This is a genomic window from Kitasatospora sp. NPDC056138 (genome assembly GCF_042264695.1).
In the GTDB taxonomy this organism is placed as follows: Bacteria; Actinomycetota; Actinomycetes; order Streptomycetales; family Streptomycetaceae; genus Kitasatospora.
This window is the reverse complement of sequence record NZ_JBHJVK010000025.1, coordinates 32,281-87,446: the sequence shown is the minus strand read 5'-3', so window position 1 is coordinate 87,446 and position 55,166 is coordinate 32,281. Positions and strand designations below refer to the sequence as shown.

Sequence of the window (55,166 nt, the reverse complement as noted above, 5' to 3'; positions counted from 1 at the left end):
AGATCCGGTCGTCCTGGCCCCCGAGGGACGCGCTGGCGCCCGGGATGGCCTGGACCGGCTTGGTGATCAGCTGCGGCTTGATCTCACCGAACTCCATCTGCCCGCTGGCGAGTTCGTCGCTGGTGCCCTCGACGTAGGAGACCGGCTGGCCGAGCTCCAGGGCCGGCCCCGCGGTCTTGATCGGGATCGCGGGGACGTCCGCCACCAGGTCGCCGAGCCTGGTGGAGCGGTCGGCGATCGGCAGCGGCAGGTCGGCGTTGAGGGCGGGGCCGACCCGGCCGGCGGTGAGGGAGGGGACGACCTCCTCGGGGAGCACGTGGTGGCGCGGCTGCTCGGCCGGGACCGGCGGCATCACCAGCGAGGTCGGGATGCCGCCGCTGATCTTCCCACCCTCGGGCAGCAGCGGGAGACGGTCGGTGGCCGCGCCGAGCGGGATCTCGAAGGGCACTTCCTGGGTGGACAGGTGGTCCTCCAGGGCAGCGACCTGACCGGACGTCATCGGTTCGGCGGCGGCCGCGCCCTGGGCCGCCAGGACACCGGCACCGGCCGCCAGCAGCAGAGCGCCAGCAGCGCGCTTCGAGAGCTTCATGCTATTTCACCGTTCTCTGGGGGGTATCGCTGTAATCTGCCTAAACGAACCACCCCGGTCCTGGTAATGCGTGAGTTAACCAGTATGGCCCAATAATCCGACCGGCCGGCGCGGCCCCTCATGATCCATGAATAGTCCTCGAAGAATCTCCGTAACCTTTGCGCCCGCCATTCTTTGATCTGAATGTCGCAGCCACGACGGCGGCAGGATCCGGGAATCCGCCCTGACGGGCTAACAACCGAAAGCCAGCCGAGGTCGTTGAAGAAGACGACTGGTTGGTCAGACGAACAAGACGGCGAATCTCCAAGAATTTCAGAGAGGTACCTCCCATGCTCAAGAAGACTTTCGCGACCATCGGCCTGGCTGCCGCCGCCATGGCTGCGGCGTCCACCCCTGCCGTCGCGATCGGCAACGCGGACGGCACCGCCGGCTCGATGCAGGGCAACGGCGGCACCAACGCCACCGGCACCGTGGGCAACCACAGCCCGAACTTCCACTTCCTGGACAACCCGAACATCTGCCTCCCCGAGATCGACAACATCGCGGTCGCGGTGCTCGGTGTGGCCGTCCCGGTCAAGGTGGACGCCCTCAACACCACGCCGAAGCAGACCTGCGTCGTCGGCCAGGGCACCCAGGGCAGCGGCGACGGCGGCGTGTCCCACCTGATCGGCTGAGCAGGCACCGCCTCGCACCCCCCCCTGAACCCGCACGACCCGTGGCGGCCGAGCCCCCGGCCCGGCCGCCACGGCGGCACCTGTGCCCCACCCACCACCAGATCCGAAAAGGAACGAAGATGATCAAGAAGGCTTTCGCCACCCTCGGCGTCGCCGCTGCCGGCCTCGCCATGGCCACCGCCCCCGCCATGGCGATCAGCGACTCGGACGGCTCCTCGGCCTCCGTCCAGGGCAACGGCGGCACCAACGCCACGGGCACCACCGGCACCCACAGCCCGAACTTCCACACCCTCGACAACCCGAACATCTGCCTCCCCGAGATCGACAACATCGGTGTCGGCGCGCTCATCGGCATCGCGGTCCCGGTCAAGGTTCCGGTCCTCAACACCAACCCGCAGCAGACCTGCGTCCAGGGCGAGAACACCCAGGGCAGCGGCGACGGCGGCGTCAGCCACCTGATCGGCTGATCACCCCGCAGTGCCTGACCGCCGGGTTCGGGGGGAGCCTCTCCTCCCGGGCCCGGCGGGCCTTTTTGCAAACCCCCTGCGGGAGTCCCCGGCGGGAGCACGACGTGCGGGCACCACCCATCCGTTCGACTGCGGTGCGTTCGGGTGTGACAGACCGTCAGTACGGCGTGCGCGCCACTCAGGTAGAGCCCCGTCACGCAGTCCGTCGGCACCGTCCGCAGGGCGCCGACGGCCCACTGCAGTCAGAGAGGACAGATTCATGAAGAGCAAGCTGGGCAAGGCCCTGCTGACCACGGTCGGCGCGCTGGCCGTCGCCGGTATCGCCGCTCCGGCCTACGCCCACGTCGACGCGGGTGGCGGCGCCGCGGGCTTCATCACCGTCGACCGCCCCTTCGTCGCCGGTGAGCAGGCCGGCTTCGCGGCGACCGACCACGTCTTCACGGCCGGGCACGAGGGCGGCTGGGTGAGCAGCCACGACCTGGGCGGCGGCGCGGAGGGCCTCGCCCACATCGGCTGAGGCCGGAGGGAACGCTGGACAGCAGAGGCCGGGCCACGGAACTCCGTGACCCGGCCTTCCGCCGTCCTCGGTGGGCTGTCGCCCGGCGCCGCAGGCTGCTCCGGCAGCGGCTACCCGAGCATCCTGGCGGCCTCGACGGCCCAGTAGGTGAGGATCGATTCGGCGCCCGCGCGGCGGATCGAGGTGAGCGTCTCCATGATCATGCGCTCGCGGTCCACCCAACCCTTCGCGGCGGCGGCCTCGATCATCGCGTACTCGCCGGAGACCTGGTACGCGGAGACCGGCACCGGGGAGGCGTCGGCGATCTGCCGCAGGATGTCCAGGTAGGCCATGGCGGGCTTGACCATCACCAGGTCGGCCCCCTCGGCGAGGTCCTGCTCCAGCTCGCGCAGCGACTCCCGGGCGTTGGCCGGGTCCTGCTGGTACGCCTTGCGGTCGCCCTTCAGCGAGGAGCCGACCGCCTCGCGGAACGGGCCGTAGAACGCGGAGGCGTACTTGGCGGTGTAGGCGAGGATGCCGACGTCCTGGTGGCCCGCCTCGTCCAGGGCCCGCCGGATCACGCCGATCTGACCGTCCATCATGCCGGAGGGCCCGACCAGGTGGACGCCCGCCTCGGCCTGGACCAGGGCCATCTCCCGGTACCGCTCCAGGGTGGCGTCGTTGTCGACGCTGCCGTCCTCGGCGAGCACCCCGCAGTGGCCGTGGTCGGTGTACTCGTCCAGGCACAGGTCCGACATCACGACCAGCGCGTCGCCGACCTCCGAGACCACGTCCCGGATCGCCTGCTGCAGGATGCCGTCCGGGTTGGTGCCCTCGCTGCCGATCGCGTCCTGCACCTCGGGCACGCCGAACAGCATGATGCCGCCCAGGCCCGCCTCCGCCGCCTCGACGGCGGCCTTCCGCAGGGTGTCCCTGGTGTGCTGGACCACGCCGGGCATCGACGTGATCGGCTTCGGCTCGGCGATGCCCTCACGGACGAAGGCGGGCAGGATCAGCTCGGCCGGGTGCAGGCGGGTCTCGGCGACCAGGCGGCGCATCGCCGGGGTCGAGCGCAGCCGGCGCGGGCGTACGTACGGGAATTCAGCGGACACTGGGCATCTCCGAACGGGTGCGAAAAGCCCGGGGAGGCAACGTGCCTCCCCGGGCGGGGTTTCAGCGGGCGGCCTTGCGGCGGGAACCCGGGCGACGCTCGCTGGGACGGTAGACCGGCTCGCCGGCGGCGAGAGCGGTGTCCCGGCGGCCGGCGCCGAAGTCGGCCAGGGCCTGGGCCAGCGCGGTGGCGGACGGCGCGGGGGCCATCACGTCGACCCGCAGGCCGTGTTCCTCGGCGGTCTTGGCGGTGGCCGGACCGATGCAGGCGATGATCGTGACGTTGTGCGGCTTGCCCGCGATGCCGACCAGGTTGCGCACGGTCGAGGACGAGGTGAAGAGCACCGCGTCGAAGCCGCCGCCCTTGATCGCCTCACGCGTCTCGGCCGGCGGCGGCGAGGCGCGCACGGTGCGGTACGCCGTCACGTCGTCCACCTCCCAGCCGAGCTCGACCAGGCCGGCCACCAGGGTCTCGGTGGCGATGTCGGCCCGCGGCAGCAGGACGCGGTCGATCGGGTCGAAGACCGGGTCGTACGGCGGCCAGTCCTCCAGCAGACCGGCGGCGGACTGCTCGCCGGACGGCACCAGGTCGGGCTTCACACCGAAGTCCACCAGCGCCTGGGCGGTGGTCTCGCCGACCGCGGCGACCTTGATCCCGGCGAACGCACGGGCGTCCAGGCCGTACTCCTCGAACTTCTCGCGCACCGCGCGCACCGCGTTCACCGAGGTGAAGGCGATCCACTCGTAGCGGCCCGTCACCAGGCCCTTGATCGCGCGCTCCATCTGCTGCGGCGTGCGCGGCGGCTCCACCGCGATGGTGGGCACCTCCTGCGGCACCGCGCCGTAGCCGCGCAGCTGCTCGGAGAGGCCGTGCGCCTGCTCCTTGGTCCGCGGGACCAGGACGTTCCAGCCGAACAGCGGCTTGGTCTCGAACCAGGAGTGCGAGGAGCGGTGCGCGACCTGCTCGCCGACCACGGCTATCACCGAGGTCGCCGGGTCGACCGGGGCCGACACCGGCGAGGGCAGCACCCGGGCCGCCTTCAGCTCGGCCGCGATGGTGGCCAGCGTGGAGGTGAAGGTGCGCTGGCGGGTGGTGGTGCCGGAGAGCGTCGCACAGAGCGCGGACTCGGGCTTGCGGCCGTTGGCGACCAGGGCGCTCGCGGTGGCGGGCAGCTGGCCCAGCGTGGTGCGGACCACCAGGGTGGTCTCGGGCGCGCCGAGGTCCACCGGGCCGCCGGCCAGCAGGGTCGCGCCGTCCACGAAGCGGACGTCGGCACCCTGGCGGCCGCGCAGCGGGACACCCGCGTAGGCCGGGACACCGACCGACTGGGCGACGCCCGGGATCACCTCGAACGGGATCCGGGACTGCGCGCAGACCAGCATCTCCTCGGCGGCGCAGCCGTCCAGGCCGGGGTCGCCGTCGACGGTGCGGACCACGTGCTTGCCGGCCCGGACGGCCTCGGCGACCAGCTTGGCCACGTCGAGGTCGTTCTCCTCGGCCGGGTTGTGCACCTGGACGCCCGACGGGCAGTGGGTGCGCACGGCGGCCGCGGTGAGCGGGTCGGCGATCAGGATGTCGGCCGAGGACAGCTCGTCGACCGCGCGCAGGGTGAGCAGCCCGGGGTCGCCGGGGCCCGCACCGAGGAAGGTGCAGCGGCCGGTCGGGGCTGCCGGAACGGCAGCGGCAGCGGCAGCGGACGGACTAGTGGCGGGGCTCATCAGGCTCGCTCCCCCATCAGGTTGGCCGCTCCCGCGTCGAGCAGCCGGGCGGCGAGGGCGCGGCCGAGGGCCACCGCCTGCCGCTCGGCGGTCTCGTCGAGGACGAGCGGACCGTTGGCGGTCATTCTCAGCAGGGTGGCGCCGTCGACGGTGCCGACCACGCCCTCCAGCAGCAGTTCGCTGCCGTCCCACGTCGCGAGTGCCGCGACGGGGGCGGAGCAGCCGGCTTCCAGGGTGGCCAGCAGAGCGCGCTCGGCGGCCACGGCGACCCGGGTGGGGGCGTGGTCGAGCGCGCGCAGCGCGGCGGCGAGGCCGGCGTCCACGCACTCGACGGCGAGCGCGCCCTGGCCGGGGGCCGGGAGCATCAGCTCGGTGTCGAGGTGCTCGGTGATCTCGGCGGCACGGCCGAGGCGGTTGAGCCCGGCGGTGGCGAGGACCACGGCGTCCAGCTCGCCGCTGTCGACGAAGCCGATCCGGGTGTCCACGTTGCCGCGGATGGCGACGGTCTCCAGGGCGACGCCGCGGGCCGCGGCCCAGGCGTTCAGCTGGGCCATCCGGCGCGGGGAGCCGGTCCCGATCCGGGCCGGCCTCCCGGCTCCGGCGAGCTTCTCGACCAGCTCGGACAGCGCGAGTCCGTCGCGGGCGACCAGGGCGTCGCGGACGTCCTCGCGCTCGGGGACGGCCGCGAGCACGAGGCCCTCGGGGGCTGCGGTCGGCAGGTCCTTGAGGGAGTGCACGGCGAAGTCGATCCGGCCCTCCAGGAGCGCGTCGCGCAGGGCGGAGACGAAGACGCCGGTACCGCCGATCTGGGCGAGTGACTCGCGCGAGGTGTCGCCGTACGTGGTGATCTCGACGAGCTCCACGGGGCGCCCGGTGACCCGGGTCACCTCGCGGGCGACCATGCCGGACTGGGCCATGGCGAGGGCGCTGCGGCGGGTGCCGAGGCGCAGAGGCTGCGTCGACTCGCCCTGAGTGGTGCTCAGTTGACCATTCATGAGGTGATCGTCCCGGTCGTGCTGATGGGCTGGCTGGGGGTTCATCTGGCCGCTCCGGTGGACGGAGTGGCGCCGGCCTGGGCGGCGGGGATGCCGCCCGCCGGAACGCTGGCGCCGGCCTGCGTCCCGATCGGGGTGCCGGAGACAGCGTGCACCGCCGCCGGGTCCAGGTCGAACAGCTCACGCAGCGCGTCCGCGTACCCGGCACCGCCGGGCTCGGCGGCGAGCTGCTTGACCCGTACGGTCGGCGCGTGCAGCAGCTTGTCCACCACGCGGCGGACGGACTGCGCGATCTCGGCCCGGGAGCGGTCGTCCAGGTCGGGCAACCTGGCCTGGAGACGGGCGAGTTCACTGCTCACCACGTCGGAGGCCATGGCCCGCAGGGCGACCACGGTGGGGGCGATCCGGGCGGCGCGCTGGGCGGCGCCGAAGGCCGCCACCTCGTCGGAGACGATGGTGGTGACGGCGTCCACGTCCCCGGCGCCGGGGGTGGCGGCGTGGGCGCGGGAGAGGCTCTCCAGGTCGACCAGCAGGGCGCCGGGAAGCTCGTGCACCGCGTGGTCCACGTCGCGCGGCATGGCCAGGTCGAGGAAGGCCAGCGGGGTGTCGCCGCCTCGCGTGGCGACGGCCGCCGCGACCTGCGCGGCCGGAATGACCACCCCGGCGGCGCCGGTACAGGAGATCACCAGGTCGACGTCGGCCAGCGCCTCGGGCACCTTGGCGAAGTCCACCGTACGGGCGCCCAGGTTGGCGGCCAGCCGCTCGGCGCGCTCGGGCGTGCGGTTGGCGATCAGCAGGTCGGTGACACCGGAGCGGACCAGGGTGGCGGCGGCCAGCGAGCTCATCGAGCCCGCGCCGACCACCAGCGCCCGCCTGCCCGCGATCTCCCCGGCGCCGATCCCCAGGCCGGCGGCGACCCGCTCCAGGCCGAAGGTGACCAGCGACTGCCCGGCCTTGTCGATCCCGGTCTCGCTGTGGGCGCGCTTGCCGACCCGCAGGGCCTGCTGGAACAGCTCGTTGAGCCCGCGTCCTGCGGTGTGCTCCTCCTGTGCCCTGGCCAGCGCGTCGCGCAGCTGGCCGAGGATCTGGCCCTCGCCGACCACCATCGAGTCCAGGCCGCAGGCCACCGAGAAGAGGTGGTGGACGGCGCGGTCCTCGTAGTGGACGTACAGGTGGGCGGTCAGCTCCTCCAGGTCCACCCCGCTGTGCTGGGAGAGCAGTTGGGAGAGCTCGGCGACGCCGGCGTGGAACTTGTCCACGTCCGCGTAGAGCTCGATCCGGTTGCAGGTGTTGACCAGGGCGGCCTCGCCGACCGTCGCGGACGCGGCGGCGTCGTGCAGCAGGCGGGTGGGGACCTCACCGGTCAGCGCGGCGCGCTCCAGCACCCCGACGGGTGCCGTCCGGTGGCTCAGCCCGACGACGAGAAGACTCATGCCCGCCCCTTGTGCATCCGGGTGCCACAGCTGCTGGTGCTGCTGACGCAGGTGTCGATACCGCTCACGCCGGCATCACCGCGGAGAGGTCGCCGTCGGTGCCCTTGGGTGCGGTCTTGCCGCCCTTGGCGGCCTCCGCCTTGTCGCCGCGCTCGGTGCGCTCCGCCTTGGCGGAGCCGCCTGCGGCGCGGCGGAGCTTGGCGGCGGCGGCGCGCACCGGGCCGGGTGCGCGGTCCAGCACGGAGTCGCCCGGGGTGGGCTCCTCGCCGGCCTTGCGCTGCTCGTGGAAGGCCAGGATCTGCAGCTCTATGGAGAGGTCCACCTTGCGCACGTCCACGCCGTCCGGGACGGTCAGCACGGTCGGTGCGAAGTTCAGGATGCTGGTGACGCCCGCCTCGACCAGCCGGTCGCAGACCTGCTGCGCGGCGCCCGGCGGGGTGGTGATCACACCGATGGAGACCTGCTGGCTCTCCACGATGGCTTCCAGCTCGTCCATGTGCCGCACCGGCAGGCCGGCGGCGCTGCTTCCCACCACGGTCGGGTCGGCGTCCAGCAGGGCCGCCACCCGGAAGCCACGGGAGGCGAAGCCACCGTAGTTGGCCAGGGCGTGCCCCAGGTTTCCGATGCCGACGATGACGACCGGCCAGTCCTGGGTGAGGCCCAGCTCACGGGAGATCTGGTAGACGAGGTACTCGACGTCGTAGCCGACCCCACGGGTACCGTACGAGCCGAGGTAGGAGAAGTCCTTGCGCAGCTTGGCCGAGTTCACCCCGGCCGCGGCGGCGAGCTCCTCGGAGGAGACCGTCGGCACCGAACGCTCGGAGAGCGCGGTGAGTGCCCGCAGGTACAGCGGGAGTCGGGCGACCGTCGCCTCCGGAATGCCCCGGGCACGCGAGGGTCGGCGCGCGGCGCCCTGGTCGGGCGTCTGCGAACTGCTCTGGGTGGATCGGCCGATTGCCACGGTGCTCCTGTGGGTGAAGCTGGGCTTTGACAGCCAGGCTATGCGTTTGTGAACGTGTGCACAAAGATGGTGTCCGATTTGTCCCCGCACAGTGATGCGCATCACGTCGGGTTCCGTGCCCGGCATCACTCGCCGCCCAGCGCCGTGCGGACCAGCCCCGGGGGCTCCACGCCCTGCGGCCACGGGCCGAACGGGGCCTGTCTGAGCACCAGCGCCGGCCGCTCGGACCGGCGCTGCGACAGCGCCCGCTTCAGCCTCGGCCACGGCACCGTGGCCGCCTCCCGCAGCGGGGCCGCCCACTCGGTCCGCGCGCACGAGGGCGTCCGTATGCAGTGCCGCAGCAGGTCGGCGGTGGCGCGGGCGTCACCCAGCGCCGAGTGCGCCGGGTACCAGCCCAGGCCCGCGGCCGCCACGCAGGCCGCCAGGCCGTAGCCGGGCGCGCCCGGGATGTGGCCGCGGGCCAGGCGCATCGTGCAGAGCAGCGGGACGGGCGGCAGCGGGACGCCGATCCGGGCGAACTCCCGTGCCAGGAAGGCGTGGTCGCAGGTGACGTGGTGGCCCACCAGCACCCGTCCGGCCAGCAGTTCCAGCAGGCGCGGGGCGACCTCGCGGAACCTGGGGGCGCCGACCACGTCGTCCTGGGTGATGCGGTGCACATGGGTCGGGCCGACCGGGCCCACCGGGTCGATCAGCGTGGCGAACTCGCCCTCGACCCGCAGCTGCCGGTCCAGCAGCACCACCGCGACCTCCACCACCCGGTGGCGCCACGGGCTGCGGCCGGTGGCCTCGACGTCGACCACCGCGTAGCCGCACCGGGCGGGGGCGTTCCGGCTGAGAAGCACGCGCGCTCTCCTCCGTCTCCAGCCCCCGACGGACAAAACCACTCGATCGTAAGCCGACCGAACGGGTGGGTCGAGTGAAGATCGCGGACCGCCGACCCCCGGGCGGCGCCCGCAGGGGGGACGGCGCTCAGGCCGAGAGCGCGGTGCGCAGCCTGCGCTCGTCCACCCGCCAGAAGTCGTGCTGGCGGCCGTCGACGAGGGTGACCGGGATCTGTTCCGCGTAGCTGCGGTAGAGCTCCGGGTCCTGGGTGATGTCCTTCTCCTCGAAGGACGCCCCCGTCTCCGCGGTCACCCGCAGGATCGTCTCGCGGGCGTCGTCGCACAGGTGGCAGCCGGGCTTGCCGATCAGGGTGACGGTACGGTCGGCCGGGTTCTTCGGGGCGCGTCGCAGCAGTGGGCTCACCCGGCCCATTGTGCTACCGCGCCGCACCAGCGGGGGCGACGGGGCGGACGTGCGGCGTTTACCCGTCCTGCACACCGTCGTCACGGGGAGACGCGGCCCGGCTGACTATGCTCGGTGCATGGCCGCGCTTCGAAGGCTCCACCAGGCAGGGCGTACCTCCACCGAGCGGACCGCCCTGGCGGGCGAGGCCGCCGCCGACGCGGCGAGCGCCGCCCTCAACCGGCCGGCCGGACCGGACGACGCCGGGGCGGACCGGGCGACCCAGGAGCCGAAGCGGCCCAAGCCCCCGAAGGCCCCCGTCGAGGACCACACCCCGACCCCCGGCGATCCGCAGGCCGCCGCGTTCTTCGACTGCGACAACACCATCCTGCGCGGCGCCGCGATCTTCTACCTGGGCCTCGGCCTGTACCGGCGCAGGTTCTTCACCCGCCGCGACGTGGCCCGGTTCGCCTGGCAGCAGGCCTGGTTCCGGCTGCACGGCGCCGAGGACCCCACCCACATCTCGGACGCCCAGGACACCGCCCTCGCCCTGGTCGCGGGGATGCACACGGCCGACCTGGAGCAGATCTGCGAGGAGATCTTCGAGCCGGTCATCGCGGAGAAGATCTGGCCGGGCACCCGGGCCCTCGTCCAGATGCACCAGGACGCGGGCCAGCAGGTCTGGCTGGTCACCGCGGCCCCGCAGGAGGTGGCCCGGATCATCGCCCGCCGCCTCGGGATGACCGGCGCACTGGGCACCGTCGCCGAGACCGTGGACGGCGTCTACACCGGCAGGCTGGTCGGCGGACTGCTGCACGGCCCGGCCAAGGCCGCGGCGGTCGGCGCGCTGGCCCGCCGCGAAGGACTCGACCTGGCCCGCTGCGCGGCGTTCAGCGACTCGGCCAACGACATCCCGATGCTGACCCTGGTCGGCCACCCCTACGTGGTGAACCCGGACGCCGCGCTGCTGCGGCACGCCCGCGCGATGGGCTGGCGGGTCCGGGACTTCAGGACCGGACGCAAGGCCGCCAGGACCGGCATCCCGGCGGCGGCCGCACTCGGCGTGCTGGCGGGCGCGGCGGCCGCCGCCGTCGCGATCCGCCGCAGGCACCACGCCTGAGCCTCCCGAAGACCGCTCCCGGTCCCCTGCCGACGAGGGCCGACGCGGGCCGGGGCGCGGGCCGGCCCGCGGCGCCCGCACGGTGACGCCACCGGCCGTGCGCCGTGCTGACGTTGCGTCACCCCGGACGGCCCGGCACCACCGCCGGGACGTCACCCGCAGGCGTCATCCTGCGAGTCGGCCCGTCGAACCGGTCACGCTTACGGGCTAACCGCCGTCACCGAGCGCAGCCTTCAAGTCGGTTCGGCCGTGACCGAATCCGATCGTTCGACGACTTGGGAAAGTCTGGGGTTGCCGAGGCCCGAGGCAGGGAAACCCCGTTCCCCGCTTGCAAATTGGTCACGTAGCGCGCACGGTCGATCACATTGAGCCGGGCGGCTGACGGCGCGTTCGGTCAGTTCCAGCTGAATATGCGCGAGAAGCGGATCTCAAACGACCACTTCGACCACAGGGTGTAGCTGTCATTGCACAAAGCGTTATTCTCTCCTGGATGCACGCCACCCATGCGTCCCCGTGACGGGTGCCCTGGGAGATGTGCGCTCCGCGCAGGCGGAGGTGATCCGTCCACAGTTCTGCCTCTGGGAGTCCCGTGTACCCACCCGTCCGGAACGACGCGCCTGCCACCTCCCGCCCGTCGTCCGCCACCCTGCGCCCCGGCCCCGGTACACACAGCTGGCACAGCAGGCGGCTCGACCGACTCTGGGACGCGATCCGCGAGTTCGAGCTCCACCTGCCCCAACCCGCCCTCGCCGGGCCCGCCTTGGCCGCCGCCGGACCGGCCTTCGCCGGGCCCGCCGCCCAGCGGCCGGGCACGCTGCTGCGCTCCACCGCGACCAGCGGCCCCGGTACCCGCAGCCGCAGCACCGTCGGCGGCACCAGCCGCAGCCGCACCAGGACCGCACCCAGCCCCGGCGTCGAGACCGAGCACAACCCGATCATGGAGCTGGTCGAGCGGGCCCAGAACGGCGAGAGCGAGGCGTTCGGGCGGCTGTACGACCACTACGCGGACACCGTCTACCGGTACATCTACTACCGGGTCGGCAGCCGGGCCACCGCCGAGGACCTCACCAGCGAGACCTTCCTGCGCGCGCTGCGCCGGATCGGCACCTTCACCTGGCAGGGGCGGGACTTCGGCGCCTGGCTGGTGACCATCGCCCGCAACCTGGTGGCCGACCACTTCAAGTCCAGCCGGTTCCGGCTGGAGGTCACCACCGGCGAGATGCTCGACTCCAACGAGTGCGAGCGCAGCCCCGAGGACTCGGTGCTGGAGTCGCTCTCCAACGCCGCGCTCCTGGACGCCGTCCGGCGGCTCAACCCGCAGCAGCAGGAGTGCGTCACGCTCCGCTTCCTGCAGGGGCTCTCGGTCGCCGAGACGGCCCGCATCATGGGCAAGAACGAGGGCGCCATCAAGACCCTCCAGTACCGCGCGGTGCGCACCCTCGCCAGACTGCTGCCCCCCGACGCACGATGAGCGACGTGCGGTGAACCCGGCCGTCCCGGTCGGCGCGTCCGACACGCCGTCACCATGCGTGCAGCACTTCGGACACGTCCGGGTGAATGGGCGGTCACATGATCAGTCGTGCGTAACCGACTCCCGGCACTGCTCGTTGGCCAGCGTGCAAACCCCCACCGGGCCCACGGTCAAGCAAGTTCAGGCCTCGTCACCCGATGGAGTGTTTTTGGCTCGCCGTGGCAACCGTCCGGCAGGCCGGGGTGTCGACAACGACGAAGGGAGGTGTGGCCCGTGACGGCAAACATGCTGGAGCACCGGCGGGCGAGGGCCTTCGCCGAGGCGCTGGAGGCCCACCGAGCAGAGACCAGAGCAGGCAACAGCCCAGCCGGCGACGGCCCACTGGGCAGCGGCTCGCCGGACAGCGGCCCCGAGCGCGGTTCCACCGCGATGGCGGAGCTGCTCGGTATGGCTCAGGCGCTCGGTTCGCTGCCCGCACCGGAGCTGAGCAGCGAGGCCAGATCGCTCCAACGCGCCCAGCTGATGGCCGCGTTCGAGCGGGAGTGGGCCGGTGGCACGGCGCACGACGGCGGTCCGGCGGTCCGGGTGCCGCAGCAGCGGCGGCACCGGGCGGTCAGGGCCATCCGGGGCAGCCGCTGGGGCCGACGGCTGGCGATCGGCGGCCTGGTCGCCGGAGTTGCGGTCGGCAGCTTCGCCGGCGCCGCCGCCGCCAGCTCCAACGCGCTTCCGGGAGACGCGCTCTACGGGATGAAGCGCGGTCTGGAGGGCATCCGGCTGGACTGGGCCGGTTCGGACGCCGAGCGCGGTTCGCTGCTGCTCGACCAGGCCTCGACCAGGCTGGAGGAGGCTCAGGGCCTGCTCGGCCGGTCGAGTACGTCGTCCGGACTCAGCTCGGGCACGGTCGACCAGCTCCGCCGGGCGCTGGACGACATGCACGCCGAGGCCATCCGCGGCCGGGAGCTGCTGCGCTCGGTGTACCGCAGCAACGGCTCGCTGGCCCCGATGCGCACGCTGGCCACCTTCGCGGACGGCGAGGACGAGCGCTGGGCCGCCCTGCAGAGCCGGCTGCCGCAGCAACTCACCAGGCAGGCGAGCAGGGTGGACTCGCTCTTCGACCAGATGAGCGAGGACGTCGCCCCGCTCCACCTGGATCAGCCGCCGCTCAAGGGATCCCCGGTTCCCGGTGGCACGGCCGACGGCACGGGGCAGCAGTCCCCGGGCGGTTCGGCGGCGGATCCGGCCCAGGGCGGCGCCCCGCACGGTTCGGCGAAGGGGCCGGGCGCGTCCGGCAGCTCCAACGCCACCACCGGCGGCGGTGCTTCGGCGCCGGGCAAGGCTCCCGGCCCGGTCGGCGGCCTGGTGGACCAGCTGACCAGCGGCCTCACCGGCCACGGTGCCACCCCCAGTGCCCCCGCCCCCGGCAAGCCGGTCGGCACGCCCGCACCGTCGCAGTCGCCGAGCGGCGCCTCCGACGGCCAGGGCATCGACATCCCACCGCTCATCCCCGGTCTCCTCCCGGGCCTGACCCTGGGCTGAGGTCCCGACCCGCACGTGGTGGCCGTGAGTCGGCGTACTCGCGGCCACCTGCGGTTTTCCGGGGCCGGCGGCCTGCGCTCCGGGTGCCCTCCGGGACGCAGGGAGAGCCCGGAGGGGCGATCCGCCCAGCAGGGCCCGCTCAGAAGAAGACCGAGCGGCGCTGCACGAGCAGCTTGTACAGGGTGTGCTGGATGGTCTCGCGCACCTGGTCGGTCAGGTTGAAGACGAGCATCGGGTCGTCCGCCGCCTCCGGCGGGTGGCCGTCGGTCGGGATCGGTTCGCCGAACTGGATGGTCCACTTGGTGGGCAGCGGGACCGCCCCGAGCGGCCCGAGCCACGGGAACGTCGGCGTGATCGGCACGTACGGCAGGCCGAGCAGCCGGGCCAGCGTCTTGGCGTTGCCGATCATCGGATAGGTCTCCTCCGCCCCGACGATCGAGCAGGGCACGATCGGCACCTGCGCCCGCAGCGCCGAGGCGACGAATCCGCCGCGCCCGAAGCGCTGCAGCTTGTACCGCTCCGAGAACGGCTTGCCGATCCCCTTGAAGCCCTCGGGCCACACCCCCACCACCTCGCCGCGTTCCAGCAGCGCCTGGGCGTCCTCGTTGCAGGCCAGGGTGTGCCCGGCCTTCCTGGCGAGTTCGCCCGCCACCGGCAGGACGAAGACCAGGTCGGCGGCGAGCATCCGCAGGTGCCGCTGCCTGGGGTGGTGGTCGTGAATGGCGACCTGGGTCATCAGGGCGTCCAGCGGGACGGTGCCGGAGTGGTTGGCGACGATCAGCGCGCCGCCCTCGCTCGGGATGTTCTCGATCCCCCGCACCTCGACCCGGAAGTACTTCTCCGCGAGCGGGCGCAGCGCCGACAGGAAGACCTCTTCGGTGAGTTCGCGGTCGAAGCCGAACTCGTCCACCTCGTAGTCGCCGGTGATCCGGCGGCGCAGGAAGGCGAGGCCGTTGGCGGCGCGGTCCTCCCAGCCCTTGCCGAAGGCGCGGGTGGCGGCCGGGCCGAGCTTTCCGGCCAGCGCGCCGCCGACGGCCTCGGCGACGCGGTCGGCGAACCGCTCCGCCGCGTCCCCGGTCCGGCCGCCGTGCCAGCTGGGCGCGGACTCGATCGGGATGACCTTGGCCTCGCCCCTGGCGTACTCTCTCGCGGCAGTCATCGCGGCCTCAGCTCCTCGGGGCGTCGGTGTGGTCGGTGCCGAGCAGCGCGGTCAGCCGGTCGGTGACGGCGGTGAGGCGTTCGGGCGGCAGGAGTCCGGCGGACTGCGCGGCGGCGAAGTCGGCGAAGGCTTCCGGTGTGGTGAACTTCGGTACGTACCCGAAGGTTTCGCGCAGCTGCGTGGTGTCCACCACCCGGCCGTGGGTGAGCAGCCGGATCTGCTCGGGCGAGATGTCGGCGAGCCTGGTCTGCCGGACCACGCTCGCGACCAGGCCGAGTGCGGGCAGCAGCAGCGGCACGGTCGGTCTGCCCAGGCGCCGGGCGCACTGGGAGAGCAGCAGGACACCGTCGCCGGCCACGTTGAAGGTGCCGGTGTTGGTGCTGCCGGGCCCGGCCTCGCCGGCCGCCAGCCGCAGGACCTCGACGGCGTCGTCCTCGTGGATGAACTGCAGGCGGGGGTCGTACCCGAGCACGGTCGGCAGGACGGGCAGCGCGAAGTACTCGGCGAGCGGGGTGTCCCCGGCCGGGCCGACGATGTTGGCGAAGCGCAGCACGGTGACCGCGACGTCGGGGCGGCGGCGGGCGAAGCCGCGTACGTACCCCTCGACCTCGGCGGCGTCCTTGGCGAAGCCGCCGCGCGGCAGGTCCTTGGGCTGCATCCGCTCGCCGAAGACCGCCGGGTCGCGGGGCGCGGAACCGTAGACCCCGGTGGTGGACTTCACCACCAGGCGGCGCAGGCCCGGGGCCTTCTGGCAGGCGCCGAGCAGCTGCATGGTGCCGATGACGTTGGTCTCCTTCACCGCCGTCCGGCCGCCGGGGCCGGTGGCGCTGACGGTGAGGTGGACCACGGTGTCGACGCCGTACTCGGCCATCACGCGGGCGATGGAGGGACGGCGCAGGTCGACCTGGACGAACCGGCAGCCGGCCGGCAGTTCGCGGTACGGCGGGCGGACGTCCACACCGACCACCAGGTCGACATCGGGGGCGCGGCTGACCTCCGCCGCGAAGCGGGCACCGAGATGGCGTGCCACGCCGGTGACGAGCACGACCCTACCCACTGCCTCGTGTCCTCCTCGCCGCCGTGTCCGGGGCTCGAACCCCTGAGTGCACCGTACCGCGCGGGTGTTTCCGCACCGAAAACGCCACCGCCCGCCCGGACGGAAATTCGTCTGGGCGGGCGGTGGATCCACCTGGTGCGCGGGGCGTCCCGGAGGTGTTACTTCTTGTTGCGACGCTGAACGCGAGTGCGCTTCAGAAGCTTGCGGTGCTTCTTCTTGGCCATACGCTTGCGACGCTTCTTGATGACAGAGCCCACGGAACTACCCTCGCTCACTCAGACTCTCGCCCGTGAGAGACGGAGTCCATACGACTGACGGAGGGCCTAGCCTACCGTCCGGATGACCAGCACTGTAATCGCGGCCGGGACAAACGGTTAATCGGCGGCGAACGACCCTGCCCGGTCGACTCGTGCCTACGCGCTCTCGAGCCGCACGTAGGACTCCTTCAGGTACTCGTGGACCGCCTGTTCGGGCACCCGGAAGGAGCGGCCGACCCGGATGGCCGGAAGCTCTCCGCTGTGCACCAGGCGGTAGACCGTCATCTTCGACACCCGCATCACCGAGGCAACCTCCGCCACGGTCAGGAAGACGACCTCCTGCAGGGGGCGTTCGCCAGCACTCATGACCTCACCCGACCCTTACCCGTGTGCAAGGCACCGGCTTCCCCTCCGGTGACTCCACCGGCACACGTGTATCCCCAGAGTAGTTATGGGTGGTACCAGTGGGAAGAGGGGGAAGCCCAGTCTCTGTACGGTGCGAGATCCGCCCGTTGCAGTACGTAGTCACTCGGCGCCCTGTAGCAGTCCGGGTGCGCACCGCCGTCCACCGGCACCGCGGCCGCGACCGTGCCCTCGGCCTCGCCGACGAACGGCGCGGGGTCGTCGGAGTCCGCGAGCCCGGCCGCCGGCACCCCCGGCCGGCTGGCCCCGCAGCGCCGGCCGGGGTCGCCCAGCACCAGGCCGGGCGGCGCCTGTCCCTCGGCGGCGAGGGCGCTCAGGGCCAGCCGTACGGGCTGCGGGGAGTGGGTGTGCAGCAGGCCGCCGGTGGTTCCGCGGGGGATTCTTCCGTTTCGGCCCGGTGCGGCGTCAAGGGATCGGACCACCGCCACCGGGCCGAGGTGGTCGAGGGTGCAGGTGCGCTGCCCGTCCGGGGTGGGCTCACGGAAGCGCGCCACGCGCCGGTGTGAGCGCGGCGCACCCCGATGCCTCCGGTGCCCGTCCGAGCGCCCCCTTGGAAGGCGGGCAGCCCGGTCGGGTGCCCGGTTACCGCGAGCACCCGCCCCCGGCGGCCGGCGGTGCGGCGCAGCAGGGCGGCGGGCCGGTCCAGGGCGTCCAGGGTGCGTGCGGGGTCGATGGTGTCCCGGCCGCGGCCGGCCCGGTGCCCGTCGGCTCCCGGTTCGTCACGGCAGGAGGCCGTGGTGCGGGTAGACCGCGCGGCGGGCGGCCAGGATCGCCTGGTCGAGTCGGTCGCCGGGGTCGTAGCCGTGGTCGTGGAAGTCCCGCCAGTGCGGCTCGGCACCGTCGGTCATCCGCAGCGGGGCCTGCCGCCCGGTGCGGCGGAGGACCTCGGCCCGCCAGCCCTCCGGGGTCTCGGTGGCCGGGTCGACCGGCTGCCCCGCGGCGGTGGCGACCAGGTGGGTCCAGGCGCGCGGGACCACGTCCACCACCGCGTAGCCGCCCCCGCCGGTGGCGACCCAGCGGCCGTCGGCGTACCGGTGGGCGAGCTCGTGCATCGACTCGGCGATGATCCGCTGGGCGTCGACGGTGACCGCCAGGTGCGCGAGCGGGTCCTCGACGTGGGTGTCGGCGCCGTGCTGGCTGACCAGGACCTGCGGCCGGAAGGCGGCGAGCAGTTCGGGCACCAAGGCGTGGAAGGCGCGCAGCCAGCCGCTGTCGCCGGTGCCCGCGTGCAGGGGCAGGTTGGCGGCCGAGCCCGGTGCGTTCGGGCCGCCGGTCTCGGTGGACCAGCCGGTCTCCGGGAAGAGCGTGGCCGGGTGCTCGTGGATCGACACGGTCAGCACCCTGGGGTCGTCCCAGAACGCCTGCTGCACACCGTCCCCGTGGTGCACGTCCACGTCCACGTAGGCGACCCGCTCCGCGCCCAGCTCCAGCAGGCGGGCGATGGCGAGCGCCGGGTCGTTGTACACGCAGAATCCGGAGGCGCGGCCGGGCATCGCGTGGTGCAGCCCGCCCGCGAAGTTGACGGCGTGTCGGGCCTCGCCGCTCCAGACCGCCTCGGCGGCGGCCACCGACTGACCGGCGATCAGCGCCGAGGCGGTGTGCTGCGCGGCGAACGCCCAGTTGTCCTCGGTTCCCAGACCGTGCCGCCGGTCGGTGCTGCCCGGGTCGGCGGCGACGCGTCTGACCGCCTCCACGTACTCGCCGGTGTGCACCAGCCCCAGGGTGGAGTCGCCGGCGGGCGGCGCGGCCCGTACGGTCACGCCGGGTGCGGTGGTCAGGCCGAGGGCCTCGACCAGTCGCATGGTGAGCGCCAGCCGGGTCGGGTCCATCGGGTGGCCGGGGCCGAAGTCGTAGGCGGTGACGGCCTCGTCCCAGTAGAGGTGCAGGCCGCAGGGGGTGTCACGCTCGGCTTCGGACATGCCACCACGGTAGTGCACGGGCCTGCGCCGGGTCCGGCGGCGACCCCCGGCCCCGGACCGGCCTCGCGCGTCAGGACGCACCGCCCTGCGGGGGCGGCCGCGCCCCGGCCGCACGCCCGGCCTCGCGCGTCAGGACGCCCGGTGCTGCCGGTCCGGGGCGAAGTGGTTGCCGAGCGGGACGATCAGGAGGATCAGGGCGAGCGGGGCGAGCAGGGCCAGCCGGTAGGAGGCGGCGTCGGCGAGGGCGCCGACCAGGGGGGAACCCACCAGGAAGCCCACGTAGTTGAAGAGGTTGAGCCGGGCCACGGCGGCGTCGGAGTCCTGCGGGAAGAGCCGTCCGCCCGCCGCGAAGACCTGCGGGATGATCGCGCAGATGCCCAGGCCCAGCAGGGTGAACCCGGCGATGCCGACCGCGGGCCCCGGCGCCGCCGCGGCGATCGCGAACCCGAGCGCGGCCACCGCCGCACCGGTCCGCACCACGGTCACCGGCCCCCACCGCTGCACCCCCCGGTCGCCGAGGGTGCGGCCGAGCAGCATGGCGACCATGTACCCGAGGTAGGACAGCTTGGCCACGTCGTCGGCGCTGTGCAGCCCGTCGGTGAGGTACTTGACGCTGTAGTTGGAGACCGAGGCGTCCGCGATGTAGGCGGCGGCCATCGCCAGGCAGAGCGGCAGCAGCGGTCGCCACGGGATGGACCGGGCCGCCGCCTCGGCCGCCTCCCGTACCGCGTCGCCGAGTTCGGCCCGCCCGGGGAAGCGCGTACCGGCCAGCAGTGCCAGCGGGACGAGTACCGCCGCGGTGGTCCCGAACAGCGCGAACAGGCTCAGGTCGTCGTGCGCGCCGAGCCAGGCGATCCCGCCGCCGAGGATGGCGCCCAGGCTGAAGGCGGCGTGGAAGCCGAGCATGATGCTGCGCCCGTACCGGTGCTGGAGACCGACCCCGAGCATGTTCATGCTCGCGTCGAGCGCGCCGACCAGCAGCCCGAACAGCCCTAGTGCCAGGGCGAGTTGCCAGAGCCGGTCGCCGAACCCGGCCGCGGCGAGGGTGAGGCAGACGGCGGGCTGGACGATCCGCAGCACCCCGCGCGCGCTGCTCCGCTTCACCAGCTGCTCGGAGCCGACCGAGCCCACCCCGGCCAGGACCGGCACGGCCGCGAGGAACACCGGCAGCAGCGAGTCGCTCAGCCCGTACCGGTGCTGGATCTCGGGGATGCTGGTCACCAGCAGCGCGAACGCGGTGCCCTGCAGCAGGAAGCCGACCGCCAGCGCGGTCCGGGCCTGGCGCAGTCTTCCGTCCACGGTCTGCCGCATCGCCGCCCCCGCTCCCCGACGCTACCTGCCGGTACGAAAGATGTTGGCCGCGAGCGTAGGTCCTTCGGGGCGGTTGCGGGAGGGGTCCGGCCGGACTCTCTTGCGGAGGACCTCAGCCGCCCGTGCCGAGCCCCACCAGGTCGAGCAGCTCCGGGAGTTCGGTGAGCAGCCCGTTCGCCCCGGCGGCGGTGAGCCTGGCGGGGTCGGTGAGGGCCGCGTAGCCGTACACGTCCATCCCGGCCGCGCGGGCGGCGAGGACGCCGTTGCGGCTGTCCTCGACCACCAGGCAGCGCGAAGGGTCCACCCCGAGGGTGCGGGCCGCGTGCAGGAAGAGGTCGGGGGCGGGCTTGCCGACGCCGACGTCCTGGGCGCTGAAGATCCGTTCCTCCGCGTGGTACCCGCGCAGGCCGGTGAGGTCGAGCGCGGTGCGGATCCACTCGTGGTGCGCCGAGGAGGCCACGCAGTACGGGATCCCGGCCTGCTGAAGGGCCTTGAGCACCTGCTCGGCGCCGCGCACGGCGGTGAGTTCGCTCCGGAAGGCGGTGAACACCCGGTCGTGGAAGAGCCTGTCGAAGCCCTCCGGCAGCCGCGCCCCGTACCGCTCGCCGATGACGTCGTGCACGGTGTGCGCGGCGCAGCCCATGAAGTCCCGGTAGGAGTCCTCGACGGCGGTGGGGTAGCCGAGTTCGGTCAGGTACTCGGCCAGCGTCCGGTTGGAGATCGGCTCGCTGTCCACGAGCACACCGTCATTGTCGAAGATCACCAGGTCGTAGGTCACCGGCCCCAGGCTACTTGGCCCCGCTCACCTGCCGCCGCCCGCCAGTTCGCGGGAGCGGTCGCGGGCCGCCTCCAGCGCGCCGAGCAGTGCGGCCCGGACGCCGTGGTTCTCCAGCTCGCGGATGGCCGCGATGGTCGTCCCGGCCGGGGAGGTGACCGCTTCGCGCAGCTTGACCGGGTGCTCGCCGGAGTCCCGCAGCATCACCGAGGCGCCGATCGCCGACTGCACGATCAGGTCGTGCGCCACCTGCCGGGGCAGCCCGAGCAGGATGCCCGCGTCGGTCATCGCCTCCACCAGGAAGTAGAAGTACGCCGGGCCCGAGCCGGACAGCGCGGTGGCCGCGTCCTGCTGGGACTCCGGCAGCCGCAGCGCCTTGCCGACCGAGCGGAAGATCTCCTCCGCCCGTGCCAGGTGGACCTCCTCGGCGTGCGAGCCGCCCGAGATCACGCTCATGCCCTCGTCCACCAGCACCGGCGTGTTGGGCATCACCCGGACCACCGGCGTACCCGCCGCCAGCCGTGCCTCGAACCAGGCGGTCGGGATGCCGGCGGCAGCCGAGATCACCAGCCGGTCGGCACCGATGTGCGGGGCGAGTTCCTCCAGCAGGGCGCCCATGTCCTGCGGCTTCACGGCCAGGATCAGGGTGTCCGCGAGCTTGGCCGCCTCGGCGTTGGAGACGGTGGTGACCCCGTAGCGGGCGGAGAGCTCGGCCGCCCGCTCCGGACGGCGGGCGGTGACCAGGACGTCCGCCGGGTCCTTGCCCGCCCGCAGCAGACCGGAGAGCAGGGCCTCCCCGATCTTGCCGGTGCCGAGGAAGGCGATCTTCTGCCCGTGTGCACTGCTGCTCATGGCCGCTCCTTGGGTACGGTGTCCGGCCATCCTCGCACTCCGGGCACTCGTGGCACGGCCGCGTCCAGCCCTCGGTCGGGCGACCTCGGCCGCCGCTGTCCGAAGCCGCCCGTCCGCCCGCACGGCACCGCCCCCGGCGGCCCCCTTACGGGGAAACTCAGGGTCCGCCGCCCTGGCGTCCGGGGCCCGCGCGGCGCACCGTGGAGCCATGGGACACGCAGATTTGTCACGGAGTGAGACCCGGCAGCTCGCCGTAGCATCGGCGACGCTCGGGCCCTGGCGGACGGCTGCGGCCGTCGGCGTGGTGGTCGGCGGGGCGGCGCTCGGGGTGGACGCCGTCACCGGTCACTGGTCCATGGACATCCTGGCCGGACCGGTCGGGCTGGCCCTGTTCTTCTTCTTCCTGGTCGGCACGGTGGGCGGGAAGCTCCGCCGGGACACCGCGGACCGGCGGCTGGCCCGCTGGGCCGACGAGCACCCGTGGCGGTCGGCGCTGCCCGCCGCCGGCGCCCTGCTGGTGCTGAACACGCTGGCCCTCGCCCTGCTGGGCGGTTGGGGACTGTTCGGCGCGCTGTTCGGCTCGCTGCTGCCGGCGGGCATCCTGCTGGTGGTCGCCGGGGTGGTCGGTTCGGTGAAGCGCGCCAGGCGCGGCGCGTAGCGCGGCCGGCGGCCCGGGGCGGTCACGGTTCCCGTACAACCGGCCGCCCCGCCCGCGTGTTTGCCGTTCCGGCTCGACATACTGACCGGGTGCCGACAGCCGAAGACCCGCATCCGCGCCCCGGGGACGAGCCTGCGGGCGACCCGTTCGAAAACCTGGTCCTGGACGAGGAGTTCGTCCGGTCCGCGACCGTGAAGGAGCAGTCCGGACGCGCCCGGATGCTCGCCGCCAGGTGGCAGCACGAGCCCCCGGAACCCGTCCGGCCGCAGACTCCGGCACGGCGTCGGCCCGGCGGCGTCGGCCGGCTGCGCGGCCCGGCCGACCGGCGCTGGCAGTCCTGGCTGATCGTGGCGCTGGTCATCGGCCTGGTCCTGCTCAGCCTCCAGCTCGCGACGGGCGGCAGGCCGGCACCGCCGCCCCCGGTGGTCCAGCAGACCCGGACCCCGCTCGCGCCGCAGACCTCACCCGCGCCGACGCCCGGCACAAACACCCCGGTGGCCAGCCCGGTGGCCAGACCGGTCGGCTGGACGCCGTAGGGCGCCTTCCCGGGCGCTCCCCCGCGGACGCCGGACGGGACCGCCCGGCGGCGTCAGCGCTTGCGCCTGCCGTTCCTGCCCTGGCCGCCCGGCCGACCGCCCCGGTCAGCCTGCCTGCGCTCGTACCGCGCCCGCGCCCGGTCGTACTCCGCGCGCTTGACGCCCTCGCCGGGGGCCTCGACCAGGCTGCGGACGAAGTACGCGACCAGCGCGCCCACCACGCCGATCAGCCAGACCGCACCGAGCGACCTGTCCTCGGCCATCCAGCCGGTCAGCGAGTCCCGGCCCTCGGCGAGCAGCTTCCAGTTGCGCAGGGCGGCGAGACAGGAGCAGACGCCGATGGCGGCGATCAGCAGCCCGTAGACGAAGCCGCCGGACTCGGACAGCCGGACGCCCGCGACGGCGAAGCGCAGGACCAGCGCTCCGGCGACGGTGCAGACCAGCGCACCGACCGGGACGAGTACCCGGCGCACCCGGTAGTCGGGGCCGCGGTCGACCCAGCTGGTCCCGAACCAGCGGACGGGCTCCGGCTCGGGGGCTCCGGACGGGGGCGTGCTGGGGGTGGTGCGCTGCTCGGTCACGGGTCCGATTATGACCCGGGCCCCTTCCCGGACCGCGAAGACGACGGCCGGCCCCCGCGCAGAGTGACGACCGGGGCTCGAAGGGCACCGCCGGCCCCGGCGGGAACGCCGGGGGAACGCCGGAGGGAACCGTCCGACCGTGCGGCGGTCCCCTCCGGGTGGGGCGGGTGCGTCAGCCGAGCCTGCTCACGTCGCGGACGGCGCCCTTGTCGGCCGAGGTGGCCATCGCCGCGTACGCCCGCAGCGCGGCGCTGACCTGGCGCTGGCGGGACTTGGGCCGGTAGCCGCCCTCGGACTCCAGCTTGAGGCGCCGCTCGTGCAGCTCCTCGAAGGAGACCTCCAGGTTCATCTTCCGGCCGGGGATGTCGATCGTGATGACGTCGCCGTCCTCGATCAGCGCGATGGCGCCGCCGGAGGCCGCCTCGGGCGAGACGTGGCCGATGGACAGGCCCGAGGTGCCGCCGGAGAACCGGCCGTCCGTGATCAGGGCGCAGGACTTTCCGAGACCGCGGCCCTTCAGGAAGGACGTGGGGTAGAGCATCTCCTGCATGCCGGGGCCGCCCTTGGGACCCTCGTAGCGGATGACGACGACGTCGCCGTCCTTCACCCGCTTGGCGAGGATCGCCTCCACCGCGTCGTCCTGGGACTCGACCACGACCGCCGGGCCGCTGAAGGTCCAGATGGACTCGTCCACGCCCGCGGTCTTCACCACGCAGCCGTCCTCGGCGATGTTGCCGTAGAGCACGGCGAGGCCGCCCTCCAGGGAGTAGGCGTGCTCGATGTCGCGGATGCAGCCGCGGGCCGCGTCGGTGTCCAGCGTCTCCCAGCGCTCGGACTGCGAGAAGGCGGTGGCCGACCGGACGCAGCCGGGGGCGGCGTGCCACAGCTCGACGGCCTCGGCGGACGGTGAACCGCCGCGCACGTCCCAGGTCTTGAGCCACTCGGCGAGCGAGTCGGAGTGGACGGTGTGGACGTCCTCGTTGAGCAGTCCGGCGCGGTAGAGCTCGCCCAGGATGGCGGGGATGCCGCCGGCCCGGTGGACGTCCTCCATGTAGTAGCTGCCGTTGGGGGCGACCTTCGACAGGCACGGCACCCGGCGCGAGATGGCGTCGATGTCGCGCATGTCGAAGTCCAGCTCGGCCTCCTGGGCGGCGGCGAGCAGGTGGAGGATGGTGTTGGTGGAGCCGCCCATCGCGATGTCGAGGGCCATCGCGTTCTCGAAGGCGGCCCGGGTGGCGATGTTGCGCGGCAGGACGGACTCGTCGTCCCCGTGGTAGTGCCGCCTGGCCAGCTCGACCACGTTGTGCCCGGCGCGCTCGTAGAGGGCCTTGCGGGCGGTGTGGGTGGCCAGCACCGAGCCGTTGCCGGGGAGCGAGAGGCCGATCGCCTCGGTGAGGCAGTTCATCGAGTTGGCGGTGAACATGCCCGAACAGGAGCCGCAGGTCGGGCAGGCGTTCTCCTCGATGATCGCGATGTCCTCGTCGGAGACGTTCTCGTTGACCGCCTGCGAGATCGCGTCGACCAGGTCGAGCTTGCGCACGGTGCCGTCGACCAGGGTGGCCTTGCCGGCCTCCATCGGACCGCCGGAGACGAACACCGTCGGGATGTTGAGGCGCAGCGCGGCCATCAGCATGCCGGGGGTGATCTTGTCGCAGTTGGAGATGCAGATCAGCGCGTCGGCGCAGTGCGCGTTGACCATGTACTCGACCGAGTCGGCGATCAGGTCGCGGGAGGGCAGCGAGTAGAGCATGCCGGCGTGGCCCATCGCGATGCCGTCGTCCACCGCGATGGTGTTGAACTCGCGCGGGATGCCGCCCGCCTCCTTGATCGCGTCGGAGACGATCCGGCCGACCGGCTGGAGGTGGGTGTGCCCGGGGACGAACTCGGTGAACGAGTTGGCCACCGCGATGATCGGCTTGCCGAAGTCCTCCCGGGCTACGCCCGCCGCCCTGAGAAGCGCCCGGGCGCCAGCCATGTTGCGACCGTGGGTGACCGTACGGGACCTCAGCTCGGGCATTCGCTCCACTCCTTCGGAGACTGCGCGCGGCCGTCTGCTTCGGTTGAGGGGGCGCAGGGCCGCTGTAGCTACCGAGCGTACGCCGCCCCTCCTGCCGGACGCACAGTTCGTCCGCCATGCGGTCAGACCGCACCGTCGTCGCGTCAGCCTTCCGTGACCCCCACCGTCAGCCGCGCCACGAAGGATTCGGGAAGCGTCCCGGCCGGGAACTCGGCCAGCAGCGCCGCCCGTTCGGCGGCCAGCACGGACTCCCGCTCCGCTGCCGACAGCACCGCGATGAAGGACTTGGACCGCAGGTCGGCGAGGGCGGTGTCGACCGGCACCTCGCGCTGCCAGGAGATCTCCGCGGTGCCCACCCGCAGGCCGTACCCGGCCAGCAGGCCGCCGACCCGCCTGATGTCGGTCCGCCCGGCCCCCTGGGACGGGCCGGTCAGCGACGACACCCCGGCCATCAGCCGGTCGAGCTGGGCCTCGGCCCACGGGGTCCGGCGGTCCCGGTCGTTGCGCCAGACCGCCAGCGCGCCGCCGGGGCGCAGGACCCGGATCGCCTCGGGGATCGACCGGTCCGGGTCGGTCCAGTGGAACGCCTGCGCGTACGTGACCAGATCGGCCGTCGCATCGTGGAACGGAAGCTCGTCACCGGAGGCCTTGACCAGCGGGATCCCGGGAGACACCGCGTGCAGCCGGGCGGCCATCCCCGCACTCGGCTCCACCGCCGTCACCCGCGCACCCCGGCCCGCCAGCAACCGGGTCGCGATCCCCGTCCCCGCCCCGACGTCCAGCACCACCGAACCCCTCAGCAACCGCCCGCTGAGCCGCTCGACCTCGTCGAACAGCGCATCCGGGTACGAGGGCCGGGCCGCGTCGTAGTCCACCGCGACCGCACCGAAGGAGGCGGCCCGGTCCCGCCAGACCGAGGCCGTCATGCCGGGGCCACCGTGACGACGACGTCCAGGACGCACGGCTCGGCGAGCACGCCGTCCGCCGTCCGCCGGGTCGCGCTCCCCGCCGCGACCGCACCGGAGGACCGCGCGTGCGCCCGGTGCTGAAGATCCGTCATGTCCCGCCCCCCATCTCGCGTCCCTGCGGTCAGCGTACGCGCGCGGGGGTGGCCAGGTGCAGGCGGGTGAAGGCGAGGGCCTCGGCGAGATCGGCCTCGCGTTCGGCGGGGGAAGCGGCGCGGCGGGTGTTGACCTCCAGCACCACGTGACCGCCGAAACCGGTCCGGGCGAGGCGTTCCAGCAGCTCGGCGCAGGGCTGCTTGCCCCGGCCCGGGATGAGGTGCTCGTCCTTGCCGGACCCCGAACCGTCCGCCAGGTGGACGTGGGCCAGGCGGCCGCCCATCCGGTCGACCATCGCGAAGGCGTCGATCCGGGAGGTCGCGACGTGCGAGAGGTCGATGGTGAAGTGCCGGTACTCCTCCTCGGTGACGTCCCAGCCCGGCGCGTACGCCAGCACCTCGCGGTCCCGGTAGCGCCAGGGGTACATGTTCTCGACCGCGAAGCGGACGTCGGTCTCGCCCGCCATCCGGCCGATCCCCTCGACGAACTCCCGGGCGTACTGGCGCTGCCAGCGGAACGGCGGGTGGACCACCACGGTGTCCGCGCCCAGTTTCTCGGCGGCCGCGCGGGCCCGGACCAGCTTGGTCCACGGATCGGTGGTCCAGACCCGCTGGGTGATCAGCAGGCAGGGCGCGTGGACCGCCAGGATCGGCATCCGGTGCAGGTCGGAGAGCCGGCGCAGGGCCTCGATGTCCTGGCTGACCGGGTCGTTCCAGACCATCACCTCGATGCCGTCGTAGCCGAGCTTGGCAGCGAGCTCGAAGGCGGTGGCGGTGGTCGCGGGGTAGACCGAGGCGGTGGAGAGCACCACCTTGGTGTCCGGGACGTGCAGCTCCGGGTGCGGCGGGAGCACCAGGCGGTCGGTGGTGCGCAGCAGGGGAGCGGGCTCGGGGGCCTTCCGGCGCGCCGTCCTGGTGCGCTTCGCGGGGGTCCTGGTCGTCCCGGCCGCCTTGGTCGCTTCGGCCGCCCCGGTCGCTTCGGCGGCCGCGGCAGCCGTCCTGCGCCGCCGGGGGGCCTGGGCGGGCTGGGCGGACTTCGCGGCGGTCGCCGACTTCACGGCCCTGACCGCCTGCGCGACCTTGGCGGACTTCGTGCTCTTCGCCATGACGGGCTTCGCCGACCCGGCGGACTCCGCGGCCTTTGCCGACTTCCCGGCGTTCTCGGCCTTCACGGCGTTCTCGGCCTTCACGGACTTTGCCGCCTTCGCGGACTTCGCCGCCTTCACGGTCCTGGCCGTCCGGGAGGCGGCCTCGGCCGCCCGCTCCCCCAGCCCCGGCCGCCCGGCGGCCGCTGCGCCGCCCTGCCCCGGTTCCGGCGTCCGCTTGGCAGCGGTGCTCGCCCTGGCCCGGCGCGGCCTGCCCGGCCGCGGCTGCCCGGCGTCCTCACCAGCAGCGCGGCCCGCCTGCGTACCGTCCTCGTCCGCTGGTTCCGCCACGGGAGACAGCGTAAGCGGCACGGCCGACTAATGGGACCGCGTCCCGGCCCGGTGTGGGCGTGCTCACCCTCGTCCGGCGCGGCGTGGAGCCGGCCGCCGCCGGGCGGGCGGAAGACCTCGCCGGGAGGTGCCGCCGTGGGCCGCGAGGCCCGGTTCGACCGGCTGCGGGCCCGGGACACCGGGGCCCCGGCGCGGCACCGTCCCGGCAGCAGCGCGCCGTACGCCCACCAGGGGCAGCCGTCCTGCCGGCCCGGCCGAACACCGCCGCCGACCGCCGTGCCCGCACGGGCGCGCCCGACCGTCCCGGGACGGCTTCACCCCGCCAGGGCGGGGCGGCGGTCGGCGGGGCTGTCCATGGCGTCCAGACGGCGCAGGATGATGCCCTCGCGCAGCGCCCAGGGGCAGATGTCGAGCCCGTCCAGGCCGAAGAGGTCCATCGCCGCGTCGGCGACCATCGCCCCGGCCAGCAGCTGCCGCGCCCGCCCCTCGGAGACCCCGGGGATCTGGGCGCGCTGCGCGACGGTCATACCGGCCAGTCTGGGGACCCAGGCGGCCAGGCCGGCTCTGGTGAGCCTGCGCTGCACCAGCGGTCCGGAGTCGGCGGCGGCGGCGCCGGTCATCCGGGCCAGCTGCTTGAAGGTCTTGGAGGTGGCGACCGCGTGGTCCGGGGTGCCGAGCCGGGCGAACTCGCCGACCACGTGGGCGATCTCGGCCCTGATCTGGCGCCGCAGCTCCCGTACGTCGTCGGGGTCCGCCACGTCCCCGGGCAGCTGGGCGGTCAGCCGCCCGGCGCCGAGCGGCAGCGAGCAGGCGACGTCGGGCTGCTCGTCCAGCCCGCAGGCGATCTCCAGCGAGCCGCCGCCGATGTCGAGGTTGAGCAGGCGCCCGGACGACCAGCCGAACCAGCGGCGGACCGCGAGGAAGGTGAGCCGGGCCTCGTCCTGGCCGGAGAGCACCTGCAGCTCCACGCCGGTCTCCTCGGCGACCCGGCGCAGCACGTCCTCGCCGTTGGCGGCCTCCCGGACGGCGGAGGTGGCGAAGGGCAGCATGTCCACCACGCCCTTGTCCTCGGCCACCCTTATCGAGGAGGCCACCATGCCGACCAGCTTGTCCACCCCGGCCGCGGTGATCGCACCGTCCGCGTCGAGCAGCTCGGCGAGCCTCAGCTCGGCCTTGTGCGAGTACGCGGGCAGCGGGGCAGCACCGGGGTGGGCGTCCACCACGAGGAAGTGGACGGTGTTGGAACCTACGTCGAGCACACCGAGTCGCATAACCCTCCACGCTACGCGATGCCCTCCCCCGACCCGGCCCCTCGGGCCGGATCGGCCGGGCCGCGAACGCCTGACGCCGCGTCACATCCGGACGGGGTTCCGGCGCGGTCCGCCACCGGCAAGGCGGTTGCCGAGGGCCGCCCACCGGAGGAGCCTGGTTCCACATCACCAACCGGGAGCGAGACATGACGATCAGTCACCGTGTAATCGGCGCCGGCGGGCACCGGGTCATCGTGCTGCACGACTGGTTCGGCACCAGCGCGGGCTGGGGGCCGTTCCTGGACCACCTGGACGGCGGGACCTTCAGCTACGCGTTCCTCGACTACCGGGGCTACGGCCTGCGGGCCGACGTCCCGGGCGACTTCACCCTCGCCGAGATCGCCCAGGACGTCCTGGCGCTGGCCGACCGGCTCGGCTGGGACACCTTCTCCCTGGTCGGCCACTCGATGGGCGGGAAGGCGGCACAGCGCGTGCTGGTCGAGGCTCCGCACCGGGTGCGCAGGCTGGCCGGCATCGCCGGGGTGCCGGCCTCCGCGTACCCGCTGGAGGGCGAGGCGTACGAGCTCTTCCACGGCGCCGCCGACCACCCGGCCAACCGCCGCGCCATCCTCGACCTGGTCACCGGCCACCGGGCTCCCGCCGTCTGGCTCGACCGGATGACCGCGCAGTCCCTCGCCCTCTCCCGGCGCGACGCCTTCGCCGCCTACCTGGACGACTGGAGCACCCTCGACTTCGCCGCCAAGATCACCGGCAGTCGTCTTCCGGTCCGGGTCTTCGTCGGTGAGCACGACCTGGCCCTCACCCCCGAGGTGATGCGGGCCACCTGGCTCTCCCACTACCCGGACGCCACCCTCGAAGTCCTCCCCAACTCCGGCCACTACCCCATGTACGAGATCCCCGTCGCCTTCGCGGCCGCCCTGGAGTCGTTCCTGGACGGGTAGCCGAAGGACTGCCGGGCCGTCCCTGGACCGGGGGACGGCCCGGCAGTCGCGGGTCCGCGGACGGGGCCCGCGGCCCGTCCGACGATTCGCGGCGGATCGGCGCGCGGCGGGGGCTCCCGGACAGGCCCTACAGCACGCCCTGCCAGAGCTGCTCCACCAGTACGGCCCACCAGTTCTCCGGATCGGTGAACACCGTGCGGTCCAACCCGGCCAGCCCCCACTGGAGTTCGGCCACCACCGGGCCCGCCGCGTAGGGCGGGAGGTCACGGAGGCGGGGCAGGTACTCGGCGAACAGGGTGAGGCAGCGGACGAACGCGGTGAGGTCGGCGTTGCAGTGGCGAGCGGCCGCGGTGTCGGGGTCGATCGCGCGGACCCGGCCCCGTGCGGTGTCCACGGTGATCAGCGCCCACCCGTCGGTGCCGACCAACCGCTGCCCGAGCAGGTTCCGCCGGGCGTCCTCGGTGGCCCGCAGCCCCCGTCCGAGCCCGTCCAGCCAGGCCGTCACCTCGGGCAGCACCGACTCGGTCCGGCTGCCGTCCAGGACGCCGTCGGCGACCGGGCGGTGCAGGGCGAAGCAGCCCTTGACCGCCGTGGGCAGGCCGATGTCGAGCAGCGGCACCGCCACCGAGTCCGGCAGGTCGGCCGCCAGCACCTCCCCCTCCTCGAAGCGCTGCGCGCCCTCGGGCCCGAACCGCTCCGCGAGCCGGGCGGCCAGCGCCTGCACGGTCTCCGGCAGCGCGGGCGGGACGGCCGTCGGGAAGGGCACCCGGTTGGGCCTGGGCGCCGCGTACCTGCCGTCGGGGCCGGCCGCCGGGATCCGGGCGACCAGCTCCCGTACCGCCGCCGCCCGGTGGTCGAAGTACGGCCCGTACCGCAGCTCGTGGCTGAACCGCGCCGACGGCAGCTCCTCGGCGAGCGCCTGCGCGGTGTACCCGCCGGGCAGCATGGCGAGGCTCAGGTCGGTGTGGACCGCCACCACGTCCTCGGCCCGGACGCCCTGCTGCTGGAGCTGCCGCCAGGCGCGCAGGGCGGGGTGCGGACGGCCGGCGGCCGAGTGCAGCACCAGCGTCTGCGGTTCGCCGAGCTCGTCGCGGTAGGTCAGCTCGGCCCGGACTCCCGGCCCGGTGACGGGCGGCAGCGCGGGCTCGTACAGTCCGGCGCCCAGCTTGTCGCGGTAGAACCGGACCACCTCCGCCACCGGGACGGACGGCCAGACGCTCAGCTCGCCGGTCGCGCGGTCCACCACGGCACAGGCCGCGCCGATCTCCTCCGGGGCCCGGCGCGCGCCGGTCAGCGGGTCCACCTGCACGGGTGCGGGCGCGGGCCAGAGCACCCAGCCGAGGTCGAACTCGTAGGACTGGACCGGGCGGGCCGCCTCCTGCGGCAGATCGCCGTTGATCCAGCGGTGGGCGGCGTCGATCGCCTGTTCGCGGGTGGTCATCGCTGAGCGCTCCTCGCGCTGGTGCCTGCGGAGGCGCGGTGGATGGTCAGCCGGGAACGCGGGGGCACGGGCTGTTCCGGGGCGGCGGCGGGCCGGCCGGGCGCCTGCACGGACTCCGCGTCCGGCTCCGGCACCGGTTCGGCCCCGGGCTCGGACCTGGGCTCGGACCTGGGCTCGGACTTCGGCGCGGGGACGGCGAGTTGGAGGTCCGAGAGGTCGACCGGGCGGGACTGTGCGTCCACCGCGATCGCCCACAGGCCGTGGTCCGCGCCGTAGAGCGGAACGGCCGACTGGCGGCCGGTCTGGTGGTCCAGGTAGGTGATCGCACCGGCGTGCACGGCGGCGTTCCAGGTGTGCGACCGGCCGAACTCGTCCATGGTGAGCAGCACCGCCTGCGCGCCGTGGCCGCTGTGCAGCAGGGCCTCGGCCAGCCGCAGGTGCGCCTGCTCGCCGTCGCCCAGGTCACGGAACTGCGTGCCGAGTTCACGTTCGGCCCGGTCCCGCCCGCCGCGCTCGCCCGACGGCCCGTCCGGCAGCCGGGGGGCACCGCAGGTGGGGTGTCCGGCGTAGCTGTCGAGACCGGAGAGCGACAGCTCGACGCAGTTGTTGGCGCGGCCCTGCTCGCGGTAGCCGCCGCCGTTGAGCACCTCGGTCCAGGTCCCGGTACGCGGGTCGGGGTGCGGGGCGGCGAAGCCCTCGGCCGCCTGGGGCGCCCGGAGTTCGGCCTCGGCCTGGTGCGCGGGATCGACCGGACCGAGCCCGCCCGGTACACCGTACGGGCGGCTGTCGGCGATGGTGCGCTCGTGCTCCGGCCCACCCGTCAGCGGCACGCCCCGGCGGCGCGCGGCCCGGGCCAGCAGGTACGCGGCACCGAGTTCACCGGTCGGCACGGCGGCCCAACCGGACGTCCCGTGGGCCTCGCCGAGCACCGGCAGGTCGGGGCGGCGGCGGAAGTCGGCCGTCGGATCGCCGTACGCCCGCGCCGGCGCGGGCGTGGTTCCGCCCGCACCCGCACCCGGGTTCGCACCGAGGCCCGCCCCCGGGAAGGGGACACCGACGGGCATCCGGGGCACCGCACCCGGACGGGTGTCCTGCGGCGCGATGCCGGTACCGGCACCGATCACGCCACCGACCGGCTGACCCGCCGCGGCCGGCGCACCCGGCGCGGTCCCGCCGATCGGGCCACCCACGGGACCGCCCACCGGACCACCGGGGGCACCGGACGCACCAGGGGCACCGGGCAGACCGGGCGTGCCCGGGGCGCTCGGGGCACTCGGGGTACCCCCGACCGGGCCGGTCACCACCGGACCGCCACCCACCGGACCACCCACCGGACCGCCCACCGAACCACCGCCGACACCGCCGCCGACCGAGCCGCCGACCGGCCCGTACCCGCCGGGGGTCGGCACCGGAGGCACGGACCCGGCCGACGGATCCACCGAACGCCAGCCGCCCCCGCCGGAGGAGCCGCCGGCCCCCGACAGCCCGTCGCCGGAACCGGAACCGTAGCCCGAGCCGTAGCCCCCGCCGGATCCCGCACCGGATCCCGCACCCGGACCCGGGCCGTAGCCGCCCGGGCTGCCGTAGTCCGAACCCGTCTGCGGCGGTTCGAGGGCGACGGAGTCGGTCCGCACCGAGACCGGGCCGGTCTGCACCGAAGTGCGGTGCACGGCGGGCGGGTTGTCGTAGTCGGAGGAGTCGGAGTAGTCGGAGTAGCCGGCGCCGCCCGTGCCGACGCCGCCGTACCCGTACGAGTCCTGTCGGTACCGGTACCCGCCGCCACCCGGACCGGAGTGCCCCGACGACCCCCCGTACGAGGAGCCGCCGTACGACGACCCCGCGGAGCCGTCGCCGGAGCCGTAGTCGCCGAGCCCCGTCCCGGCCTGGACTCCCGTACCCGCCACGCCGGACCGCAGCCCGACGCCGGTCACCGCCGACCGCTCGCTCAGGTCGGTGTCCACGCCGGTCTGCACATCGGTCGGCAGTCCGGCGGTCTGCACCCCGGCCCGCACCCCGGTCCGCCCGTCCGCACCCGGCACCTGCCGCCCGTCCGGGCCGAGCACCACCGGACGGCCGTCGCTGCCGAGCAGCGGCTTGCCGTCCGCGTCGAGGGCCACCGACAGCCCGCTGCCGCCGAGTTCGCCGTCGGCGGCGACCGTCACGGGGTTGCCCTGGGCGTCGGTGAGGGGCTTGCCGTTCACCCCGAGGGCCACACCGACCAGGGGCTGGCCGTCCGCGCCGAGCACGGCCACCTTGCCGTCCGCGCCGACCACCGGCCTGCCGTCCGGGCCGACGGGGACGGTGACGCCCTCGACACCGGCCACCAGCTTGCCGTTCTGGTCCTGGAGCAGCGGGTGCCCGGAGTCGTCCGTCAGCAGCCTGCCGTCCGGACCGACGGCCGCGCTCAGGGTCCGCACGCCGCCGACCGCGGCGGCCCCGGCGGCCGGGCCGCCCAGCGCTCCGGTCAGCTGTCCCGCCCCGGTCTCGGCGCTCAGCTCGCGCAGTTTGGCCGAACGGCCGTGCGCAGCCTGGCCGTCCGTCTTCGCAAGGCGCTCCAGGGCGGTCACGGCGGGCTCCTTGAGCGCGCCCTGCAGACCGTGCTTCATGGCGCGGCACAGCTCGTCCAGCAGCTCGCCGATCTTGAGCTTGGCGGCCGCGATGTCGACCGCCTCGCCGACCTCGGCGACGGCGGTGTCGACCACCTTGGTGACCGCGCCGAGCAGCCCCCCGCCCTTCTCCGCCTTCGCCTTGGCCTCGGCGGCTTCGGCCGCCTTGAGCTTCTCGGCGAGTTCGGTGAGCTCGGCGACCAGCGCCGACTTGCAGGTGTCGGTGGCCTCGGCGGCGCCGTCGAAGGCCTTGGCCACCAGTTCGGCGGCGCCCTGCGCGTCGTCCAGGTAGCCGCGGCCACCACCCGCGAAGCCGGTCCAGTGCTCGGCGAATGCCTCCACCGCAGGCCCGGAGTTCTCCCCGGTGACGCGCTGCGCGGACTCCCCGCCCCGGCGGCTCAGCCGCTCGGCCTCGGTGCCGAACTCGCGCCACAGCGCGGCGGCCCGGCGCAGGCCGTCCTCGTCGGCCTCGGGCCAGTGGTGGCCGACCTTGGCCAGGACCGGGACCAGTTCCTCGGGCAACTTCCGGGACACGTGGTCCCCCCTTCGCGTTCTACGGATTGAACGCCGTCACGGTTCGAACGCCGCGAGCGGTCCGTCCGCCCGGTGTGCGGCTCTGCCCGGCGTGCGGTGCGGCATACGGCTCTGTCCGCCCCTCCCGGGGCTCAGACCGCCTGCGGGCCCACTGCGGTTCCGCCGCCGCCCCGGTCCTGCCTTGCGAAGTCGGCGGCGACGTCCTGCTCGGTCCCCTCCGACTGGTCCGCCATGGTGTGCAGCCCGGTGCCGATCCCGGCGAGCCGGTCGGCGAGACCGTTCAGCCCGGACAGCAGCCCGGGCTGCGCCTCGCCGTACTCCTTGCCGAAGCCGGAGCCCGGCTCGTCCTTGCCCCAGGGGGTGCCGAGCCCGGCCATGCCCTGCTCCAGCGCCAGCGCGGCCCGCGCGAAGTCGTTCGAGAGTTGCTCGAACTCCCTTCCCTCGCCGCGCACTTCCCACGGATTGATCCGGAACTGGCCCGCTCCACCGGCCGCCATCGCCACTCCCCCGTCCTGCCAGGTCCACCGAACCGTCTGCCGACCGCCCCGTACGTGCCCAGCGGCGCCGCCATCCTAGGGCCCGGATCCGAACCCTCCGCAGCGCCTCTGGACCTTTCTCACCTCAACTTCACACCCGGCCGGAGGCCATACCCTTGCTGAGTGGCAGCAGAGACTCCCAAGAGCACCAAGAAGACCAAGACCCCCAAGAGCAGCGACGAGAAGGCCGGATCCGGCGCCGGGTCCGCAACGCTCGTCGACCTCCCGATGCCGACCGTGGGCTCCGCACCCGAGGTCCCGCTCGACTTCCCGCGTGCCTGGATCGAGTTCGCCGACCCGGCCGACGACGAGCAGGTCTTCCGCTGCGACCTGACCTGGCTGACCTCCCGCTGGACCTGCATCTTCGGCAAGGGCTGCCAGGGCATCCGGGAGGGACGGGGCGAGTCCGACGGCTGCTGCACGCTCGGCGCGCACTACTCGGACGAGGACGACGAGAAGCGGATCGCCGGGCACGCGGCCCGCCTCACCCCCGAGATGTGGCAGCTGTTCGACCACGGCACCGACGCCAAGGGCCGGATCAAGCTCGACGGCGGCATCACCATGCTCGACGAGGACGGCGACCGCCAGACCCGCCGGGTGGACGGCGCCTGCATCTTCCTCAACCGCCCGGGGTTCCCCGGCGGTCACGGCTGCGCCCTGCACACCCTGGCCCTCGAGGAGGGCAAGGAACCGCTGGAGACCAAGCCGGACGTCTGCTGGCAGCTGCCGGTCCGCCGCACCTACGACTGGATCGACCGGCCGGACGACACCCGCTACCTGCAGGTCACCATCGGCGAGTACGACCGCCGCGGCTGGGGCCCGGGCGGCCACGACCTGCACTGGTGGTGCACCAGCAGCCCCGACGCCCACACCGGCGCCGACCCGGTCTACGTCAGCTACCGCCCGGAACTCACCGAGCTGATGGGCCCGGCCGGCTACGCGGTCCTCGCCGAACTCTGCGAGCAGCGCATCGCCACCAAGGGCCACAAGAAGTTCGCCCCGCACCCGGCCGGCCGGTAGCCGCACCGCACCTCGCCCGGCGGGCACCCCGCGAGCCACCAGGGGCGCGGGGAACCGCCCCTCGGTGGTCGGCCCCGCTCCCCTGGGCGGTCGCCCCCGTGCGGCTACTTGTCGATGTCGCCGACCACGAAGAACATCGACCCCAGGATCGCCACCATGTCCGCGACCAGCGTCCCGGGCAGCAGCTCGGTGAGCGCCTGGATGTTGTTGTAGGAGGCCGACCGCAGCTTGAGCCGCCACGGCGTCTTCTCGCCGCGCGAGACCAGGTAGTACCCGTTGATCCCGAGCGGGTTCTCGGTCCACGCGTACGTCGTCCCCTCGGGCGCCTTGAGCACCTTCGGCAGCCGCAGGTTGACCGGCCCCGGGGCCAGCTGCACGAGCCGGTCGAGGCAGGCGTCGGCGAGGTCGAGGGAGTTGGCGGTCTGCTCCAGCAGGCACTCGAAGCGCGCCAGGCAGTCGCCCTCCTCCCGGGTGACCACGGTGAGCACGTCCTGCAGCTCGCCGTACGCGAGGTAGGGCTCGTCCCGCCGCAGGTCGAAGTCGACGCCGCTGGCCCGTCCGATCGGGCCGCTGACCCCGTACGCGTGCACGTGCTCGCGCGAGAGCACGCCGACCCCCGCCGTACGGCCCCGGAAGATCTCGTTGCCGAGCACCAGGTCCTCGAAGACCGGCAGCTGCGAGCGGACGGAGGCGACCGCCGCACGCACCCGGGCGAGCCACCCGGCGGGCAGGTCCTCCTTCAGACCGCCGACCCGGTTGAACATGTAGTGCATCCGGCCGCCGCTGGCCTCCTCCAGCACGTGCTGGAGCTCCTCGCGGCCGTGGAAGGCGTGGAAGACGGGGGTGATGCCGCCGAGTTCCAGGGGGTAGGAGCCGAGGAACATCAGGTGGTTGAGCACCCGGTTGAGCTCGGCGAGCAGGGTGCGGATCCACACCGCCCGCTCGGGGACCTCCATGCCGAGCATCCGCTCGACGGCGAGCACCACGCCCAGCTCGTTGGAGAAGGCGGAGAGCCAGTCGTGCCGGTTGGCCAGCATGATGATCTGCCGGTAGTCCCGGGCCTCGAAGAGCTTCTCCGCGCCCCGGTGCATGTACCCGATGACCGGTTCGGCGGAGACGATCCGCTCGCCGTCCAGCACCAGCTTCAGGCGGAGCACGCCGTGGGTGGACGGGTGCTGCGGGCCGATGTTGAGCACCATGTCGCTGGTGCCCAGCTCACCCGTGAGCTCTTGCGCGCCTGCGCCGATGCCGACCGTGGTCTCCCTCATGGACAAGAGGCTACAGAGTGCGCCACCCCGCCAGACGCGCCAGGCCGACCGGTTCCGGCATGCGGACGGCCTGGGCCAGCCAGCCGAAGCCGCCCAGGCCTGCGGGGTCGGTGAGCTCGGCGGCCTCCCCGGCGCCGCTCAGGGCCCGCAGGTACTCCGTCGGGTCGCTCGCGGCGAGCGCCAGCGGCGGGCGGGTGCCGCTGACGCCGAGTGCGCGCAGCGCGTCGCGCTGCGTCGTCCACAGGCTGTGGAGACCGGGCACGGCCACCGCGTCCAGCGCCACGTGCGCGGTGATGTCGCAGGAGCCGTCGGGCACCGGCCGGACCTCGCGGCCCGCCCGGAAACCGGTCAGCGTGCCGAACACCGGCCGCCCGGCCCGCAGGTGCGCGTAGTCCACGGCGACGGCCAGCCCGCTCGCCAGGCCGCCGACCGCCGCCGCCCAGGCCGCGTCGCGGGTGCCGCCCAGCTCCACCCGCTCGCCCGGCTCCCCGGTGGGCCACCAGCGGGCCGCCCAGCCGGCGTCGGCCTCCGCCAGCGGTCCGCCCAGGCGCTCCTCGCCGTCCGGCGCGACCTCGACGTAGCGGAGCACGCCGTCCCCGTCCACCTCGGCGAGGTCCAGCGGCACGTTGTCCAGCCACTCGTTGGCGAACAGCAGACCGTTCACGCCCTGCGGTACGCGGTCCGTCCACACCACCGACTCCGGCAGCCCGGCGGGACGGTCGGCGATCTCCACCGCGTACGGGCGCAGCCGCTCGGCCAGTGCCCGGGGCACGGCCGCGAGCACCCCGGTGAGCAGTTCGCCGCGCCCGGCCCCGACGTCCACCAGGGCCACCTCCGCCGGATGGCGGAGGGCCTCGTCGACCTCCTGCAGCAGCCGGGCGACCGCCCCGGCGTACCGGGGCGATGCGTGCACGGAGGTCCGGAAGTGTCCGGCCGGTCCCTCCGACCTGCGGTAGAAGCCGCCGTCCTCGCCGTAGAGGGCCTGTTCCATGGCGGGCCGCCACCGCATCCAACTCATGCGGGGGACGTTACCGCCGGTAGGGGACGTCTCCACCCTGCGGAGTAGGCAGGATCGCCCCTACGGCGGACCTGAGCAGGCAAAGGGGCTGCCTAGGCTTGAAACGTGCATCGACTCAACGCCTGGCTCCGCCGACACCCGATGGTGGTGGACTCCGTCTGGGCGCTGCCGGTCCTCTTCTTCAGCCTGATCGCGGCCGTCGAGCAGGAGCCCCAGCACGGCTTCGCCGGCGGCGTGGTGATGGCCGTTCTGCTGCCGCTGCTGATGGTCTTCCGGCGCCGGAACCCGGACACCACCACGGTCACCGCCCTCGTGCTCGGGCTGATCCAGGTCGCCGTCAACATCCCGCCGAACTTCTCCTCCGTCGCGTACCTGGTCTTCGCCTACACCGGTGCCGCCTTCGGCACCGAGTGGACGTCCCGGCTGGCACTGGCCGGCAGCCTGGCGGCCGGCTCGCTGACGGTCTGGCGGTTCCAGAGCGGCTCGCCCACCGGCGACGGCTGGATCAAGTCCGGCTTCTTCGCGGCGTTGATGAGCACCCCGTTCATCCTCAGCTGGGCCTGGGGCCGGCTGACCAGGGTCCGCCGCGCGTACCTGACCGAGCTGGAGGACCGGGCCGCCCGGCTGGAACGCGAACGGGACGCCCAGGCCAAGGTCGCGGTCGCCGCCGAGCGCGCCAGGATCGCCCGCGAGCTGCACGACGTGGTCGCCCACAACGTCTCGGTGATGATCGTCCAGGCCGACGGCGCCGCGTACGTCCTGGACAACTCGCCCCAGCAGGCCAAGGAGGCGCTCGGCACCATCGCCAGCACCGGACGGCAGGCGCTGGTCGAGATGCGCCGGCTGCTCGGTGTGCTGCGCACGGCCGACACCGCGGAGGAGTACGTGCCGCAGCCCGGTGTCGAGGAGCTGCCCGAGCTGCTGGAGCAGGTCCGCGCCGCCGGGCTGCCGGTCGAGTACACCAGCACCGGCGAGCCCACCGACCTGCCGCGCGGCGTCGAGCTGACGGTCTACCGGATCGTCCAGGAGGCGTTGACCAACGTCCGCAAGCACGGCGGCCCGGACGCCCGGGCCAGGGTCGCGATGGACTTCCGCGACCGCGATCTGGAGGTGCTGATCGAGGACGACGGCCGCGGTACCACCGACGAGCAGCTGGCCGCGGGTGGAACCGACGGACAGGGCCATGGTCTGATCGGCATGCGCGAGCGGGTCGGCATGGTCAGCGGCAGCCTCGACATCGGCCCCCGCCCCGGCGGCGGCTTCCGCGTCCGGGCGGTGCTCCCGCTCAAGAACGGCAAGTAGCGCTCGCGTCCGACCCCCCGACCACCGCGCGACAACAGGAGTGACATTGACCATCCGGGTGATGCTGGTGGACGACCAGGAGCTGCTCCGTACGGGCTTCCGGATGATCCTGCAGTCGCAGGGCGACATCGAGATCGCCGCCGAGGCGGGCGACGGCCAGCAGGCTCTGGCCGTCCTGGAGACCACCCGGGTCGACGTGATTCTGATGGACGTCCGGATGCCCCGGCTGGACGGCGTCCAGGCCACCCGCCGGATCTGCCTCGACGCCGGCGGCACCCCGTTGCCGGACGCCCCGCACGTGCTCATCCTGACCACCTTCGACCTGGACGAGTACGCCTTCGCCGCGCTCAAGGCCGGGGCCAGCGGGTTCCTGCTCAAGGACGTGCCGCCGACCGAGCTGGTCGCGGCGATCCGCGCGGTGCACGCCGGGGACGCGGTGGTGGCCCCGACCACCACCCGCCGCATGATCGACCGTTTCGCCGAGGTCCTGCCCACTCCGCAGACCGCTCCCGGGGCCACCGTGCTCGCACCGCTCACCGACCGCGAGCGCGAGGTCTTCCTGCTGGTCGCCCAGGGCCTCTCCAACGGCGAGATCGCCGCCAAGCTGACCCTCTCCGAGGCCACCGTCAAGACGCACGTCGGCCGGATCCTCGCCAAGCTCCGCCTCCGTGACCGCGTCCAGGCCGTCGTCCTCGCCTACGAGGCCGGCCTCGTCCGCGCGGGCTCCACCGACTGACCTCCCCGGACCGACCCCTGGGGGCCGCCCCGCAGCCCGTAGAATGGGTCGGTACGTCTGGTACCCGCAGAGGACCGGAACGGAGAGTTAGGACGAAGGCCGAGCCGTGAGCACGTCCGACCACGCAGACTTCGGTGTTCTGACCGACCCCTTCGGCGACCCCTCCGACCCCGGGAACCGCCCCGCGCGGCTGGCCGTGGGAGTGGTGGGCACCGGCCGCGTCGGCCCGGCCCTGGCCGCCGCCCTGCAGCTGGCGGGCCACCGGGTGGTGGCCGCGTCGGGGGTGTCGACCGCGTCCCGGCGGCGGGCCGAGACCCTGCTGCCCGGGGTCCGGCTGGTGAGCCCCCCTCAGGTGCTGGCCGCCGCCGACCTGGTGCTGCTCACCGTCCCGGACGACGCGCTGGCCGAACTGGTGGCCGGCCTGGCCGCGACCGGTGCGGTGCGGCCGGGGCAGATGGTCGTCCACACCTCGGGGGCGCACGGCGTCGCGGTGCTGGAGCCCGCGGCCACGGCCGGTGCGCTGCCGCTGGCCCTGCACCCGGCGATGACCTTCACCGGTACCGCCGTGGACCTGGCCCGGCTGGCCGGCTGCCCGTTCGGGGTGACCGCGCCCGAGGAGCTGCGACCGGTGGCCGAGGCCCTGGTGGTGGAGATGGGCGGCGAGCCGGAGTGGGTGCCCGAGGAGGTCCGCCCGCTCTACCACACGGCACTGGCGCACGGGGCGAACCACCTGGTCACCCTGGTGGCACAGGCCCTGGAACTGCTGCGCACGGCGGGCGTCGCCGAGCCCGGACGGCTGCTCGGGCCGCTGCTCGGCGCCGCACTGGACAACAGCCTGCGCTCGGGCGACGCGGCGCTGACCGGCCCGGTCGCCCGGGGCGACGCGGGCACGGTGCACCGTCACCTCGCCCAGTTGGAGACGGCGAGCCCGGACATCGGGCAGGCGTACCGCGCGATGGCCAGGGCCACGGCGCAGCGGGCGGTCCGCAACGGGTCGCTCAAGGAAGAGGCGGCGGCGGCGCTGCTGGACGTACTGAACGAGGAGAACCACTGATGGCGGGCAAGAACCAGCGCGGCAGGCAGCAGGCCAGGGCCCCGAAGGCGGCCAAGGTCCACAAGGCGGCGCTGACGCACACGGTGGCCGACTTCGAGGCCGCGTTCTGGCCGGACGAGCAGCCGGTGGACAACGCCGTGGTGATGACCATGGGCGCACTGCACGAGGGCCACGCCTCGCTGATCCGGGCGGCCCGCAAGCAGGTCGGACGGGACGGCCGGGTGGCGGTCACCGTGTTCGTGAACCCGCTGCAGTTCGGCGCCGGCGAGGACCTGGACCGCTACCCGCGCACGCTGGCCGAGGATGTGCGGCTGGCCGAGGAGAACGGCGCCGACGTGGTCTTCGCGCCGTCGGTGGACGAGGTCTACCCGAACGGCGAGCCGCAGGTGCGGCTGAGCGCGGGCCCGATGGGCGAGGGCTTCGAGGGCGCCTCCCGCCCCGGCCACTTCGACGGGATGCTGACCGTGGTGGCGAAGCTGCTCCACATCACCGACCCGGACTTCGCCTTCTTCGGCGAGAAGGACGCCCAGCAGCTGGCGATCGTCCAGCGCATGGTGGCGGACCTGGACTTCGACGTCGAGGTCATCGGCGTCCCGACCCTGCGCGAGGAGGACGGCCTGGCCCTCTCCTCCCGTAACCGCTTCCTGTCCGAGACGGAGCGCGCGCAGGCGCTCGCGCTCTCCCGGGCCCTGTTCGCCGGCCGCGACGTGGCCGCGAAGGGCCCGCAGGCGGTCCGCGAGGCGGCGTCCGCCGCCCTCGCCGGCGCCGAGGGCGTCACCCTCGACTACCTCGCCCTGATCGACCCGGACGACTTCGCCGAAGCGCCGGACGACTTCCGGGGCGAGGCGGTGCTGGCCGTGGCCGCGAAGGTGGGCTCGACCCGCCTGATCGACAACGTCCGCATCATCGTCCGATAGGCAGCAGTCCCGACCAAGCCGAAGTACGGCATGCACTCTCCCCCGGCCGGCGGCCGGGGACACCCCTTGGAGGCGTGACCCCATGCTCCGCACCATGCTCAAGTCGAAGATCCACCGCGCCACCGTCACCCAGGCCGACCTGCACTACGTGGGATCGGTGACGGTGGACGAGGACCTGCTCGACGCCGCCGACCTGCTCCCCGGCGAGCTGGTCCACATCGTCGACATCAACAACGGCGCCCGCCTGGAGACGTACACGATCGCGGGCCCGCGCGGCTCGGGCGTGATCGGGATCAACGGCGCGGCCGCCCGCCTGGTGCACCCCGGCGACCTGGTGATCCTGATCGCCTACGGGCAGCTGGAGACCGCCGAGGCCAAGGCGTACGAACCGAAGGTCGTCTTCGTGGACGCCGACAACCGGGTCACCGGTTTCGGGTCGGACGCCGCGGAGGCGCCGGAGGGCTCCGGCCTGCTCCGCGGCGACCTGGGGGCGCCCCCGGCCGCCAGGGCCGAGGGCGCGTACGGTGATGCCGACCGCGCGTCGGCCGCGCACTGAAGGAGCCACTGAACGCCATGTCCGTCTCTCATCGCCTGACCGCCCCCGCTCCCGGCTGGACCATGACCACCGACGTCGTCGTGGTCGGCTCGGGCGTGGCCGGTCTGACCGTCGCGCTCAACATCCGCAAGGCCGGCCTGCGGGCCCTGGTGGTCACCAAGGCGATGCTGGACGACGGCTCCACCCGCTGGGCCCAGGGCGGCATAGCCGCCGCCCTGGGCGAGGGGGACACCCCCGAGCAGCACCTGGACGACACCCTGGTCGCCGGTGCCGGGCTCTGCGACGCCGAGGCCGTCCGGGCCCTGGTCACCGAGGGCCCGGACGCCGTCCGCCGGCTGATCGGGGTCGGCGCGGAATTCGATCTCGATGCGGACGGCGAGATCCTGCTGACCCGCGAGGGCGGCCACCACCGCCGCCGGATCGCGCACGCGGGTGGCGACGCGACCGGTGCGGAGATCTCCCGCGCACTGGTCTCGGCGGTGCGCAGCGACCCGGGTGTCGAACTGATCGAGCACGCCCTGGTGCTGGACCTGCTCACCGACGCCGAGGGCCACGCGGCCGGACTGACCCTGCACGTGATGGGCGAGGGCCAGCGGGACGGCGTCGGCGCGGTCCGGGCCCGCGCCGTGGTGCTGGCCACCGGCGGCATGGGCCAGGTCTTCTCGGCCACCACCAACCCGGCGGTCTCCACCGGCGACGGCGTGGCGCTGGCGCTGCGCGCCGGGGCCGAGGTGACCGACCTGGAGTTCGTCCAGTTCCACCCGACCGTGCTCTGGCTCGGCCCGGACGCCGAGGGCCAGCAGCCGCTGGTCTCCGAGGCCGTCCGCGGCGAGGGCGCCTACCTGGTGGACGCGGACGGGACCCGCTTCATGGTCGGGCAGCACGAGCTGAACGAGCTGGCACCGCGGGACATCGTCGCCAAGGCGATCACCCGGCAGATGCAGCTCAAGGGCGCCGAGCACATGTACCTGGACGGGCGGCACTTCGGCGCCGAGATGTGGGAGACGCGCTTCCCGACCATCCTGGCCTCCTGCCGCGCGCACGGCATCGACCCGGTGACCGGCCTGATCCCGGTCGCCCCGGCCGCGCACTACGCCTCCGGCGGAATCCGCACCGACCTGCGGGGACGCACCACCGTGCCGGGCCTGTACGCCTGCGGCGAGGTCGCCTGCACCGGTGTGCACGGCGCCAACCGGCTGGCTTCGAACTCGCTGCTGGAGGGCCTGGTCTTCGCCGAGCGGATCGCCGCGGACCTCGCCGAGCGCCACCGCGCGGGTGACCTGCCCGAGCGCGCGGTCGACGTGGCCGGCGCCCGCGCGGCGGTCGCCGTCCCGCTGCCCGCCCCCGAGGCGCGGGCCGAGATCCAGCGGCTGATGTCGCGCGGCGCGGGCGTGCTGCGCTCGGCCCGGAGCATGGCCGCCACCGCGGCCGGGCTCGCCGACCTCGCCGACCAGGCCCGGTGGCACGTCGCCGAGGAGAAGCCCGCCGACCCCCGGGTGGAGACCTGGGAGGCCGCCAACCTGCACCTGGTGGCCTCCGCACTGGTGGCGGCCGCCGCCCAGCGCGAGGAGACCCGCGGCTGCCACTGGCGCGAGGACTTCCCCGAGCGCGACGACGCCCACTGGCGCCGCCACCTGATCACCACCCTGGCCACCGCCACCGGAACCCCGGTGAGCCGGTAGGAACGAGGGTGAACCGGCCGGGGCGCGGGGAGGCCGGCTGCGGCCGGCCGAGCCCGCCGGGCCTTCTGCGGCCGGCACCTCCCGCCGGGACGGCGCACCCCGCCGTCCGGCCGTGAGCGCGGGCCGGACCTCCCGCCTCGCACATCTCCCCGCGCCCCTGCCCGCTCACTCCCCCACGCGTCCAAGACCCAAGGAGCAACTGATGACCCACTCCCACGAGGAACTCCCGCTGGCCGAGTCCGACGGCTGCGGCGACGGCTGCGCCTGCGGGGACGGCGAGGCGTACGAGACCGGGCTCGACCCGGCGCTGGCCGAGCTGCTGGAGGCGGCCGGCCTGGACCCGATCGAGGTCGAGGACATCGCCACCCTGGCGCTGGCCGAGGACCTGGCCGGCGGCGAGGACGTCACCTCGGTCGCCACCGTCCCGGCGGACGCCGTCGCCACCGCCGACTTCACCGCCCGCCAGGCCGGTGTGGTCGCGGGCCTGCGGATCGCCGAGGCCGTGGTCTCGCTGGTCTGCGAGGAGGAGTTCGAGGTCGAGCGGCACGTCGAGGACGGTGCCCGGGTCGAGGCCGGCCAGGTGCTGCTGTCGGTTCGCAGCCGCACCCGCGACCTGCTGACCGCCGAGCGCAGCGCGCTCAACCTGCTTTGCCACCTGTCCGGCATCGCCACCGCGACCCGCGCCTGGGCGGACGCCCTGGAGGGCACCGGCGCGGTGGTCCGGGACACCCGCAAGACCACGCCGGGCCTGCGCGCGCTGCAGAAGTTCGCGGTCCGCTGCGGCGGCGGCGCCAACCACCGGATGGCGCTCTCGGACGCCGCCCTGGTGAAGGACAACCACGTGGTGGCCGCGGGCGGGGTGGCCGAGGCGTTCCGCGCGGTGCGCGAGGCGTACCCGGAGCTGCCGGTCGAGGTCGAGGTGGACACCCTGGAGCAGATCCCGCCGGTGCTGGAGGCCGGGGCGGACCTGATCCTGCTGGACAACTTCACCGTCGCCCAGCTGAAGGAGGCCGTCACGCTGGTCGCCGGCCGGGCCAGGCTGGAGGCTTCCGGCGGTCTGACTCTGGCCACCGCGCGCGAGGTCGCCGAAACTGGTGTCGACTACCTCGCCGTCGGGGCTCTGACCCACTCCGCGCCGATCCTGGACATCGGCCTGGACCTCCGGGCCTGATCCCCCTCCTACAGAAAGCACCCCATGCTCCTCACCATCGACGTCGGCAACACCCAGACCACGCTCGGCCTGTTCGACGGTGAGGAGATCGTCGAGCACTGGCGGATCTCCACCGATCCACGCCGCACCGCCGACGAACTGGCCGTGCTGATGCAGGGCCTGATGGGGTCGCACCCGATCGTCGAGGCCGCCGACCGGGTGGAGGGCCTGGCGATCTGCTCCTCGGTGCCCGCCGTACTCCACGAGCTCCGCGAGGTGACGCGCCGTTACTACGGCGACGTCCCCGCGGTGATCGTGGAGCCGGGGGTGAAGACCGGGGTGCACGTCCTGATGGACAACCCCAAGGAGGTCGGCGCCGACCGGATCGTCAACGCGCTGGCCGCCAACCACCTGTACGGGGGGCCGTGCATCGTGGTGGACTTCGGCACCGCCACCACCTTCGACGCCATCAACGAGCGCGGCGACTACGTCGGCGGCGCGATCGCCCCCGGCATCGAGATCTCGGTCGAGGCCCTCGGCGTCCGAGGCGCCCAGCTGCGCAAGATCGAGCTGGCCCGACCCCGGAACGTGATCGGCAAGAACACCGTCGAAGGCATGCAGTCCGGCATCCTGTACGGCTTCGCGGGCCAGGTGGACGGCCTGGTCGAGCGGATGGCCAAGGAGCTCGCCAAGGACCCGGAGGACGTCCAGGTGATCGCCACCGGCGGGCTCGCCCCGCTGGTCCTCGGCGAGGCCACCTCGATCGACGTGCACGAGCCCTGGCTCACCCTGATCGGCCTCCGGCTGGTCCACGAGCGCAACCGGCCCAGCTGACCGGCCGACCCGCTGCCCGACCGGGCGTCACCGGACGTGACCAGGCATCACCGGGGCGCTCCGCCGCCGCCCCCGCCGGAGCGCCGGACCGTGGCCGTCCCGGCGCTCCGGTCCGGCCCCGAAGCCCGCGCTCCGGCACGCCCGTTCGACGACGATGTGTCCGATGAGCACCAGATAGGCCAATCGGTACAGACACGTCCTCAATCGCCATAAATCAGACGTACGCCACGTAATGTCAAGCCATGCCTACGCCACACGGATCGCGCGGCGGCATGGCCTTCAGCGCCGATGAAGTCCGCGTGCTGCGCCGCGCCCTCGCCCAAGCTCTCCACCCGGCCCACTCGCCGCACCCGACCCCGCTCGGCGAACTGTGGGCCGAGGACGTCCAGGAGGCACTGCGCCTCGCCGAGGCGGTCGACGAGGCGGCTTCGGAAGGCGGCCGGCTGCGCGCCTTCCTGCTGGCCGACCTGGCCCGCTACCGGTCCGCGCTGCCCGGCAGCGCCTCCGGCTATCTGGAACGTCTGGAGGAGGCCGTCTCCGACGGCTACCTCCCGCTCCCCGAGGACCTGACCGCCCTGCGCTCGCTCTCCCGACTTCCCTGCGGCAGCGCCGAACGCTCCCGCCGCTCCCGGCTCTCCGGCCGCTGCCACGCCATCGCCGAGGCGGACGTCCGCGAACGCCTGGCGCTCGGCTCCGGCCAGCGCCACCTCACCGCCGTGCCGAGCCCGGCCTCCGAGCCATTCCCCGCTGTGTCAGTGACCCCCATCCCAGTTGGAGGACGGATCCCGATGAGCAACGCCGCCGGCGCACCCACCCCCAAGGTCTCCACCCCCAAGGTCGCCACCGCCACCGACCGCACCCGCCAGACGCAGAATCCCCACCAGGCACACCAGCCGCAGGCTCGCCAACCCCGCCGGATGCCCACCCCCGCCGAGCTGTTCGGCCGCCGGCCCCGGCCGCAGAACCAGCCACAGGCCACCCTCCCCGACGACGAGGACGTCGAACTCGCCACCGGCACCGGCTGATCCACCCCGGCGGGGGAGGCTGCATCGGGCAGCCTCCCCCATCTGTCGATGTGTCGACTATGTGATGGGACATCGGAGATTACCGGCCATTTTCCGACGTAATTCGACACGGATATGAACGGTCCTGTCACGAACTGCCCGGTTGATATCCCGCTCTCCGACGAACGACGGCCCCGCAAGCCCGCCGGAAAAGTCGGCCCGGCCGGCCCGGCCACCACGAGCAGGCACCACCTCCCCCTCGGCACCACGGGCAGGCCCCACCCCCCCTCGGCACCACGGGCAGGCCCCACCCCCCTCGGCACCGCGCTCCGGCACCGCCTCGACCGGCCGGCCCGGGTCCTCACCGGCTCCCGGCGGGCCTGCGGGGTCGGCCGGGCCCCGCGGCTGCGGCGATGGCCCGGCCGGGCGCGGGGAAGGTGTGAACGGTGGCTACCCTGGTGGGGTGAGCGATCAGAGCACCGTCCCCGCGACCGACGACCTTCCTGAGCAGATGCGCGTCCGGCGCGAGAAGCTGGACCGGCTCCGGGCGGCCGGCGTCGACCCGTACCCGGTCGGCTTCCCCCGTACTTCCACCATCGCCGACCTGCGCGCCAAGCACCCCGACCTGGAGCCGGACGTCGCGACCGGCGAGCGCGTCGGCATCACCGGCCGGGTCATCCTGGCCCGCACCGGCGGCAAGCTCTGCTTCGCCACCCTGCGCGACGGCTCCGGCGACCTCCAGGTGATGCTCTCCCTGGACAAGCTGGGCGACGAGCGGCTGGCCGCCTGGAAGTCGGACATCGACCTCGGTGACCAGGTCGGCGTCGAGGGCGAGGTGATCACCTCGCGCCGCGGCGAGCTGTCCGTCATGGTGGACCGCTGGGAGCTGACCGCCAAGTGCCTGCGCCCGCTGCCGGACAAGCACAAGGGCCTGACCGACCCGGAGGCCCGGGTCCGCCAGCGGTACGTCGACCTGATCGTGAACCCCGAGGCGCGCGAGATCCTCCACCTGCGCAGCAAGGTGGTCCGCTCGATCCGCCGCACCTACGAGGAGCGCGGCTACATCGAGGTCGAGACCCCGATGCTGCAGCCGGTGCACGGCGGCGCCAACGCCCGCCCGTTCACCACCCACATCAACGCGTACGACATCGACCTCTACCTGCGGATCGCCCCCGAGCTGTACCTCAAGCGGCTGGTGGTCGGCGGCGCGGAGAAGGTCTTCGAGATCAACCGCAACTTCCGCAACGAGGGCGCGGACTCGACCCACAACCCCGAGTTCACCTCGCTGGAGTCGTACGAGGCGTACGGCGACTACGACACCCAGGCCGAGCTGATCCGCGCGACCATCGTCAACGCCGCCCGGGACGCCCTCGGCACCACCGTCGTCACGGGCGTCGGCCCGGACGGCGAGGAGCACGAGATCGACCTGGCCGAGCCGTGGGCCGAGGTCAGCGTCTACCCGGGCATCTCGGCCCACCTGGGCACCGAGATCACCCCGGAGACCGGCGTCGAGGAGCTGCGCCGGCTCGCCGACCAGGCCGGCATCCCCTACGAGAAGGAGTGGGGCCACGGCCAGATCGTCCTGGAGATGGTCGAGCGACTGCTGGAGCACCACGCGATCAAGCCGACCTTCATCAAGGACTACCCGACCGAGGTCTCGCCGCTGACCCGCCAGCACCGCTCCGTTCCGGGCGTCGCGGAGAAGTGGGACCTGGTCATCTTCGGCACCGAGATCGGTACCGCCTACTCCGAGCTGGTCGACCCGGTCGAGCAGCGGGCCCGGCTGACCGCCCAGTCGCTGCTGGCGGCCGGCGGTGACGTCGAGGCGATGCAGGTGGACGAGGACTTCCTGCGCGCCCTCGAGTACGCGATGCCGCCGACCGGTGGCCTGGGCCTGGGCGTGGACCGCCTGATCATGCTGCTCACCGGCAAGAACATCCGCGAGACCGTGCTCTTCCCGCTGGTCAAGCCCGATCAGCGGGGGGCCGAGGCGAAGGGCGCCAAGGCCGGAGCAGAGAGCGAAACCGAGTCGGACACCAAGGAGTGATCTGAATGGATTACGTCGCAGCGATCGTGCCGCCGCTGGTCATGGCGATCGGCTTCGGCTTCCTGGTGCGGGCCATCATCCGCAGCCAGGGCGGCGCCCAGAAGGGCAAGGAGGACGCCGCCGCCGACCTGCTGGCCGCCCGTGCCGCCACGGTCGCCCCGGCCGGTCCCGCAGCCGAATAGCAGCGTCAGACGCCCCGCGCGCCGTCACCCCATGGGGTGGCGGCGCGCCGGTTTGCTTGTGAATCGCCAATTTTGTCCGAATCAGTTCCTATCCTGGCCGGACTATGGTGCGGCAACTCGGAGAACTTGAGAACGACATCATGACCAGGGTCTGGCAGTGGAACCGCCCGGTCACCGTTCGCGAGGTTCTGCAGGATCTGCAGTCGGAACGCGATATCGCGTACACCACTGTCATGACGGTGCTCGACAAGCTCTACAGAAAGGGCTGGCTGCGCCGGGACCAGGTGGGGCGGGCGTATCGATATGAACCCGTCTCCTCCCGCGAGGCATACACCGCCGCCCTGATGAACGATGCGTGGGCGACCAGCGACAATCCGGCCGCGGCACTGGTCCACTTCTTCGGGCTGATGTCACCCGAGCAACGCGAGGCGCTGCGCGACGCACTGCGGGTTGCCGCCGTGTTCCCGGATCCGGAACCCGATCCGGAGCGACTTCCCGATCCGCATCCCGATACCGGCGAGACCCCGGGGCCGTCGGCGCGATAACGTCCCGCCATGGAGGTCACCATCCGCCGGGCGCGGACCACTGACGTGCGGGCAGTACGACGCCTCATCGACGCCTACTCGCGGGACGGCATTCTGCTCGACAAGCCGACCGTGACACTGTTCGAATCCGTCCAGGAGTTCTGGGTCGCCGAGCGCGACGACAACGGCGCGGTGGTGGCCTGCGGCGCGCTGCACGTGATGTGGGAGGACCTGGCCGAGGTGCGCACCCTGGCCGTGGATCCCGCCTGCACCGGCCACGGTATCGGGCACCTGTTGCTGGGCAAGCTGCTGCAGACCGCACGCTGGCTGGGCGTACGTCGGATTTTCTGCTTGACGTTCGAGGTGCCGTTCTTCGCGAAACACGGTTTCGTCGAGATCGGAGAGGTCGGTGAAACCGACGATGGTACGACAGATCCGGCGGCCATCGCTACGGATGTCTATGAGGAACTTCTGCGTTCGTACGACGAAGGCGTCGCCGAGTTCCTCGACCTGGAGCGAGTGAAGCCCAACACCCTGGGCAACTCACGCATGCTGCTGCACCTCTGAACGGAGCTTGAGGTGACGGGAGCGGAGCACACGACCGGCAAGGGTTTGTGTTTTCCGGGAAAAGGCGGTTTCCTTTCCCCTAGGCAATGGATCGTTTACGCGGAAAGGGAAGCCCGTGGCACAGAGGGTGCAGGTCATTCTTGAAGACGATCTCGAAGGCGGTTCGGCGGACGAGACCGTGACGTTCGCTCTCGACGGCGTTGCCTACGAGATCGATCTGAAGAGCGTCAACGCGGACAAGCTCCGCGGTCTGCTGGCCCCGTACGTCGAGAAGGGTCGCAAGCAGAGCGGCCGCCTGACCACCGCCCGTCGCGGTGCCGGCCGCGGCGCGGGCCGTCCGGCGGCGGCCGGCGCTCCGGACACCGCGAAGATCCGCGCGTGGGCCAAGGAGAACGGCTACGACGTCAACGACCGCGGCCGGGTTCCGAGCAACGTCCGTGAGGCGTACGAGGCGGCCAACGCCTCCTGACGGGGCCGTCAGCGGGCCGGCGCCAGACCCCACGGGTCACGGGCGCGGGCATCCGCCAGGCAGTCGAGCAGTCGCAGCAGATCGGGCGAGCACAGGTCCAGGCCCGGGCCTGACTCCCCGCGCCGCAGCCACACGGCCTGCGGTCCGGCCGGTCGGCGATCGGGGCGCGGGGATTCGTCCTCCGCGCCCCGCGGCCGTGGCGGCCGCGGCCCGGCGGCCCCACGGCCGCCCGGCATCGGGCCGCCGGCCCCGGCGGTGAGGCCGAGCCCCGGTGCGGCACCCCGGCCGAGCCGGTGCAGCAGCTCGGGAACGGCTTCGCCCGCCCCCCGGGCGAGCGGAAGGGCCGCCGGTCCGCCGCGGGCCACCACGGGGTCGTACGGGCGCCGCGGGCGGTCCGGGCGGCGCAGCACGGCCAGGGCCACCGGCCGTCGCGGCTCGACCCGGTCCGGGCCCGGCAGCGCCACCGCCGGGTCCTCCGGCAGGCCGGGGCGGACCTGGGGGCGACCGGGCGGGGTACCGGGAGTGCGGACGGACGTCCGGGCCTGGGTACGGGGCGGTGCTGCGGTCACGGGCTGTGCAACGCTGGAACAGCAGGACGGTCACGCCGTGCCACCTGAACGGTGGCCGCTGACCCGCCGTCACCCCGGCGGATCCCGGCAGGCGTCCGTCGGCAGACTTCTCGCGAGGCGAACACGGCCGACGCGGAAACTGCGCGAAACTCACCGGAACACCGGGTATGAATGCAGGTGGACGGGGCTCTCGGGTTCCGCCCGTGCGATCTGTCAGGACCGGTGGCTCCGTCCACGGCAGGCTCTGTTCGCCGATGGCGTAGCGATAACCGGTGCAATGGGCCCACCTGTGGGAACACCGTCTCCCAGCATCGGGTTGGGAATGGTGTCGGCTGGTCGCGCAGCACTTGCTCCCACGTAAGTAGGAGCAGTCCGTGAGCCGCGCCGCTGAGCGGGACTAGCATGCGGAAGGACAGGGCGGGGACAGTCCCCGAACTGCCCGACCGCTCTGAGGAGCGATAAACGATGTTCGAGAGGTTCACCGACCGCGCGCGGCGGGTTGTCGTCCTGGCTCAGGAAGAAGCCCGGATGCTCAACCACAACTACATCGGCACCGAGCACATCCTCCTGGGCCTGATCCACGAGGGTGAGGGTGTCGCCGCTAAGGCCCTGGAGAGCCTCGGGATTTCGCTCGAGGCGGTCCGCCAGCAGGTCGAGGAGATCATCGGCCAGGGCCAGCAGGCCCCGTCCGGTCACATCCCCTTCACCCCCCGGGCGAAGAAGGTGCTGGAGCTGTCGCTCCGCGAGGCCCTTCAGCTCGGCCACAACTACATCGGCACCGAGCACATCCTGCTCGGCCTGATCCGCGAGGGCGAGGGCGTCGCCGCCCAGGTCCTGGTGAAGCTGGGCGCCGACCTCAACCGGGTGCGGCAGCAGGTCATCCAGCTGCTCTCCGGTTACCAGGGCGGCGGCAAGGAGTCGGCGACCGCCGGCGGCCCCGCCGAGGGCACCCCGTCGACCTCGCTGGTCCTCGACCAGTTCGGCCGCAACCTCACCCAGGCCGCCCGCGAGGCCAAGCTCGACCCGGTCATCGGGCGCGAGAAGGAGATCGAGCGGGTCATGCAGGTGCTGTCCCGCCGTACCAAGAACAACCCCGTGCTGATCGGTGAGCCCGGCGTCGGCAAGACCGCCGTGGTCGAGGGCCTGGCCCAGGCGATCGTCAAGGGCGAGGTCCCGGAGACGCTGAAGGACAAGCAGCTCTACACGCTGGACCTCGGCGCCCTGGTCGCGGGCTCCCGCTACCGCGGTGACTTCGAGGAGCGCCTGAAGAAGGTGCTCAAGGAGATCCGCACCCGCGGCGACATCATCCTGTTCATCGACGAGCTGCACACCCTGGTCGGCGCGGGCGCCGCCGAGGGTGCCATCGACGCGGCTTCGATCCTGAAGCCGATGCTGGCCCGTGGCGAGCTGCAGACCATCGGCGCCACCACGCTCGACGAGTACCGCAAGCACCTGGAGAAGGACGCCGCCCTCGAGCGCCGCTTCCAGCCGATCCAGGTCGCGGAGCCGTCGCTGCCGCACACCATCGAGATCCTCAAGGGCCTGCGCGACCGGTACGAGGCGCACCACCGCGTCTCCATCACCGACGCCGCCCTGGTCGCCGCCGCCACCCTGGCCGACCGGTACATCTCGGACCGCTTCCTGCCGGACAAGGCGATCGACCTGATCGACGAGGCCGGCTCCCGGATGCGCATCCGCCGGATGACCGCGCCGCCGGACCTGCGCGAGTTCGACGAGAAGATCGCCGAGGTCCGCCGCGAGAAGGAGAGCGCGATCGACGCGCAGGACTTCGAGAAGGCCGCCTCGCTGCGCGACGACGAGAAGCAGCTGCTGACCGCGAAGTCGAAGCGCGAGAAGGAGTGGAAGGCCGGCGACATGGACGTCGTCGCCGAGGTGGACGAGGAGCTCATCGCCGAGGTCCTGGCCACCGCCACCGGCATCCCGGTCTTCAAGCTGACCGAGGAGGAGTCCTCCCGCCTGCTGCGCATGGAGGACGAGCTGCACAAGCGCGTCATCGGCCAGGAGGACGCCATCAAGGCGCTCTCCCAGGCGATCCGGCGTACCCGTGCGGGCCTCAAGGACCCGAAGCGCCCGGGTGGTTCGTTCATCTTCGCCGGTCCGTCCGGTGTCGGTAAGACCGAGCTGTCCAAGACGCTGGCCGAGTTCCTGTTCGGCGACGAGGACGCCCTGATCTCCCTCGACATGTCGGAGTTCAGCGAGAAGCACACCGTCTCGCGGCTGTTCGGCTCGCCCCCCGGCTACGTCGGGTACGAGGAGGGTGGCCAGCTCACCGAGAAGGTGCGCCGCAAGCCGTTCTCCGTCGTGCTCTTCGACGAGGTGGAGAAGGCCCACCCGGACATCTTCAACTCGCTGCTGCAGATCCTGGAGGACGGTCGTCTGACCGACTCCCAGGGCCGCGTGGTCGACTTCAAGAACACGGTCATCATCATGACCACCAACCTCGGCACCCGGGACATCTCCAAGGGCTTCAACCTGGGCTTCGCGGCCACGGGTGACACCGCGTCCGGCTACGAGCGGATGAAGGCCAAGGTCAGCGAGGAGCTCAAGCAGCACTTCCGCCCCGAGTTCCTCAACCGTGTCGACGACATCGTCGTCTTCCACCAGCTGTCCGAGGAAGACATCATCCAGATCGTCGACCTGATGATCGACAAGGTGGACGGCCGCCTCAAGGACCGCGACATGGGCCTGGAGCTCAGCGTCGAGGCCAAGAAGCTGCTGGCGAAGAAGGGCTACGACCCGATCCTGGGTGCCCGTCCGCTGCGCCGCACCATCCAGCGCGACATCGAGGACCACCTCTCCGAGAAGATCCTCTTCGGCGAGCTGCGGGCCGGCCACATCGTGGTCGTCGGTGTCGAGGGCGAGGGCAAGGACGCCAAGTTCACCTTCCGGGGCGAGGAGAAGTCCCCGGTGGCGGACACCCCGGCGGCGGTCGCCTCGACCGGTCCCGACCTGACCAAGTAACACCAGCTCACAGCAGTAAGGGCCGTGGGGGCCCCCGCGCCGGCGGGGGGGCCGGCCCCGGGGGGGTTTTGGTTTTTTTTTTGGGTGTTTTGGGAGTGGGGGCCCCCCCGGTGGGAGGCC

General features: G+C 73.2%; 54 protein-coding genes and 1 pseudogene (1 of these 55 running past the window's edge). 25 read left to right on the top strand and 30 right to left on the bottom strand.

Features of this window, described 5'->3' with window-relative positions; genetic code table 11:
• Window positions 1–589: the 5' portion of a hypothetical protein gene (locus tag ACFC1R_RS17860; protein WP_375939527.1), read on the bottom strand. It extends 80 nt beyond the left edge of the window; the window shows 589 of its 669 coding nt (coding positions 1–589); the start codon lies at window positions 587–589; its stop codon lies off the left edge, out of view.
• A gap of 329 nt (window positions 590–918) precedes the next feature.
• Here ACFC1R_RS17860 and ACFC1R_RS17855 point away from each other — a divergent pair, with 329 nt between their 5' ends.
• The 3 genes from ACFC1R_RS17855 to ACFC1R_RS17845 all read left to right on the top strand — a co-directional run bounded on the left by ACFC1R_RS17855 (window position 919) and on the right by ACFC1R_RS17845 (window position 2,247).
• Window positions 919–1,263: a rodlet layer protein gene (locus tag ACFC1R_RS17855; protein WP_375939526.1), complete on the top strand. Its 345-nt coding sequence runs from the start codon at window positions 919–921 to the stop codon at window positions 1,261–1,263.
• Window positions 1,264–1,382: 119 nt separating this feature from the next.
• Window positions 1,383–1,730 carry a rodlet layer protein gene (locus tag ACFC1R_RS17850; RefSeq protein WP_375939524.1) on the top strand — a complete coding sequence of 116 codons (348 nt, stop codon included), beginning with the start codon at window positions 1,383–1,385 and terminating at the stop codon, window positions 1,728–1,730.
• A 259-nt stretch (window positions 1,731–1,989) separates the two neighbouring features.
• Window positions 1,990–2,247 carry a hypothetical protein gene (locus ACFC1R_RS17845; protein ID WP_375939522.1) on the top strand — a complete coding sequence of 86 codons (258 nt, stop codon included), beginning with the start codon at window positions 1,990–1,992 and terminating at the stop codon, window positions 2,245–2,247.
• 110 nt (window positions 2,248–2,357) lie between these two features.
• Here the strand turns inward: ACFC1R_RS17845 and hemB are convergent, their stop codons facing one another.
• The 7 genes from hemB to ACFC1R_RS17810 all read right to left on the bottom strand — a co-directional run bounded on the left by hemB (window position 2,358) and on the right by ACFC1R_RS17810 (window position 9,698).
• Complete coding sequence (gene hemB / locus ACFC1R_RS17840; RefSeq protein ID WP_375939520.1) at window positions 2,358–3,338, bottom strand: porphobilinogen synthase; 981 nt, start codon at window positions 3,336–3,338, stop codon at window positions 2,358–2,360.
• 61 nt (window positions 3,339–3,399) lie between these two features.
• A complete protein-coding gene (locus tag ACFC1R_RS17835; RefSeq protein WP_375939518.1) occupies window positions 3,400–5,055 on the bottom strand; it encodes a uroporphyrinogen-III synthase in 1,656 nt (551 codons plus the stop codon).
• Window positions 5,055–6,050, bottom strand: a complete 996-nt coding sequence (hemC, locus tag ACFC1R_RS17830; protein ID WP_375939516.1) for a hydroxymethylbilane synthase — start codon at window positions 6,048–6,050, stop codon at window positions 5,055–5,057. Before hemC ends, ACFC1R_RS17835 begins: the two co-directional genes overlap by 1 nt.
• A gap of 41 nt (window positions 6,051–6,091) precedes the next feature.
• Window positions 6,092–7,483 (bottom strand): glutamyl-tRNA reductase, encoded by a 1,392-nt coding sequence (locus tag ACFC1R_RS17825; RefSeq protein ID WP_375939514.1) that lies wholly within the window; start codon window positions 7,481–7,483, stop codon window positions 6,092–6,094.
• Window positions 7,484–7,547: 64 nt separating this feature from the next.
• Window positions 7,548–8,444, bottom strand: coding sequence for a redox-sensing transcriptional repressor Rex (locus tag ACFC1R_RS17820; RefSeq protein WP_375939512.1), 897 nt, complete (start codon window positions 8,442–8,444; stop codon window positions 7,548–7,550).
• Window positions 8,445–8,569: 125 nt separating this feature from the next.
• Window positions 8,570–9,286, bottom strand: coding sequence for an exonuclease domain-containing protein (locus tag ACFC1R_RS17815; protein WP_375939510.1), 717 nt, complete (start codon window positions 9,284–9,286; stop codon window positions 8,570–8,572).
• A gap of 127 nt (window positions 9,287–9,413) precedes the next feature.
• Window positions 9,414–9,698 (bottom strand): glutaredoxin family protein, encoded by a 285-nt coding sequence (locus ACFC1R_RS17810; RefSeq protein ID WP_375939508.1) that lies wholly within the window; start codon window positions 9,696–9,698, stop codon window positions 9,414–9,416.
• Window positions 9,699–9,807: 109 nt separating this feature from the next.
• Here ACFC1R_RS17810 and ACFC1R_RS17805 point away from each other — a divergent pair, with 109 nt between their 5' ends.
• The 3 genes from ACFC1R_RS17805 (at window position 9,808) to ACFC1R_RS17795 (ending at window position 13,795) form a co-directional block, all read left to right on the top strand.
• Window positions 9,808–10,788, top strand: a complete 981-nt coding sequence (locus ACFC1R_RS17805) for an HAD family hydrolase (protein WP_375939506.1) — start codon at window positions 9,808–9,810, stop codon at window positions 10,786–10,788.
• 709 nt (window positions 10,789–11,497) lie between these two features.
• Window positions 11,498–12,259 (top strand): ECF subfamily RNA polymerase sigma factor, BldN family, encoded by a 762-nt coding sequence (locus ACFC1R_RS17800; protein WP_375939568.1) that lies wholly within the window; start codon window positions 11,498–11,500, stop codon window positions 12,257–12,259.
• A 273-nt stretch (window positions 12,260–12,532) separates the two neighbouring features.
• Window positions 12,533–13,795, top strand: coding sequence for a DUF5667 domain-containing protein (locus ACFC1R_RS17795; RefSeq protein ID WP_375939504.1), 1,263 nt, complete (start codon window positions 12,533–12,535; stop codon window positions 13,793–13,795).
• 139 nt (window positions 13,796–13,934) lie between these two features.
• Here the strand turns inward: ACFC1R_RS17795 and ACFC1R_RS17790 are convergent, their stop codons facing one another.
• The 10 genes and pseudogenes from ACFC1R_RS17790 to proC form a co-directional block, all read right to left on the bottom strand.
• Window positions 13,935–14,954, bottom strand: a complete 1,020-nt coding sequence (locus ACFC1R_RS17790) for a lysophospholipid acyltransferase family protein (RefSeq protein WP_375939502.1) — start codon at window positions 14,952–14,954, stop codon at window positions 13,935–13,937.
• A 7-nt stretch (window positions 14,955–14,961) separates the two neighbouring features.
• Window positions 14,962–16,011 (bottom strand): NAD-dependent epimerase/dehydratase family protein, encoded by a 1,050-nt coding sequence (locus ACFC1R_RS17785; protein ID WP_375939500.1) that lies wholly within the window; start codon window positions 16,009–16,011, stop codon window positions 14,962–14,964.
• A gap of 158 nt (window positions 16,012–16,169) precedes the next feature.
• Window positions 16,170–16,268, bottom strand: coding sequence for a 30S ribosomal protein bS22 (locus tag ACFC1R_RS17780; RefSeq protein WP_003948845.1), 99 nt, complete (start codon window positions 16,266–16,268; stop codon window positions 16,170–16,172).
• 156 nt (window positions 16,269–16,424) lie between these two features.
• Entirely contained in the window at window positions 16,425–16,634 is a 210-nt protein-coding gene (locus ACFC1R_RS17775) for a helix-turn-helix domain-containing protein (RefSeq protein ID WP_045305114.1), read from the bottom strand.
• 83 nt (window positions 16,635–16,717) lie between these two features.
• Window positions 16,718–17,185 (bottom strand): phosphatase, encoded by a 468-nt coding sequence (locus tag ACFC1R_RS17770; protein WP_375939497.1) that lies wholly within the window; start codon window positions 17,183–17,185, stop codon window positions 16,718–16,720.
• 71 nt (window positions 17,186–17,256) lie between these two features.
• A pseudogene (locus tag ACFC1R_RS17765) lies at window positions 17,257–17,529 on the bottom strand (phosphatase); the annotation flags it as partial.
• Window positions 17,411–18,610, bottom strand: coding sequence for an acetoin utilization protein AcuC (locus tag ACFC1R_RS17760; RefSeq protein ID WP_375939495.1), 1,200 nt, complete (start codon window positions 18,608–18,610; stop codon window positions 17,411–17,413). The pseudogene ACFC1R_RS17765 and the gene ACFC1R_RS17760, both read right to left, overlap by 119 nt.
• Window positions 18,611–18,739: 129 nt before the next feature.
• Window positions 18,740–19,921 (bottom strand): MFS transporter, encoded by a 1,182-nt coding sequence (locus ACFC1R_RS17755; protein WP_375939493.1) that lies wholly within the window; start codon window positions 19,919–19,921, stop codon window positions 18,740–18,742.
• Window positions 19,922–20,033: 112 nt separating this feature from the next.
• Entirely contained in the window at window positions 20,034–20,699 is a 666-nt protein-coding gene (locus tag ACFC1R_RS17750) for an HAD family hydrolase (RefSeq protein ID WP_375939491.1), read from the bottom strand.
• A gap of 24 nt (window positions 20,700–20,723) precedes the next feature.
• Window positions 20,724–21,548 (bottom strand): pyrroline-5-carboxylate reductase, encoded by an 825-nt coding sequence (gene proC / locus ACFC1R_RS17745; RefSeq protein ID WP_375939489.1) that lies wholly within the window; start codon window positions 21,546–21,548, stop codon window positions 20,724–20,726.
• A 208-nt stretch (window positions 21,549–21,756) separates the two neighbouring features.
• Between proC and ACFC1R_RS17740 the strand changes: the two genes are divergently transcribed.
• The gene (locus ACFC1R_RS17740) at window positions 21,757–22,206 is read left to right on the top strand and encodes a hypothetical protein (RefSeq protein ID WP_375939487.1); all 450 of its coding nucleotides are present in this window, start codon (window positions 21,757–21,759) and stop codon (window positions 22,204–22,206) included.
• Window positions 22,207–22,295: 89 nt separating this feature from the next.
• Window positions 22,296–22,742 carry a hypothetical protein gene (locus ACFC1R_RS17735; protein WP_375939485.1) on the top strand — a complete coding sequence of 149 codons (447 nt, stop codon included), beginning with the start codon at window positions 22,296–22,298 and terminating at the stop codon, window positions 22,740–22,742.
• 53 nt (window positions 22,743–22,795) lie between these two features.
• Here the strand turns inward: ACFC1R_RS17735 and ACFC1R_RS17730 are convergent, their stop codons facing one another.
• The 6 genes from ACFC1R_RS17730 to ACFC1R_RS17705 form a co-directional block, all read right to left on the bottom strand.
• Entirely contained in the window at window positions 22,796–23,323 is a 528-nt protein-coding gene (locus ACFC1R_RS17730; RefSeq protein WP_375939483.1) for a hypothetical protein, read from the bottom strand.
• A gap of 172 nt (window positions 23,324–23,495) precedes the next feature.
• Window positions 23,496–25,340 carry a dihydroxy-acid dehydratase gene (gene ilvD, locus ACFC1R_RS17725; protein ID WP_375939481.1) on the bottom strand — a complete coding sequence of 615 codons (1,845 nt, stop codon included), beginning with the start codon at window positions 25,338–25,340 and terminating at the stop codon, window positions 23,496–23,498.
• A gap of 143 nt (window positions 25,341–25,483) precedes the next feature.
• Window positions 25,484–26,266 carry a class I SAM-dependent methyltransferase gene (locus tag ACFC1R_RS17720; protein ID WP_375939479.1) on the bottom strand — a complete coding sequence of 261 codons (783 nt, stop codon included), beginning with the start codon at window positions 26,264–26,266 and terminating at the stop codon, window positions 25,484–25,486.
• Entirely contained in the window at window positions 26,263–26,400 is a 138-nt protein-coding gene (locus ACFC1R_RS17715) for a hypothetical protein (protein ID WP_375939477.1), read from the bottom strand. Before ACFC1R_RS17715 ends, ACFC1R_RS17720 begins: the two co-directional genes overlap by 4 nt.
• Before the next feature lie 29 nt (window positions 26,401–26,429).
• Window positions 26,430–27,233 (bottom strand): sugar phosphate isomerase/epimerase family protein, encoded by an 804-nt coding sequence (locus ACFC1R_RS17710; RefSeq protein ID WP_375939566.1) that lies wholly within the window; start codon window positions 27,231–27,233, stop codon window positions 26,430–26,432.
• Window positions 27,234–28,150: 917 nt separating this feature from the next.
• On the bottom strand, window positions 28,151–29,107 hold the full coding sequence (locus ACFC1R_RS17705; RefSeq protein WP_375939475.1) for a Ppx/GppA family phosphatase: 957 nt from the start codon (window positions 29,105–29,107) through the stop codon (window positions 28,151–28,153).
• A gap of 185 nt (window positions 29,108–29,292) precedes the next feature.
• Between ACFC1R_RS17705 and ACFC1R_RS17700 the strand changes: the two genes are divergently transcribed.
• On the top strand, window positions 29,293–30,048 hold the full coding sequence (locus ACFC1R_RS17700) for an alpha/beta fold hydrolase (RefSeq protein ID WP_375939473.1): 756 nt from the start codon (window positions 29,293–29,295) through the stop codon (window positions 30,046–30,048).
• Between the two features lie 127 nt (window positions 30,049–30,175).
• On the opposite strand, the gene ACFC1R_RS17695 is transcribed toward ACFC1R_RS17700, so the two are convergent.
• The 3 genes from ACFC1R_RS17695 to ACFC1R_RS17685 form a co-directional block, all read right to left on the bottom strand.
• On the bottom strand, window positions 30,176–31,489 hold the full coding sequence (locus ACFC1R_RS17695) for an SUKH-4 family immunity protein (RefSeq protein WP_375939471.1): 1,314 nt from the start codon (window positions 31,487–31,489) through the stop codon (window positions 30,176–30,178).
• The gene (locus ACFC1R_RS17690) at window positions 31,486–34,629 is read right to left on the bottom strand and encodes a toxin glutamine deamidase domain-containing protein (protein ID WP_375939469.1); all 3,144 of its coding nucleotides are present in this window, start codon (window positions 34,627–34,629) and stop codon (window positions 31,486–31,488) included. The genes ACFC1R_RS17695 and ACFC1R_RS17690 overlap by 4 nt, the downstream gene beginning before the upstream one ends.
• A 131-nt stretch (window positions 34,630–34,760) precedes the next feature.
• Window positions 34,761–35,126 (bottom strand): hypothetical protein, encoded by a 366-nt coding sequence (locus ACFC1R_RS17685; RefSeq protein WP_375939467.1) that lies wholly within the window; start codon window positions 35,124–35,126, stop codon window positions 34,761–34,763.
• Between the two features lie 162 nt (window positions 35,127–35,288).
• Here ACFC1R_RS17685 and ACFC1R_RS17680 point away from each other — a divergent pair, with 162 nt between their 5' ends.
• Complete coding sequence (locus ACFC1R_RS17680; RefSeq protein WP_375939465.1) at window positions 35,289–36,185, top strand: hypothetical protein; 897 nt, start codon at window positions 35,289–35,291, stop codon at window positions 36,183–36,185.
• 104 nt (window positions 36,186–36,289) lie between these two features.
• Here ACFC1R_RS17680 and ACFC1R_RS17675 read toward each other — a convergent pair whose 3' ends face one another.
• Complete coding sequence (locus tag ACFC1R_RS17675; protein WP_375939463.1) at window positions 36,290–37,453, bottom strand: NADH-quinone oxidoreductase subunit D; 1,164 nt, start codon at window positions 37,451–37,453, stop codon at window positions 36,290–36,292.
• A 10-nt stretch (window positions 37,454–37,463) separates the two neighbouring features.
• Window positions 37,464–38,471 (bottom strand): SAM-dependent methyltransferase, encoded by a 1,008-nt coding sequence (locus tag ACFC1R_RS17670; protein WP_375939461.1) that lies wholly within the window; start codon window positions 38,469–38,471, stop codon window positions 37,464–37,466.
• A gap of 105 nt (window positions 38,472–38,576) precedes the next feature.
• Here ACFC1R_RS17670 and ACFC1R_RS17665 point away from each other — a divergent pair, with 105 nt between their 5' ends.
• The 14 genes from ACFC1R_RS17665 to ACFC1R_RS17600 all read left to right on the top strand — a co-directional run bounded on the left by ACFC1R_RS17665 (window position 38,577) and on the right by ACFC1R_RS17600 (window position 51,495).
• Window positions 38,577–39,773, top strand: coding sequence for a histidine kinase (locus tag ACFC1R_RS17665; RefSeq protein ID WP_375939459.1), 1,197 nt, complete (start codon window positions 38,577–38,579; stop codon window positions 39,771–39,773).
• Window positions 39,774–39,819: 46 nt separating this feature from the next.
• Complete coding sequence (locus ACFC1R_RS17660; protein ID WP_375939457.1) at window positions 39,820–40,509, top strand: response regulator; 690 nt, start codon at window positions 39,820–39,822, stop codon at window positions 40,507–40,509.
• A 106-nt stretch (window positions 40,510–40,615) separates the two neighbouring features.
• On the top strand, window positions 40,616–41,563 hold the full coding sequence (locus ACFC1R_RS17655) for a Rossmann-like and DUF2520 domain-containing protein (RefSeq protein WP_375939455.1): 948 nt from the start codon (window positions 40,616–40,618) through the stop codon (window positions 41,561–41,563).
• A complete protein-coding gene (gene panC, locus ACFC1R_RS17650) occupies window positions 41,563–42,480 on the top strand; it encodes a pantoate--beta-alanine ligase (protein WP_375939453.1) in 918 nt (305 codons plus the stop codon). The genes ACFC1R_RS17655 and panC overlap by 1 nt, the downstream gene beginning before the upstream one ends.
• Window positions 42,481–42,562: 82 nt before the next feature.
• On the top strand, window positions 42,563–43,036 hold the full coding sequence (gene panD / locus ACFC1R_RS17645; protein WP_375939451.1) for an aspartate 1-decarboxylase: 474 nt from the start codon (window positions 42,563–42,565) through the stop codon (window positions 43,034–43,036).
• Window positions 43,037–43,053: 17 nt separating this feature from the next.
• Complete coding sequence (locus ACFC1R_RS17640; protein ID WP_375939449.1) at window positions 43,054–44,718, top strand: L-aspartate oxidase; 1,665 nt, start codon at window positions 43,054–43,056, stop codon at window positions 44,716–44,718.
• A gap of 202 nt (window positions 44,719–44,920) precedes the next feature.
• A complete protein-coding gene (gene nadC / locus ACFC1R_RS17635; protein WP_375939447.1) occupies window positions 44,921–45,889 on the top strand; it encodes a carboxylating nicotinate-nucleotide diphosphorylase in 969 nt (322 codons plus the stop codon).
• A gap of 24 nt (window positions 45,890–45,913) precedes the next feature.
• Window positions 45,914–46,702: a type III pantothenate kinase gene (locus ACFC1R_RS17630; protein WP_045306231.1), complete on the top strand. Its 789-nt coding sequence runs from the start codon at window positions 45,914–45,916 to the stop codon at window positions 46,700–46,702.
• A 242-nt stretch (window positions 46,703–46,944) separates the two neighbouring features.
• A complete protein-coding gene (locus tag ACFC1R_RS17625) occupies window positions 46,945–47,727 on the top strand; it encodes a hypothetical protein (protein ID WP_375939445.1) in 783 nt (260 codons plus the stop codon).
• A gap of 442 nt (window positions 47,728–48,169) precedes the next feature.
• Entirely contained in the window at window positions 48,170–49,753 is a 1,584-nt protein-coding gene (lysX, locus tag ACFC1R_RS17620; protein WP_375939443.1) for a bifunctional lysylphosphatidylglycerol synthetase/lysine--tRNA ligase LysX, read from the top strand.
• A gap of 5 nt (window positions 49,754–49,758) precedes the next feature.
• Window positions 49,759–49,935 carry a hypothetical protein gene (locus ACFC1R_RS17615; protein ID WP_375939441.1) on the top strand — a complete coding sequence of 59 codons (177 nt, stop codon included), beginning with the start codon at window positions 49,759–49,761 and terminating at the stop codon, window positions 49,933–49,935.
• A 104-nt stretch (window positions 49,936–50,039) separates the two neighbouring features.
• The gene (locus ACFC1R_RS17610) at window positions 50,040–50,480 is read left to right on the top strand and encodes a BlaI/MecI/CopY family transcriptional regulator (RefSeq protein ID WP_375939439.1); all 441 of its coding nucleotides are present in this window, start codon (window positions 50,040–50,042) and stop codon (window positions 50,478–50,480) included.
• Window positions 50,481–50,489: 9 nt separating this feature from the next.
• Window positions 50,490–51,026, top strand: a complete 537-nt coding sequence (locus ACFC1R_RS17605) for an amino-acid N-acetyltransferase (protein WP_375939437.1) — start codon at window positions 50,490–50,492, stop codon at window positions 51,024–51,026.
• A gap of 115 nt (window positions 51,027–51,141) precedes the next feature.
• The gene (locus ACFC1R_RS17600; RefSeq protein ID WP_045302308.1) at window positions 51,142–51,495 is read left to right on the top strand and encodes an Lsr2 family protein; all 354 of its coding nucleotides are present in this window, start codon (window positions 51,142–51,144) and stop codon (window positions 51,493–51,495) included.
• An 8-nt stretch (window positions 51,496–51,503) separates the two neighbouring features.
• Here the strand turns inward: ACFC1R_RS17600 and ACFC1R_RS17595 are convergent, their stop codons facing one another.
• On the bottom strand, window positions 51,504–52,064 hold the full coding sequence (locus tag ACFC1R_RS17595) for a hypothetical protein (RefSeq protein WP_375939434.1): 561 nt from the start codon (window positions 52,062–52,064) through the stop codon (window positions 51,504–51,506).
• A gap of 465 nt (window positions 52,065–52,529) precedes the next feature.
• On the opposite strand from ACFC1R_RS17595, the gene ACFC1R_RS17590 reads away from it, so the two are divergent.
• The gene (locus ACFC1R_RS17590) at window positions 52,530–55,046 is read left to right on the top strand and encodes an ATP-dependent Clp protease ATP-binding subunit (protein WP_375939432.1); all 2,517 of its coding nucleotides are present in this window, start codon (window positions 52,530–52,532) and stop codon (window positions 55,044–55,046) included.
• Window positions 55,047–55,166 lie beyond the last annotated feature (120 nt).

Bases quoted from the DNA above. Each gene is read 5' to 3' on its own strand.
- ACFC1R_RS17855 (WP_375939526.1), top strand. From the start codon at position 919: ATGCTCAAGAAGACTTTCGCGACCATCGGCCTGGCTGCCGCCGCCATG.
- ACFC1R_RS17850 (WP_375939524.1), top strand. From the start codon at position 1,383: ATGATCAAGAAGGCTTTCGCCACCCTCGGCGTCGCCGCTGCCGGCCTC.
- ACFC1R_RS17845 (WP_375939522.1), top strand. From the start codon at position 1,990: ATGAAGAGCAAGCTGGGCAAGGCCCTGCTGACCACGGTCGGCGCGCTG.
- ACFC1R_RS17835 (WP_375939518.1), bottom strand. From the start codon at position 5,055: ATGAGCCCCGCCACTAGTCCGTCCGCTGCCGCTGCCGCTGCCGTTCCG.
- hemC (WP_375939516.1), bottom strand. From the start codon at position 6,050: ATGAATGGTCAACTGAGCACCACTCAGGGCGAGTCGACGCAGCCTCTG.
- ACFC1R_RS17825 (WP_375939514.1), bottom strand. From the start codon at position 7,483: ATGAGTCTTCTCGTCGTCGGGCTGAGCCACCGGACGGCACCCGTCGGG.
- ACFC1R_RS17810 (WP_375939508.1), bottom strand. From the start codon at position 9,698: ATGGGCCGGGTGAGCCCACTGCTGCGACGCGCCCCGAAGAACCCGGCC.
- ACFC1R_RS17805 (WP_375939506.1), top strand. From the start codon at position 9,808: ATGGCCGCGCTTCGAAGGCTCCACCAGGCAGGGCGTACCTCCACCGAG.
- ACFC1R_RS17790 (WP_375939502.1), bottom strand. From the start codon at position 14,954: ATGACTGCCGCGAGAGAGTACGCCAGGGGCGAGGCCAAGGTCATCCCG.
- ACFC1R_RS17775 (WP_045305114.1), bottom strand. From the start codon at position 16,634: ATGAGTGCTGGCGAACGCCCCCTGCAGGAGGTCGTCTTCCTGACCGTG.
- ACFC1R_RS17760 (WP_375939495.1), bottom strand. From the start codon at position 18,610: ATGTCCGAAGCCGAGCGTGACACCCCCTGCGGCCTGCACCTCTACTGG.
- ACFC1R_RS17755 (WP_375939493.1), bottom strand. From the start codon at position 19,921: ATGCGGCAGACCGTGGACGGAAGACTGCGCCAGGCCCGGACCGCGCTG.
- proC (WP_375939489.1), bottom strand. From the start codon at position 21,548: ATGAGCAGCAGTGCACACGGGCAGAAGATCGCCTTCCTCGGCACCGGC.
- ACFC1R_RS17740 (WP_375939487.1), top strand. From the start codon at position 21,757: ATGGGACACGCAGATTTGTCACGGAGTGAGACCCGGCAGCTCGCCGTA.
- ilvD (WP_375939481.1), bottom strand. From the start codon at position 25,340: ATGCCCGAGCTGAGGTCCCGTACGGTCACCCACGGTCGCAACATGGCT.
- ACFC1R_RS17720 (WP_375939479.1), bottom strand. From the start codon at position 26,266: ATGACGGCCTCGGTCTGGCGGGACCGGGCCGCCTCCTTCGGTGCGGTC.
- ACFC1R_RS17715 (WP_375939477.1), bottom strand. From the start codon at position 26,400: ATGACGGATCTTCAGCACCGGGCGCACGCGCGGTCCTCCGGTGCGGTC.
- ACFC1R_RS17705 (WP_375939475.1), bottom strand. From the start codon at position 29,107: ATGCGACTCGGTGTGCTCGACGTAGGTTCCAACACCGTCCACTTCCTC.
- ACFC1R_RS17700 (WP_375939473.1), top strand. From the start codon at position 29,293: ATGACGATCAGTCACCGTGTAATCGGCGCCGGCGGGCACCGGGTCATC.
- ACFC1R_RS17695 (WP_375939471.1), bottom strand. From the start codon at position 31,489: ATGACCACCCGCGAACAGGCGATCGACGCCGCCCACCGCTGGATCAAC.
- ACFC1R_RS17685 (WP_375939467.1), bottom strand. From the start codon at position 35,126: ATGGCGGCCGGTGGAGCGGGCCAGTTCCGGATCAATCCGTGGGAAGTG.
- ACFC1R_RS17675 (WP_375939463.1), bottom strand. From the start codon at position 37,453: ATGAGGGAGACCACGGTCGGCATCGGCGCAGGCGCGCAAGAGCTCACG.
- ACFC1R_RS17670 (WP_375939461.1), bottom strand. From the start codon at position 38,471: ATGAGTTGGATGCGGTGGCGGCCCGCCATGGAACAGGCCCTCTACGGC.
- panC (WP_375939453.1), top strand. From the start codon at position 41,563: ATGGCGGGCAAGAACCAGCGCGGCAGGCAGCAGGCCAGGGCCCCGAAG.
- panD (WP_375939451.1), top strand. From the start codon at position 42,563: ATGCTCCGCACCATGCTCAAGTCGAAGATCCACCGCGCCACCGTCACC.
- ACFC1R_RS17640 (WP_375939449.1), top strand. From the start codon at position 43,054: ATGTCCGTCTCTCATCGCCTGACCGCCCCCGCTCCCGGCTGGACCATG.
- nadC (WP_375939447.1), top strand. From the start codon at position 44,921: ATGACCCACTCCCACGAGGAACTCCCGCTGGCCGAGTCCGACGGCTGC.
- ACFC1R_RS17630 (WP_045306231.1), top strand. From the start codon at position 45,914: ATGCTCCTCACCATCGACGTCGGCAACACCCAGACCACGCTCGGCCTG.
- ACFC1R_RS17625 (WP_375939445.1), top strand. From the start codon at position 46,945: ATGCCTACGCCACACGGATCGCGCGGCGGCATGGCCTTCAGCGCCGAT.
- ACFC1R_RS17615 (WP_375939441.1), top strand. From the start codon at position 49,759: ATGGATTACGTCGCAGCGATCGTGCCGCCGCTGGTCATGGCGATCGGC.
- ACFC1R_RS17610 (WP_375939439.1), top strand. From the start codon at position 50,040: ATGGTGCGGCAACTCGGAGAACTTGAGAACGACATCATGACCAGGGTC.
- ACFC1R_RS17605 (WP_375939437.1), top strand. From the start codon at position 50,490: ATGGAGGTCACCATCCGCCGGGCGCGGACCACTGACGTGCGGGCAGTA.
- ACFC1R_RS17590 (WP_375939432.1), top strand. From the start codon at position 52,530: ATGTTCGAGAGGTTCACCGACCGCGCGCGGCGGGTTGTCGTCCTGGCT.